This is a genomic window from Brevundimonas sp. ZS04 (assembly GCF_001956865.1).
GTDB classification, from domain to species: domain Bacteria; phylum Pseudomonadota; class Alphaproteobacteria; order Caulobacterales; family Caulobacteraceae; genus Brevundimonas; species Brevundimonas diminuta.
The window spans coordinates 504,769-560,876 of sequence record NZ_MTHE01000001.1; the positions used below are offsets into that span (position 1 = coordinate 504,769).

The following is a 56,108-nucleotide window of genomic DNA, read 5'->3' on the forward strand; positions in this document are numbered from 1 at the left end:
GACGCCACCTGCCCCAGCACGCCGCGCGCATTGGTCAGGGTGGCGTGCAGCTTCACCGCGCCGACAGCGCTGCGCTCGGCCTGCGGCGTCCATTGCAGATCCTGCCAGACGGAGTCGTCATCGGCGAAATCGGCCAGGGTCTGACAGTCGATGGTGTGGACGGTCAGACCCTTGTCCGGCTCAAGAATGCCGACGATGCGGTCGCCCGGCACCGGCGAACAACACTGGCCGAAATGGATGCTGACGCCCGGCGTCAGACCGCCGCCGCGCACGAACAGACGCGGCGATTCCTCGCCGATGCGCTTGCGCTCCGGCCCGGCCTTCAACTGGCCCTTCAGCGCCGGGAACAAGGTCTCGGCCACGCGCGTGGCCGTCAGACGCCCCCGGCCGATGGCGTCGAACATGTCCTCCTCCGACGGCATGGCGAAGGTCTTCAGCACCTCGGTCAGCTTGACGTCGGCCAGCGACTTGCCCGCCCGCTCCAGCGTCTGCTCCAGCGTCGTCTTGCCCAGGCGCACGAACTCTTCGCGCTCCGAGGTGCGGATGTGGCGGCGGATGGCCGAGCGGGCGCGGCCCGTGACCGTCAGGCTGCGCCAGTCGGTCGGCACCTCGCGCTTGGTCCCGCGGATGATCTCGACCACGTCGCCGTTCTGAAGCGCCGTGCGCATGGGCTTCAGCTCGCCGTTGATCTTGACCCCGACGGCGGTGTCCCCGACCTCGGTGTGGACGGCGTAGGCGAAATCCAGCGGCATCCCGCCGCGCGGCAGGGTGATCAGTGTCCCCTTGGGCGTGAAGACGAAGACCTGGTCCAGATACATTTCGAGCTTGGCGTGCTCGACCCAGTCCTCTCCCCCCTCTCCGTGCTCGATCACCTGAACCAGATGGCGCAGGTTCAGAAGGGGGTCGCGGCCGCCGTCAGCCTCCATCGCCTCACGGTCGAAGCCGTAGGACTGGTTCTTATAGGCCCAGTGCGCCGCCACCCCGTCCTCGGCCACACGGTCCATGATCTCGGTGCGGATCTGCATCTCGATGCGCAGGCCGCCCGGCCCGACGACCGTGGTGTGCAGCGAGCGGTAGTTGTTCGACTTGGGCGTCGAGATGAAGTCCTTGAACCGCTCCGGCACCATCGGCCAGGCGCGGTGAATGACGCCCAGGGCGCGGTAACAGTCGTCCTCGCTCTCGACGATGACGCGGAAGCCGTAGATGTCCGACAGGGATGAAAAGCCGACCGTCTTGCGCTGCAGCTTGCGCCAGATGGAATAGGGCGTCTTCTCTCGGCCCTTGACCCGCGCGGTCAGCCCCGCCTCGGACAGCACCCGCTCGATCTCGGGCGAGACGGCCTCGATGGCGCTGCCGTTCTCCAGCTTCAGCGCCTCCAGGCGGCGCTGGATGGCGACGCGCGCCGTGGCGTTCAGATGCTCGAACGCCAGCTCCTCCAGCTCGGCGGCGATGGAGTGGATGCCGATCGAACGGCCCAGAGGGGCGTAGACTTCCAGCGTCTCGCGGCTGATGCGCTCGCGCTTCTCCGGCTTCACGAAGTGAAGGGTGCGCATGTTGTGCAGGCGGTCCGCCAGCTTGACCAGCAGCACCCGCACGTCGCGCGAAATGGCCAGAATGAACTTGCGCAGGTTCTCGGCTTGACGCGTGTGCTCGGCCTGAAGCTCCAGCCGCGACAGCTTGGTCACGCCCTCGACCAGGACGGCGACCTCTTCGCCGAACATCTCGGCGATGTCCTCGCGCGTGGCCGAGGTGTCCTCGACCACATCGTGCAGCAGGGCCGTGACGATGGTCGCCGTGTCCAGCCGATAGTCGGTCAGGATGCCCGCGACCTGGATCGGATGGGCGAAATAGGGATCGCCCGAGGCCCGCAGCTGCGAGCCGTGCATCTTCATCGCATAGACATAGGCGCGGTTCAGCAGCGCCTCGTCGGCGGTCGGGTCATAGGCCTTGACCGCCTCGATCAGTTCGAACTGGCGCATGATCGGTGCGCGCTTGGTATCAGACAATGCAGGGCCTTCAGACGACTTCGGCGCCGCCCCGGCAGGGGGCGACGCCGACTTGTCTTCCAGATTCGCGGGTTGGTCCATCGGCGTGTCCGCCAGGGGCCGCGCCGTTGAGGAGGTGACGCCGGTGACAGGCTCTGCCGTCAGTAGCGTTCCTCCTGGCCCCCGTCGCGGTCGCTCTGCAGCGCGCGGATCAGTTCGGCTTCGGCCATGTTCATGTGCTGCGGTTCGGCCAGCAGGGCCACGACTTCGGCTTCATCCTCAGCCTCGGTCCGCTCATCGACCCGTTGCAGGGTGGTGATGATGTTCTCGCGCAGTTCGTCCGGGGTGACGGTGTCCTCGGCCAGTTCGCGCAGGGCGACGACCGGGTTCTTGTCGTTGTCGCGGTCCAGCGTCAGCGGCGCGCCGTTGGCGATGTTGCGGGCGCGGTGACCGGCCAGCAGAACCAGACCAAAGCGGTTCGGCACCTTTTCGATGCAGTCTTCGACAGTGACGCGGGCCATGAATTTCCTCTGGCGGCAGGGAGAACCGCACAAAATATAGGTTGAAAGCCGATTGTGCAACGCCGCGAAGGCGGCATTGGGGCGGATCGGCGTCAGTTGCGCCTCCCCTCGCCCGACAGACCGCCCGGCGTCAACCCCTCGGCAGGGGTCGAGCATCCTCGCCGACCGTGGCCGCCGCCGCCAGATCGCACGCCCGACGGCCGCAAACCGGATGCGTCCACTCCGGCGCCACCTCAGCCAGCGGCCCCATGACGAACAGCCGGTCGGCCGCGCGCGGATGCGGCAGAATCAGCCCGTTCAGATCGCCGCTGAGCCGCCCATAGGCGATCAAATCCAAATCCAGCGTGCGCGGCGCATTGCGCGCCGTCCGCACCCGACCGAACAGATCCTCGACCCGCCCCAGGGTCCGCATCAGGGTTGAGGCGTCCTGGGCGGTGCTGACCACGGCCACGCCGTTCAGGAAGGGCGGGTCGCTGGGGTCAGGCCAGGCCTGGGACGACCACCAGGACGAACGCGCCAGCACATCGACCCCCTCGGCACGGAACCGGGCCAGCGCCGCTTCCAGCGCCTCGACACAGGACGACCAATCGCCCTTGTCATTGCAGCCCAGTGCGACGATGACTGCCGCGTCCAGATCGGTTTCGCCCCAGGATTCTCCTGCGGCGTCGGTCGGGGCGTTCATTTTCTCGACCATATCGACGGACTCATTTTCGTTCATGACCGACCATCCCGATGACCGCATCGCCCTGTTCATCGACGGCGCCAACCTCTATTCGGCCGCACGCGCCCTGAACTGCGATCTCGACTTCAAGAAGCTGTCCACCTGGTTCGTCGGCGAAGGCCGGTTGATCCGCGCCTATTATTACACGGCCATCGTCGAGGGCGAAGAATTCTCGCCCGTGCGACCGCTGGTCGACTGGCTCGACTACAACGGCTTCACCGTCGTGACCAAGCCGGTCAAGCGCTTCACCGACGCCCAGGGCCACAGCCGCACCAAGGGCAATATGGACATGGAGATCGCCGTCGACATGCTGGAGCTGGCGCCGCGCCTGGATCAGGCGGTGCTGTTCTCGGGCGACGGCGACTTCCGCCGCGTGGTGCAGGCCCTGCAGGCCAAGGGCGTGCGCGTCACCGTCGTCTCGACCGTCAAGAGCCAGCCGCCCCAGATCGCCGACGACCTGCGTCGTCAGGCCGACGCCTTCGTCGATCTGGCCGACATCATGAACCAGGTCGGCAAGCCCAAGGCCGCGATGAATCAGGGCGTGACCCGCACCCTGGACCGGAGCGATCGCGCGTGAGCGCAGCGTTGAACCCGGAACCGGCGCGCGACTGCCCCCTGTGCCCGCGCCTGGTCGCCTATCGCGCCGAGAACGCGCGTCAGAACCCGGACTGGTGGAACGGTCCGGCGCCCTCGTTCGGCGATCCGAACGCGCGTCTGCTGATCGCAGGCCTGGCGCCGGGCCGCACCGGCGCCAACCGCACGGGCCGCCCCTTCACCGGGGACCACGCGGGCTGGCTGCTGTACGACACGCTGAAGAAGACGGGGTTCGCAAAGGGGTCTTACGATCCTGATGGCCACGACGACCTGACGCTGGTCGACTGCATGATCACCAACGCCGTGCGCTGCGCCCCGCCGCAGAACAAGCCGACGGCGACGGAAGAGAACACCTGCCGCCCCTTCCTGGTGGGTCGGCTGGCCGCCCTGCCCCGGCTGAAGGTGATCGTGACCCTGGGCGACGTGTCGCGGCGCAGCATCCTGCGGACGCTGGGCTATCCCGGCTCAGCCATTCCCGCCGGGCATGGCGTCGAGGGTCAGGTCGGCCCCTATACGCTGATCAACAGCTATCACTGCTCGCGACTGAACACGAACACGGGCCGACTGACGGCGGAAATGTTCGAGGACATCTTCAAACGCGCGAAGGCGGCCCTGGAAGCTTGAATCCTCAGCCGCCGGCGATGTCCCCGGCGACCATCACCGGGGCGGCTGGCTCGCGGAAATAGCGGTCGATGCCCTCGGCGACCGAGCGCATCAGGCGGCGACGGGCGCGTTCATCGCTGAGGACGCGCTCATCCTCCGGATTGGTGATGAAGCCCATCTCCAGCAGGATGGCGGGAACGTCCGGCGCCAGCAGCACGGCCAGACCCGCATCGCGGTGACTGCGGCGCAGCAGCGGATGGTCCGCGCCTTCCAGGTGGGTCAGCAGCACCCGCGCGAACTGGGCCGAGCGGTTCTGTGTGGCGCGCTGGGTCATGTCCAGCAGGATGCGGTCGACCGAGGGGTCGCGCCCCGGCAGGCGCAGGTCGCGCTGCCAGTCGTCGCCCTTGGTGAACTCGCGCACGGCGCGACCGGCGCCCTGTTCCGACAGGGTATAGACGCTCGCGCCGCGCAAGGCCGGGTCCGAACCGGCGTCGGCGTGCAGGGAGATGAACAGGTCGGCGCCCGCGTCACGGGCGATCTGCACCCGGCGGCCGTGCACCACATAGACGTCGCCGTCGCGGGTCAGGCGCACGCGATAGCGGCCGGTGCGCTCCAGCGCCGTCTTGAGTTCGCGGGCGGCGGCCAGGGTGACGGCCTTTTCCTGAACATGCTGGCCCTGGGCGCCGGGATCGCGGCCGCCGTGGCCGGCGTCGATGACGATCAGGGGCTTTTCGGCGCGAGCCTGTTCTCGGCGCGGCGCGGCGACCGGAACTGCAGCGGCGGCGCCCGTGGCCTTCAGGTCGATGACGTAGCGATAGTGGTCCACCCCGTCGCCGGGCGGCAGCAGGAAGCGGCGCTCGATCTCGGCGCCGCGCGCCAGGTCCAGCCGCACGCGCGATGCGCCCGAGGCCGCGCTGACCTCATAGCCGCGCACCAGGCCCGAGCCGCTGCCTTCCAGACCGCGCGCAGGATTGACGCCCGCCAGGGACAGGATGACCCGCCCGGCCGAACCGTCCTCGATCACCTGACCGCGCGTCGAGCGGCCCAGATCCAGCACCACGCGGGTCCGCTGGGCGTCGCCGCCGAAACGCAGACGCACGATTTCGCCGTCCGGACCGAAGGCCAGACCGCGCGTCGCCGTAAACGCGACAAGGCAGATGACGACGAACGCAAGGCCGGTCATCGACCACTCGCGCACGCCCCAACGGCTCAGATTGTCACGCCACCGACCCAACATCAGAGGGAAATCGCCCTGCAGTTTAGAAGCCAGGATGAGCCCAGGGTTTAAGGATTTCGTTAAGACCTCTTACCGGCGCGCGGTTCTTTTATTTTCCGCAACATCTGCCTATTATCGGTTCCGCATGCGAACGATCGCGCCGCCCGGCACTGTGTCGGGATCAGGCGCGCCCTCCTCGCGGCGTTGAACTTTTCACCAATTCCGAGGATCGCGCGGCCTGGCCGTCGATCCGAAGATACGGGTTCGGGATGCGGCCTTGATCGGCGCGTCCGGGCCCAGGACCGACAAACCTTATGGGCCGACCCGCCTGCGCTCCCGAACGGCAAGACCATGCCGCTCTCGCTTTTAGCGAGGGGATGACGCGCGCCCTGGCCCCCATTTCCATTCGGCGAGCCGCCCCTATTCCCGCGACTGCGTTCGCGGCGCACGGCCTGGCGCGCCTGAGAGAGACCTTCAATGTCAAAAACCATGTTGATAGACGCGGCGCACGCGGAAGAAACGCGCGTCGCGATCGTGGACGGCCGCCAGGTTGAGGAATTCGATTTCGAATCCCGCGCCCGCCGTCAGCTTCGCGGGAACATCTATCTCGCCAAGGTCACCCGCGTAGAGCCCAGCCTGCAGGCGGCCTTCGTCGAGTACGGCGGAAACCGCCACGGCTTCCTGGCCTTCAACGAAATTCACCCGGATTACTATCAGATCCCCGTCGCCGACCGCGAAGCCATCATGGCCGAAGCGCACGACGACGCGGACGAAGACGACCTGGGCCGTGAATCCGACGACGCCGATTCCGACGGCAAGCTGGCCGACGAGGAACGCCTGAAGCGTCGCCTGATGCGTCGCTACAAGATCCAGGACGTCATCAAGCGCCGCCAGATCCTGCTGGTGCAGGTCGTCAAGGACGAGCGCGGCGCCAAGGGCGCGGCCCTGACCACCTGGCTGTCGCTGGCCGGCCGCTACTGCGTGCTGATGCCGAACACCGGCAAGGGCGGCGGCATCTCGCGCAAGATCACCAACACCTCGGACCGTCGCCGGCTGAAATCCGCCGCCGCCGCGCTGAAGGTGCCGCAGGGCATGGGCCTGATCATCCGCACGGCGGGCGCCAAGCGCACGCGGGCCGAGATCAAGCGCGACTATGAATATCTGCTGCGCCTGTGGGAGACGATTCGCGAACTGACCCTGCGCTCCAACGCGCCGGCGATGATCCACGAGGAAGAGAACCTGGTCCGCCGCGCCGTGCGCGACATGTACGACAAGGACTTCGACGGCATTCAGGTCGAGGGCGTCGAAGGCTTCAAGCAGGCCCGCGACTTCATGCGCGTGCTGATGCCGTCGCAGGCCAAGAAGATCCACCTCTATCAGGGGTCGCGCCCGCTGTTCGCGGCGAACGGCATCGAAGAGGTGCTGACCCAGATTCACCAGCCGGTCGTGCCGCTGAAGTCGGGCGGCTATCTGGTCATCAACCAAACCGAAGCCCTGGTCGCCATCGACGTGAACTCCGGCCGCGCCACCAAGGAGCGCAACGTCGAGGCCACGGCCACCAAGACCAACCTGGAAGCCGCCGTCGAGGCCGCCCGCCAGCTGCGCCTGCGCGACCTGGCCGGTCTGATCGTCATCGACTTCATCGACATGGACGAGGGCAAGAACAACCGCGCGGTTGAGAAGGCCCTCAAGGACGCCCTGGCCAAGGACCGCGCCCGCATCCAGATGGGCCGCATCTCGGGCTTCGGCCTGATGGAGATCAGCCGTCAGCGTCGCCGCCTGGGCGTGATCGAAGGCGCCACCGAGGTCTGCGAATGCTGCCAGGGCGCCGGGCGGGTCCGTTCGGCCGAATCCGCGGCCCTGACCACCCTGCGCGCCGTCGACATCGAGGCCGGCAAGAACGGCGCGGGTTCGGTGAACCTGCGCGTCTCGACCGCCGTGGCGCTGTATATCCTGAACCACAAGCGCGCCTATCTGCAGTTCCTGCTGGAAGAGCGCGGCCTGAACGTCATCATCCAGATCGACGACAGCCTGGCCCAGGGCGAGCACTCGATCGAGCGCACCGAAACGAACGAGGACTTTGTCGCTCCCGAAAGCCACATCGACCTGGCCGACCTGGACGACGGCTTCGACGACAGCGCCTATCACGACGAGGACGAAGACGCCGAGGACGAAGACGACTTCGGCGACGACGAGGACGAGGCCGATCTCGACCGCGAGGACGAGGACGACGACGAGGCCCGCGCCCGCTCCGAACAGGACGACGACAGCCGCGGCGGACGCCGCCGTCGCCGTCGCGGCGGTCGCCGTGACGAAGAAACCGAAGCCGCCGCTTCCGACGATGACGACGACAGCCGGGGCGGCCGCCGCCGCCGGGGCCGTCGCGGCGGTCGCCGGATGCGCGAGGAAGGCGAACGCGACGTCTACGCCTGGGTGCGCGGCCGCACGCCGTCGCTGCAGGATCCTTACGTCTGGTTCGACCCGATCAACCCGGTCGCCCCTCGCCCCGAACGCAAGGACGAGCGCAGGCCGGAGGCCGCCGGCGAGGATACGGCTCAGGACGTCGGCCTGGACCAGGTCGCCGCTTCGGAAGAAGGCCGCAACGGCCGCTCGCGCCGTCGTCGCGGCCGCGGCCGGGGTCGCGGTCAGGGCGAACTGACCCACGGAACCAAGGTCGAAGACCGCGCCGCCAATGAAGGCCTGCCGCCCGTCGGCTCGCCCGACACGCCGATCGCCGTGGTGATCGAAGGCGAAGCGACCGAGGCGCCCGCCGCTGAAGCCGCTCCGGCCGTCGAACAGGCCGAAGCGCCCAAGCGCCGCCGCGTGCGCCGCAAGGTCAGCGCCGCCGCCGCGGAAGACGCGACGGCAGCCGCCCCGGTTGAGGCCGAGGTCGCGCCGGTCGAAGCCGACCAGCCCGTCCCCGCCGAACTGGACGTGCCGCCCGCCGTGGCCGCCCGCGTCGAACAGGCAATCGAAGAAGCCCTCGAAGAGGCTCTTGGCGAGATCCCGGCCGTCGCCGAGAGCGTGGTCGAAGAGGCTGTCGTGCTGGCCGATCCGGTCCCAGCGCCGACGGCCGAGGTCGACATCGCGGCCATCATCGCCGACGATCCGAACCAGATCGGCGCGCCGCCCGCCAAGCCCAAGCGGGGCTGGTGGCGCCGTTGATCGGACACGATTAAGCTGGAAGCTGCGGGGGAGACTATCGCTCTGGAGATCGTCATGACCAGGACGCCCCCCGCCGCAACCCGCTTTCGGCGCTATCTGGCCGCCGGCGTCGGCGCCCTCGCGGTGCTGGCCTCGGCCGCCGCGGCCCAGGCGCAGAGCCTGATCCGGGACACCGAGATCGAGGGTATCATCCATGAGTGGTCCGAGCCGGTGCTCGACGCCATGGGGCTGGACCCGAACGAGGTCGAGATCCTGCTGGTCAACGACAACGACCTGAACGCCTTCGCCACGCGCGGGCGGATCATGGGGTTGAACACCGGCCTGATCCTGCGGACCAAGAGCCCCAATCAGCTCCTGGGCGTGATCGCCCACGAGGCGGGCCACATCAAGAACCGCCACACCCTGCGCGACGGCGCCCAGAACGCCGGGATGCAGCCGATGATCATGACCATGGCGCTGGGCGCCCTGGCCGCGATCGCCGGCGCGCCGGACGCGGGCGCGGCCCTGCTGGCCTCCAGCCAGTATTTCGGCACGCTCGGCGCCCTGCGTTACATGCAGAGCCAGGAGGGCGAGGCCGACATCACCGGCGCCCGCGCCCTGGAACGCGCCGGGGAATCCGGACGCGGCATGGTCGAGTTCTTTGAGAACTTCCGCGCCCAGGAAATCTTCTCGGATCAGCGTCGCTATCCCTATTTCCGCAGCCACCCCCTGTCCTCGCAGCGGATCGAAGCCCTGCGCCGCCCGGTCGAGGCCGCCTCCCACTACGACAAGCGGGACAGCGACGCGCGCATGGCCCAGCACGCCCTGGTCGTGGCCAAGATCCGCGCCTTCATGGACGCGCCCAACGCCACCTTGCGCGACTATCCGTCCAGCGACGTCACCCTGCCCGCCCGCTACGCCCGCGCCATCGCCTGGTATCGCGACGGCCAGACGCAGAAGGCGCTGGACGCGGTCGACGTCCTGTTGGCCGAACAGCCCGAGAACCCCTATTTCTGGGAGCTGAAGGGCCAGATCCTGTTCGAGGAAGGCCGCCCGGCCGAAGCCCTGGGCGCGCATGAGAAATCGGTCGAGCTGAAGCCGGACGCCCCCCTGCTGCGCATCAACCTGGCTCACGCCCTGATCGAGACCAGCGACGCCTCCAAACTGACCGAAGCCGAGAACCAGCTGAAGCGCGCACTGGCGCTTGAGCCGGAGAACACCATGGGCTGGCGCCTGCTGTCCCAGGCCTACGCCAGTCAGGGCAAGGAGGGCGAGGCCCGCCTGGCGTCGGCGGAATACTGGTTCGCCCTGCGTCGCCCGGATCAGGCCGCCCAGTTCGCCATGCGCGCCCGCGACATGCTGGACCGCAGCTCCATCGAATGGCGCCGGGCCACCGACATCGTCCTGGCCTCGGGCGCGACCGAAAAAGACATCACCGACGCCGAGCGCCGCAATGAACAGCGCAGCCGCTCCGGCGTCATTCCGCCCGGCGCCTGACGCCGACTCCGCCTTCCCTCTTTTTGCGCCTGACGAGACCTTGATGACCGACGACGCCCGCGAACCCGGCCCTGAAACCGACCAACCCGCCGTGACGCCGCCCGCCGCCAAGGGCCGCTTCGCCCTGTCGGGAACCGTTTTGGGCGGCGCCGCCGTGGCCATGTCGGCGGTCGCCCTGGCGCTGTCGGCCGCGCCCTATCTGAGCGGCGGTTTCGGCGGCAAGGTGCGCGACTATCTGATCAGCAACCCTCAGGTGCTGGACGAAGTCCTGGCCGCGCGCGAGACGATGGAATCCCAATCGCGCGTCCAGACCATCAACGCCGCCGCCGCCGCCAACCCGGCCCTGCTGGCCGTCGATGCGCGCGATCCCGCCTTCGGCCCGGCCAACGCCAAGGTGACGGTGATCGAATTCTTCGACTTCCGCTGCCCCGGCTGCAAGGCCGTGGCGCCGGAGTATCGCGCCCTGATGGCCGCCCATCCGGACGTGCGCTTCGTCTTCAAGGACTGGCCGATTCTGGACCGGGGCGAGGACGTCTCCTCGCAATACGCCGCCCGCGCCGCCCTGGCCGCGCATCAACAAGGCAAGTATCTGGCCGTCTATGACTCTCTGATGGCGGAACGGGCGCTGGACCGCGCCTCCATCGACCGCATCCTGGCCGACAACGGCGTCGACATGGCCAAGGCCAACGCCGCCATCTCGGCCCCCGAGATGACGCGCCACGTCACCGACATTCATGCCGCCGCCGCTGCGCTCGGCCTGCAGGGCACGCCGACCTTCTTCATCAACGGCGTCGCCAGCCCCGGTATCGACCCGCGCGAGGTCGGCGCCCTGATCGAAGCGGCCAAGAAAAAGGGCTGACCTTCCGGTCAGCCCCTGAGCCTTCTCAGATCAGCCCCGCCAACGGCGAGGACGGGTCGGCGTAGAACCGCTTCTTCATCCGCCCGGCCAGGTAGGATTCACGCCCTGCGATGACCGCGTGCTTCATGGCGCTGGCCATCAGCAGGGGATCGCGCGCCTCGGCGATGGCGGTGTTCATCAGCACGCCGTCGCAGCCCAGTTCCATGGCGATGGCCGCGTCCGAGGCCGTGCCGACGCCTGCGTCGACCAGCACCGGCACCTTGGACTGCTCGACGATCAGACGGATGTTGATCGGGTTTTGCACCCCCAGCCCCGAGCCGATCGGCGCGCCCAGCGGCATGATGGCCACGGCGCCCGCGTCCTCCAGCTTGCGCGCATAGACGGGGTCGTCGGTGCAATAGACCATGACCTCAAAGCCCTCGGCGGTCAGCAGCTTCAGCGACCGCAGGGTCTCCTCCATGTCGGGGAACAGGGTCTTGGGGTCCGCCAGAACCTCCAGCTTGACCAGGGTCCAGCCGCCCGCCTCGCGCGCCAGACGCAGGGTCCGCACCGCGTCCTCGCCGGTGAAGCAGCCCGCCGTATTGGGCAGATAGGTATATTTCTTCGGGTCGATGAAGTCCGTCAGCACCGGCTGGTTCGGATCGGTCAGGTTCACCCGGCGCACGGCCACGGTGACCATCTCGGCGCCCGAAGCCTTGGCCGCCGCCGCGTTCTGGGCGTAGTCGCGATACTTGCCGGTGCCCACGATCAGGCGCGAGTTGAAGGTGCGGCCGGCGACGGTCCAGCTGTCGGTGCGGGGGGCGGTGTCAGTCATGCCCCTGACCTAGCGCCGCCCGCCGCCGGGGGGAAGCGGCGTTGCGGGATTTGATCGGCCCCACGCTTCTACTGCTCAGCCCCCGCCGACGAACTGCACCAGTTCGATCTTGTCGCCCTCGGCCAGCGCCGTCTCGCCGTGCAGCGAGCGCGGCACGATCTCCAGATTACGCTCGACCGCCACCTTCTTCGGATCCAGCGACAGTTCCTGAACCAGTCCCAGAATGGTCGTGGCGGCGGTGTCCCGCGCCTCGCCGTTGACTTCGATACGCAAACTGTTCGCTCCAAGAGTGTAGGGTGGAGAGGCTGAGCCTTCGAGAAAGTCAGATAATGGGGACTCAGGCGTGCGACATCAAATCCACGGCGTAAGCACCCCATTGCGGACGCTGCAGTGGCATTCCATCGTTATTGAATGCCGAGAAGGAATCGCGGCGCGTCTCTTAGGGGGAAGTATGTCAGAGACAAAATTGACCGCAGATGACCGATTGGTGATGCCGTCACATGTAAAGCGGGGAACCCCCGCACTAAACACGTTCATAAATTCCCAGTTGGAGGTGGCTGCCGCCTTCTTTTTCACGACTGAATTGGCTTCTCGCGCTGACAAAACGCGGACCGAAGCAGCCAAGGCATTGATGCAGCTCGTCGACAAAGACGACCCCAAACGTGCCTCCTACGAGGAAACTATTAGCAGGCCGAATATAGTTGCAAAAAAACTTGCTCAGTACCGTCGCGTACATTCTGAAAATTTGGTCAACAACACTGTAAATGCTTTCAATCGTTACCTCTCGGAAGCAATACAAACATGCATAATCAAAGAACCACGTCTGCTGTCTTCCGAAGATACAGTTCCGGTACGCAACATAATTGGACTCAGCAGCATGAAAGACGTGATCGAGATTTTGGTTGAACGACGCATAAATAAATTGAGTTATGGCAGCATTTCCGACATTTCTGACTACATAGACAAACACCTTGGAATTCGTCTTTTTTCAAATTCTGATCGCGAAGCATGGGTCAAGCTTGCAATCGAAGTTAGAAATATCAACGTGCACAATGGCGGCATTGTGAATGCCATCTTTCTTGATCGCGTGAGAGACCGGAGAGGCGAAACCTTTATCGCTGGCAATAGGCACCATACAGACTGGACGCTATACACTACAATCACAGCCAACATGGTGAGGACTGCGTGTGAGTTCGATGACGCCATCGCGAAGAAGTTCAAGCTGGTTCGTAAAAAAAGGCCCATCCCATTTTGACCAATGAGTTCAATCCACGCTCGCGAGAGCACTACATTCGCGGCCCGTAGCCACTCCTTCAGCGGAGCCCCATCCCCCTTGTCCGGCAGCGCCCTGTGCATCATGCCCTGCATCATCCTCCCCCTACGTCACCCTTTTTCCCCGCCCGCTTTGCGCCGCGCGCCACCTAGGCTACAACGCGCGCTCGATTCCGCGCGGCGGCGCGCCTGTTTTGCGAGCGAATGCCCGAAACTCTCACCCTGTATGTCCTGAACGGGCCGAACCTGAACCTACTGGGGGTTCGGGAGCCGGATATCTATGGCCGCGAGACGCTGGCCGACGTTCAGGCCATGTGCGAGGCGGCGGCCGAGGGCGCGCGCGTCGTTTTCCGCCAGTCGAACCATGAAGGCCAGTTGGTCGACTGGATTCAGGAGGCTAGAGCCGAGGCCGACGCCCTGGTCATCAATCCGGCCGCCTTCACCCACACCTCTGTGGCCCTGCTGGACGCGCTGAAGACGCTGAGCATCCCCGTGGTCGAGTGCCACCTGTCGAACCCCGCCGCACGCGAGGCGTTTCGGCATCACTCCTATGTGTCCCTGGCCGCGACCGGCGTGATCGCCGGCTTCGGCCCCCGCAGCTATGAATTGGCCGTCCGGGCCGCTCTGGACCTGGCGCGCCGCGCCGGGGCCAAGGGCTGACCGCCACGCGCCGTCTAAGATCAAGTAGAAGAGACCCTCATGTCCGACGACAAGAACAAGAACATCGACGCCGACCTGGTCCGCAGCCTGGCCGACATCCTGAACGACACCGACCTGACAGAGATCGAGGTCGAGCGCGGCGATCTGAAGATCAAGGTGAAGCGCGAAGTCACCGTCGCCGCCGCCCCGATCCAGTACGCCGCCGCCCCGGCCCCGGTCGCCCACGCCGCGCCGGCCGCCGCAGCGCCGCTCTCCATGCCGTCGGACCCGGCCACCATCGTCGCCCGCGCCGGCGAAGAGGTGAAGTCGCCGATGGTCGGCACCGCCTATCTGCAGCCCGCGCCGGGCGCCGATCCCTTCATCAAGGTCGGCGACAAGGTGAAGAAGGGCCAGACCCTGGTCATCGTCGAAGCCATGAAGACCATGAACCCGATCCAGTCGCCGCGCGACGGCGTCGTGGCTGAAATCCTGGTGGGCGACGCCCAGCCGGTCGAGTTCGGCGAAGCCCTGGTCGTGCTGGAAGCCTGAGCCCCATGTTCACCAAGGTTTTGATCGCCAACCGCGGCGAGATCGCGCTTCGCATCCACCGCGCGTGCAAGGAGATGGGCATCTCCACCGTCGCCGTGCATTCCGAAGCCGACCGCGGCGCCATGTGGGTGCGCCTGGCCGACGAGAGCGTCTGCATCGGCCCCGCGCCGGCGGCCAAGTCCTATCTGAACATCCCCTCGATCATCGCGGCGGCGGAAATCACCGGCGCCCAGGCGATCCACCCCGGCTACGGCTTCCTGTCGGAGAACGCCCGCTTCGCCGAGATCGTCGAGGCCCACGGCCTAGCCTTCATCGGCCCCAAGCCCGAGCATATCCGGGTCATGGGCGACAAGATCACCGCCAAGCAGACCGTCAAGGACGCAGGCATCCCCGTCGTTCCCGGCTCTGACGGCGAAGTCGAGACGGTCGAACAGGCCATCGAGGCGTCCAAGACCATCGGCTTCCCCCTGATCGTCAAGGCGGCCGCCGGCGGCGGCGGGCGCGGCATGAAGGTGGCGATGACGGCCGACGACCTAGTCGAGGCCGTGCAGACCGCCCAATCCGAGGCCCTGGCCGCCTTCGGCAACGGCGCCGTCTACATGGAGCGCTACCTCCAGAAGCCGCGCCACATCGAGATCCAGGTCATCGCCGACAGCCATGGCAACGTCGTCCACCTGGGCGAACGCGACTGCTCGCTGCAACGCCGTCACCAGAAGGTGCTGGAAGAGGCCCCCTCGCCCGCCCTGTCGGCCGAGGGCCGCGCGAGGATCGGCGAGACGGTCAACAAGGCCATCGCCGCCATCGGCTACCTGGGCGCCGGGACCATCGAGTTCCTGTGGGAGGACGGCGAGTTCTTCTTCATCGAGATGAACACCCGCCTGCAGGTCGAACACCCGGTCACGGAGATGATCACGGGCGTCGATCTGGTGCGCGAACAGATCCGCATCGCCGCGGGCCTGCCGCTGTCGTTCACGCAGGACGACATCGAGTTCAAGGGCCACGCCATCGAGGTGCGGATCAACGCCGAGAACTCGGAGACCTTCACCCCGTCGCCGGGCACGATCACCGAGTTCCACGCCCCGGGCGGTCTGGGCGTGCGTCTGGATAGCGCCATCTACGCCGGCTATTCGATCCCGCCCTATTACGACAGCCTGATCGGCAAGCTGATCGTCCACGGCCGCGATCGCGAAGAGGCGCTGGCCCGTCTGAAGCGTTCGTTGGGCGAGACGGTCATCAGCGGCGTCGACACCACCATCCCCCTGTTCCAGAAGCTGTTGCAGGAGCCGGACATCCTGTCGGGCGACTACGACATCCACTGGCTGGAGAAATGGGCGGCGGCGCAAAAGGCCAAGGCCTAAGGCGCCTCTCTTGGACGAGCCGGGCTTCAGCGCGAGCGGCCCTTCCGACGTCTTCGGACCGGAAGCGCTGCTCGCCTGCTACGCGCGGGGGGTCTTCCCCATGGCCGAGGCGCATGATGATCCGCGCGTCTTCCTGGTCGAGCCGGACCAGCGGGGCGTCATACCGCTGGATCGCTTCCACATTCCGTCACGCCTGCGCCGCACCGTGCGAGGCGAGCCGTTTCAGGTGCGGGTGAACACGGCCTTCGCCGCCGTGCTGGACGCCTGCGCTGCGCCCGCGCCGGGGCGCGAAGACACCTGGATCAACGCTCCGATCCGCCGCCTCTACGTCGAACTGCATCAGCGCGGCTTCGCCCACAGCATCGAGTGCTGGCGAGACGAGACGCTGGTCGGCGGCCTGTACGGCGTGACGTTGGGCGGCGCCTTCTTCGGCGAGAGCATGTTCAGCCGGGCCACGGACGCCTCCAAGGTCGCCTTGGTCCATCTGGTCGCACGGCTGAGAAAGGGCGGCTGGCGCCTGCTGGACGCGCAGTTCCTGACCGACCACCTCAGCCAGTTCGGCGCCGTGGAGACGCCGCAGGAAGCTTATCTGCGGATGCTGCCCTGGGCCTTGCAGGCGACGCCGGACGACGCCGCCCTCATGGCGCCGATGAGCGGCGCCGAAGCCGTGGCTTACGCCTTACAGCCGACCACCCAGGCGTCGTAGATCGGGTGTTGCAGCCCGCTGACGCTGGGCGACGAGGCGAACATCCAGCCCTTGAACACCTGACGCGCCTCGGTCGGCGCCGCCAGGCCGCGCGGCTGAACCCCGACCTCCATATAGGCGATGGCGTCCTCGGTCATTTCATCCGAAGCGGAGACCTCGCAGGCGCGGGCCTTGAACAGCAGGGTCTTGCCGAAGCGCACAGGGCGACCGCCGACCTCGACCTCGAACCGCATGGTCTCGGCCGTGGTCTTGTCGACCGCCTGGATGACGGCGATGCGACGGCGCTGACGCACGCCCGGCGGCGTGGTCGGAGCGGCGGGCGCGGGCGCGGCCTCTTCCTCTTCGGCGGTCAGGTCTTCCGGGACTTCTTCCTGAACGGCGACTTCCTGTCCCTGGACCGCGACGGTCGGGACGCCCGGTTGCGCGGGCGCGGTCGGCGCCGCCGGATTCGTCGCCGGGGACTGGCCCCCGTTAGCGGGCGGAGTCTGCGGCTGGACGGGCTGCAGCGGCGTGCGGCCGGTGTCGCGCAGCAGGTCGCCGATCGGATCGGCCGGAGCCGGCGTCGCGTCCTGCGGCAGGTCCATCAGGGCGCTGGCCACGCCGGCGCCCGAGATCGCCAGTCCCGCGACGACCACCCCGGCCAGCAGGACATGGCGAAGGGTCATTCCGGGCTCCAGGCCTGATAGTCGCCGGTGGCGGCCGGGCGTTGGCCCAAAGCGGCCAGCGAGCCTTGCGGACGGCGCGCCATCGGCGTGCCCGTCAGGTTCGGCAGGTGATCCTTTTCCCACGCCTGGCGCGGCAGCGGGCGCTCGGCCGGGGTCTCGTCATAGGTGTAGCGCAGCCAGCCCTGCCATTCCGGCGGCACCTTGGTCGCCTCGGCGTAACCGTCATAGATGACCCAGCGGCGCTTGCGGCCGTCATAGCTGACGCCGTCGCGGGATTCGTAATAGCGGTTGCCGAACTCGTCCGTGCCGACCAGTTGGCCGCGTTTGCCGACGGTGAACAGGGTGCCGATCGTGGCGCCGTTCCACCAGGTGAAGATCTTGCTCAGCACGTCGTCGAACTCACTCGAATCCACCGCCCAGGGAAGGTCCGGCGGCGCAGGCCGATCATAGAAACCGCGACGCCCTACGTCCAGCATGGAGCGCACGCGAAACGCCTCAACATCTTGTGGGCAACCCCCGCACGAACCACAACATACGTTGAACGCCCATCAGATCTGTCGGTAAGCTGGTTCAGACGACATGCGTGGAGACGTGGAATGCGCTTCAAGGCTCACTTTGCTCCTCTCGCCGCGACGCTCGCTTTCGAGCCCCGCGAGATCGAGCGCGGTCGCGCCCTGACGCCGGTCACAGCGCCCGCCGGGTGGACCGATGTCCGCGTCGAAGCCTGGCTGGACTGGGCTGAAAGCCAGGCGCCGTCGCCCCCCCATGCCCTCGACGACGCCATCCACGGTTGGGCCGCGCGACTGGCGTCCGAGGGGAGTGAAAGCGGCGCCCTGGCTACGACGGCCGAGGCCGAGCGATTCGCTGCTGAACTCGCAGCGTCCGTGCTGCTGGGCCTCGCCGCCCCCGCCTTGCCGACGATGAACGGCTTCCTGCCGCTGATCGACCTGTCCGAACCGGATGCGACGCAGGCCCTGTCGGCCCAGGCCGCCGCCTGGCGCGGGCGTCGCCTGTCCTCGCGCGCGACCGAAGCCCTGGCCAAGGCGCTGGGCGAGGTCGCCGACGCCGTCTCCCGTTGCGAAGGCCCGCGCGAAGCCTGCGCCGATCCCGCCGCCAACCCGGCCCTGGCCCGCGCGGCCGTGGCGGCGCGCCGCTGCGGCGCCGCCGACGCCGACATCCTGCGCGCCATTCAGGGCGAGCCCGCCGATCTCACGATCGAGGCCGCCGAACATCCCGCCGCCCTGCCCGTTCTGGCGGCGCGCGACACCACCGCGTCGGGCGATCCCCGAACCGCCGCCGTGGCCGAGGCCGTGCAGGAAGGCCCGGTCGTGGTCGTCTTCTCGCCCTCCGACGCCGAGGCCATGGCCGCCGCCCAGACGGGCGCGCGAGCGATCCTGAACCTGCCCGCCCTGGCGGCGCTGGCCGGGGCGGACTTCGACGCATCCCTGGACGCGCTGATCGCCCTGTGGACCACGGCGCTGGACATCGAACTGGGCCGGACGAGCCAGGCCGAGGCGCAGGCTGCGCGGCCCATCGCCCTGGGCCTCGGCGGTCTGGCGGATTGGGCGGTCGGCCAGGACGGGACCGACCCTGCCGCGCAGGCGTCCGCCCTCGGGCGGCGCGTCGCTGACATGGCGTGTCAGGCCTCCTGCGATCTGGCGGCCCGACTGGCGCCCTGCCCTGAATGGGCGACCGCCAAGGATGACGTCATCGCCGCGCTTCACGCGCAAGGACGCGACGCCGCCCCGCTGAAGCAGAGCGGGCGGCGCAACGCCGTGATCAGCCTGTTCGTCGACGAGGCCGAGCTGGACCTGCGGCTGGGCCTGTCGCCGTTCGGCGCGACGGATGTGTTCCAGACCGCCGACGACGAAATCGCCCGGCGCCTGAGGCCCGCCCTGGCCGCCGCCATCGTCGCGGCGGGCGGCGACGCCGAGGCGGCGGAACGCCATCTGTTCGGCCGCCGCACCCTGGCCGAGGCGCCGGGCGTGAGCCACGGACGCCTGCGCGAACTGGGGTTCACCGATCTGGAGTTGGAGGCCATCGAGCGCGCCCTGGCCCTGGTCGAAGACTTCGGGCCCGCCTTCGCTCCGCCGGTGCTGGACGCGGGCTTCATCGGCGACGTGCTGGGACTGACGCCGGACGAGGGCGCCCTGCTGCCCCGCCTGGGTTTCACGGCCGAAGAGATCGACGCCGCGACCGCCTATGTCTTCGGCCGACCGGACCTGTCGGACTGGGATCAGGCGCCGCTATCGCTGACGGTCCTGCTGGCGACGTCGGGCGCCGATCTGGAGGCGGCGCTGCGCCAGACGATCGAGCCGTTCAGCGACGCGCCCGACGCTCGCCCCCGCCTGTTGGATTGGCGCGCCGACGCCATGCAGATAAGCCGCGCCATCGCCGACGGCGCGCGCGACGATCGCCGCGCTGTCGCCCTGCGCCGCGCAGAAGCCCCGCTCAGCTTCCGCCTGACCCTGCCCGAGGTCGAAGCCCCCCGCCGCGCCGAGGCCCTGCCGCAAGCCGCGCCCCAGACCGTCGAGCGCGTGGTCGAGAAGGTGGTCGAGCGCGACCGCACCCGCCGCCGCCTGCCCGACCGCCGCAAGGGCTATATCCAGAAAGCCTCGGTCGGCGGCCACAAGGTCTATATCCATACCGGCGAATACGAAGACGGCGAACTGGGCGAGATCTTCATCGACATGCACAAGGAAGGCGCCGCCTTCCGCTCGATGATGAACAACTTCGCCATCGCCATCTCCATCGGCCTGCAATACGGCGTGCCGCTGGACGAGTTCGTGGACGCCTTCGTCTTCACCCGGTTCGAGCCGTCCGGGCGGGTCACGGGGAACGATTCCATTCGTTCGGCGACCTCCATCCTCGACTATGTGTTCCGCGAGCTGGGCGTCTCCTATCTGGACCGTCGCGAACTGGCGCAGGTCACGCCCGAGGCCGCCAATCTGGACGGCATGGACGGCGCCCCGACCGACGCGCCCCAGCCCGTGCCCGCCGCCCGCTTCATCTCCAAGGGCTTCGCGCGGGGCGCCGCGCCCGACAATCTGATCGTCGCCCCCTTTGGCCGGAAGGAGCCGTCGCCGCGCACCACGCCGCCCGTGCAGGCCGGCCCCTGTCCCGAGTGCGGCGACCTGATGCTGACGGACCGGAACGGGACGCCGGTGTGCGGCGCCTGCGGCGCGGCGCCCCAAGTTCAAGGTTGAAACGGGACGCACTGTCCCGAAACGGCGGCCCGCTTCTTGCTGCAACAGGCGCAAAGCCTGGAGCCATCCGCATGATCCGTCCCGCAATCGCCCTTCTCGCCGCCGTCGGCCTGACGCTGATGGCCCTGCCCGCCTCGGCGCAGAACGCCTCTCAGATCAGCCAGGTGCGTCGCGGCGCCTCCTGCCCCGGCTGCAACCTGTTCCAAGGCGACTTCTCGGGCCTGGAGCGCACGGGCCTGAACCTGTCGGGCGCGCGCATCCGTCAGGCGGACATCAGCCTGTCGGTGATGAACCGCACCAACTTCAGCCGCTCGGACCTGCGCGACGTCGAGGCTTATGGCGCGGTGCTGTCCAGCTCGAACTTCACCGGGGCGGACCTGACCAACGCCAGCTTCGTCGGAACCTATCTGGAAGGCGCGACCTTCACCGGAGCCAAGCTGAACGGCACCAATCTGTCGGGCGCCGAGATGTCGCGCGCACGCGGCCTGAGCCAGGCGCAGCTCAATCAGGCCTGCGGCGATCAGAACACGGTTTTGCCTTCAGGCCTGCGCATTCCCGCCTGTTGAACGTCGCCTTCGTTACCACGATTTAAGTAGGGTATTTACGCACTAAGGCGCATTCAGGAGGGGTGATGAAACGCTCCATTTCACCCCTGCGCCGTCTGGCCCTCGCCGCCTCAGCCCTTATGGGACTGACGACGGCCGCCCCAGCCCTGGCCGGCGCCGTGGACACGACTTGGCCCCAGGACCGCGACGTCGCGCGCATGGTCTCCCTGGGGGGAAGCTGCACCCGTTGCGAGTTGTCGGGCCGCGACCTGTCCGGCGCGACGTTGACCGGCGCCAACTTCGCCTACGCCACCCTGGTCGGAGCCAATCTGCGCGGCGCCGAACTGGTCGGCTCGAACTTCGTCGGCGCCGACTTCAGCCGAGCCGACATGCGCGGCATCGAAATGGTCGGCTCCACCTTCACCAACGCCAATATGAGCGGCGCCCAGCTGATGGGCGCAGAGGCCACCGGCGCGGTCCTGATCCGGGCCAACCTAACCGGCGCCAATCTGACCGGCGCCGAGCTTCAGGGCGTCAATATGAACAGCGCCGTCCTGGTCCGCGCCCGCCTGAACGACGCCGAGATCTTCGGCGCCACCCTGGCCAATGTGAACGCCAGCGGCGCAGACTTCACGAGCGCCGACGTCAAGGCCTCCAACCTGTCAGGCGGCAATTTCGACAACGCCTCCTTCCGCAACGCGGACCTGGACAACGCGCGCCTGTCCGGCGGCAGCTTCAATCGCACCGACTTCCGCGACGCCTCCCTGCGCCGCACTGACATTCGCGGACTGGACCTCTCCCGCGCACGCGGCCTGACGGCCGATCAGGTCGAAGAGGCCTGCGGCGACGCCTCGACCCGCCTGCCGGGCGGCCTGACGGCCCGCAACTGCCGCGGCGGCGTCCGCGTCATCCGTACCCCGCCCGCACCGCCGACGCCGCCCGTCCCCCCGATTCCGCCGCGCCAGCGCAACCTGGTCATCACCTCGGGCAACTGAGGACCGGACGCAAAAAAGGGAGGGGTCGCCCCCTCCCTTTTCCAATTCAGCCCTATGGCTCCGATCAGACCTTGATCGGCAGCTGGGTGCGGATCGACAGCTCCTTCAGCTGACGCTCCTCGACCTCGGCCGGGGCGCTCATCAGCAGGTCCTGGCCCTGCTGGTTCAGCGGGAAGGCGATGACCTCGCGGATGGCCTGTTCGCCCGCCAGCAGCATGACGATGCGGTCGATGCCCGGCGCCAGACCGCCGTGCGGCGGCGCGCCGTAACGGAAGGCGTTCAACATGCCGCCGAACTGCTCTTCGACCACCGAGGCGTCATAGCCGGCGATCTCGAAGGCCTTCAGCATGATCTCAGCCTTGTGGTTCCGGATCGCGCCCGAGCACAGCTCATAGCCGTTGCAGACGATGTCGTACTGATAGGCGCGGATGGTCAGCGGATCCTGCGTCTCCAGCGCCTCCATGCCGCCCTGCGGCATCGAGAAGGGGTTGTGGCTGAAGTCGACCTTCTTCTCTTCTTCCGACCATTCGAACATGGGGAAGTCGACGATCCAGCAGAACTTGAACTGGTCCTCGTCGACCAGCTTCAGCTCCGTGCCGACGCGGGTGCGGGCCAGACCGGCGAACTTGGCGAAAACCGACGGCAGACCGGCGGTGAAGAAGGCGGCGTCGCCCTTGCCCAGACCCAGCGAGGTCATCAGGGCCTGCGTCGGCTCCTGACCCAGGTTCTTGGCGATGGGGCCGCCCCACGACTGCTGATCGTCCGACCAGAAGATGTAGCCCAGGCCCGGCTGGCCCTCGCCCTGCGCCCAGGAGTTCATGCGGTCGCAGAAGGCGCGCGACCCGCCCGTCGGCGCCGGGATGGCCCAGACGGCGTTCTTCTCGTCCGCGCCCAGGATCTTGGCGAACAGGCCGAAGCCGCCGTCGCGGAAGTGGTCCGACACATCCTGCATCTTGATCGGGTTGCGCAGGTCCGGCTTGTCCGAGCCGTACCACTTCATCGACTGTTCGAACGTCAGACGCTCGAAGCCCTTGTGCTCCATCGTCTGGCCGAAGTCGTTGGTGAAGACGTGCGTCCCGTCGATCGGCGACACCGGCTTGCCTTCGCCGAACTCGGTGAACAGGCCGTGCATCAGCGGCTCGATCGCCTGGAAGACGTCTTCCTGGGTCACGAAGCTCATTTCCACGTCGAGCTGGTAGAACTCCAGCGAACGGTCGGCGCGCAGGTCTTCATCGCGGAAGCAGGGCGCGATCTGGAAGTAGCGGTCGAAGCCCGAGACCATCAGCAGCTGCTTGAACTGTTGCGGGGCCTGCGGCAGGGCGTAGAACTTGCCCGGGTGCATCCGGCTCGGCACCAGGAAGTCGCGCGCGCCTTCCGGCGACGAGGCCGTCAGGATCGGCGTCTGATACTCGAGGAAGCCCTGCGCCACCATGCGGGTGCGGATCGACTGGATCACGCGCGAACGCAGGACGATGTTCTTGTGCAGACGCTCGCGACGCAGGTCGAGGAAGCGGTTGCTCAGGCGAATCTCTTCCGGGTACTCCTGCTCGCCGAAGACCGGCATCGGCAGTTCGGCGGCTTCCGACAGCACCTCCACCGACAGGACGCGCACCTCGACCTCGCCGGTCGGCAGGTTGGCGTTGACGGTCGAGCCTTCGCGCAGGACGACTTCGCCGTCGACCTTGATCACGCTCTCGGCGCGCAGGCGCTCGACCACCTCGAAGCCCGGCGTTTCGGGGTGCAGGACCAGCTGAGTCAGGCCGTAGTGGTCGCGCAGGTCGATGAACAGCAGGCCGCCGTGGTCGCGCTTGCGGTGAATCCAGCCCGACAGACGAACATTCGCGCCGGCATCCGTCGAACGGAGGGCGCCGCAGGTGTGGGTGCGATAGGCGTGCATGATCGGATTTCGTCTGAAAACGGCTGTCGAACAGCGTGAATTAGGAGCGGGGAAAGGCCCATCATCGCCCCCGAAAGTCAAGGCTGACGCCTGAATCGAACAGGATGCGCCATCCACAGCGGCGCGCAGGTTGTCCCCGTGATCCCGCCCTATCAACAGAGACGCCCGCGTCCCGGCCCGGCTAGGGTCCGGTCATCATGAACGCCTCGGCCGCCGAAATCCGTCAACTGCGCCTGCCGCTGCAGCAGGAGACGCCGCAACGCGCCTCCGACCTGGCGATCTCGGAAGCGAACGCGGCGGGCGTGGCCGCCCTGGCCGCCTGGCCGGAAACGCCCGGCGCCATCCTGGCCCTGTTCGGCCCGGCAGGTTGCGGCAAGAGCCACTTGGCCGCCGCCTGGGTCGAGCGCACCGGCGCCATCGCCCTGCACGGCGCCGAGGCCGCCCTGGTCGATCCGCTGGAGCTTGAGGGCCGCCCCGTCCTGCTGGACCGGGCCCAGGACGCGGACGACGAGAGCCTGTTCCACCTGATCAACCTGACCCAGTCGGGCGGCGGCGCCCTGCTGCTGGTGTCGCGCGATCCGCCAGGCGCCTGGGCCACGGACCTGCCCGACCTGCGTTCGCGCCTGAACGCCATCCGCACCGTGGGGATAGAGGCGCCCGACGACGTGGTCTTCGCCGCCATGCTGCGCCGCGCCTTCGCCAGCCGGAATATCACCCCGGCCGATGAACTGATCGACTATCTGGTCCGCCGCATCGACCGCTCGGCCGACGCCGCCGAGGCCGTGGTCGACCGCCTGGACGCCCTGCACCGCCCGGTGACGCGCGTGCTGGCCCGTCAGGTGCTGGACGGCGGTGATATCGCAGAATCTTGAGGCGCAACCTCTTCTGCAGCTAAAGCCACTGGGGTGAAGAGGATTGGTATCAACACCAACAGCGCCGCCGCACCCAAAACCAAAAAGCCGAAAGCTGCACTGCTTCGGTCTACGACCATCCGGGCGACGAACAGCGCCACAAACAGACTGACGCCCAGCCAGCTCATGCTCGACGACCGGATAATGCGAGCCCCACAACCTCGGCAATCAAAGGGTCTCGGACGAAATTGCGATAGGGCGCGGCTCAGCGGTAAGCGCCGACGGCAAGATGGACATGCTCCGAAACGGACAGGCGTTCTCATGCCCCTTGCCTAACAAGGTTCGGCTGTACTGTCCCTGCGTCAATGAGCCTGTCTCAGAACATCACGGTTGCAGCCGTCACAGGCGCGAGCGACAACGGAATCATGACTGATCTCGCGCCTATCGCCGTCGACACCACCGGCGAGGAAGTCCCTTCCTCGCGCGCCCCGCAGCTGGAGCTGTCCGAGGCGCTGATGGCCTCGCCCGAGCGGTTCATCAACCGCGAGCTGTCGTGGCTGGCCTTCAACGGCCGGGTGCTGGAAGAGGCCGCGAACGAGGGCCACCCCCTGCTGGAGCGGGTGCGCTTCCTGTCCATCTCGGCCAACAACCTGGACGAGTTCTTCATGACCCGCGTGGCGGGCCTGAAGGGTCAGGTGCGCGAGCGGGTGCGCGTCGTCTCGCCTGACGGCCTGACGCCGGCCCAGCAGCTCGAACAGGTCAATGCGGCGGCGGGCGGCCTGATGGCCGAACAGCAGCGTCAGTGGCGCGTCCTGCGCAAGGAGATGGCCGCTGCCGGCATCGAGATCGTCGAACGCGCCCGCATCACCAAGACAGAGCGCGAACGGCTGGAGCCGGAGTTCCTGAATCAGCTGTTCGCCGTGCTGACGCCGATGGCGATCGACCCGGCGCATCCCTTCCCCTTCCTGCCGAACCTGGGCTTCTCGCTGGCGCTGAAGCTGCGGCGCAACAGCGACAACCGCGTCCTCTACGCCCTGGTGCCGGTGCCGACCCAAGTGCGGCGCTTCTGGGCGCTGGCGACAGACGGGCGCTCGACGCCGGGACGCACGCGCTTCGTCTCGCTGGAAAACCTGCTGCTGCTGTTCATCGACCACATGTTTCCGGGCTGCGAGATCCTGGAAAAGGGCCTGTTCCGCCTGATCCGCGATTCCGACATCGAGATCGAGGAAGAGGCCGAAGACCTGGTGATGGAGTTCGAAGAGGCGCTGAAGCAGCGCCGCATGGGTTCGGTCGTCCGCATCAAGATCCAGGCGGACATGCCCGACGACCTGCGCGACTTCATCATCGGCCAGCTTCACGCCCAGCCGCAGGACGTGGTGCTGGTCGACGGCATGCTGGGTCTGGCCCAGTTGTCCGAACTGATCCCCGGCGGCCACCCTGACCTGAAGTTCAAGGGCTATGAGCCGCGCTACCCCGAGCGGGTGCGCGACAACGGCGGCGACATCTTCGCGGCGGTGCGCGAAAAGGACATGCTGATCCACCACCCGTTCGAGAGCTTCGACGTGGTGGTCCAGTTCCTGCGTCAGGCCGCGCGCGATCCCAACGTCATCGCCATCAAGCAGACGCTCTATCGCACGTCCAAGGACAGCCCCATCGTCGCGGCCCTGATCGAAGCGGCCGAGAACGGCAAGAACGTCACCGCCCTGGTCGAGCTGAAGGCCCGCTTCGACGAAGAAGCCAACCTGCGCTGGGCGCGCCAGATGGAGCGGGCGGGCGTCCACGTCGTCTTCGGCTTCGTCGAGTACAAGACCCACGCCAAGATGAGCGTCGTCGTCCGGCGCGAGGGCGACAGCCTTCGCACCTACTGCCACTTCGGCACCGGCAACTATCACCCGGTCACGGCCAAGATCTACACGGACCTGAGCCTGTTCACCTGCGACCCGGCGCTGGGCCGCGATGCGACGCGGGTGTTCAACTACATCACCGGCTACGCGACGCCGGATGAACTGGAAGCCCTGGTCGTCTCGCCGCTGAACATGAAGTCCAGCCTGATCGAGATGATCGGCAAGGAGATGGCCGCCGCCGCCAAGGGCAAACCCGCCGCCATCTGGGCCAAGATGAACGCCCTGGTCGACCCGGAGATCATCGACGCCCTGTATCGCGCCAGCCAGCAGGGCGTACGCATCGAACTGGTCATCCGGGGCATCTGCTGCCTGCGTCCCGGCGTGCCGGGCCTGTCTGAGAACATCCGGGTCAAGTCGATCGTCGGCCGATTCCTGGAGCACAGCCGCATCGTCGCCTTCGCCAACGGCCACGACCTGCCCAGCAACCGGGCGCGGCTCTACATCTCCTCGGCCGACTGGATGCCGCGCAACCTGGACCGCCGGGTCGAGTTGATGACGCCGATCCTGAACGCCACCGTCCACGATCAGGTGCTGGACCAGATCATGGTCGCCAATCTGAAGGACGACGCCCAGAGCTGGGTGCTGGAGCCCGACGGCTCCTATCGCCGGGTGACACCCAGCGGGTCGGAGCGGCCCTTCTCGGCGCACAAATACTTCATGACCAACCCCAGCCTGTCGGGACGCGGCCGCAAGGTGAAAACCCTGCCCGGCGCCCTATCCTATCCGGGCCTCAAGCCGCGGAAGCGCCGCTGATGAGCCCCGAGCGCGAATACGAGTCCAAACAGATCGCCGTCATCGACATCGGCTCCAACTCGGTGCGCCTGGTGCTGTATCGGCTGGAAGGCCGCGCCGTCTGGACCATGTTCAACGAAAAGGTTCTGGCGGGTCTGGGCCGCGATCTGGCCGCGACCCGACGCCTGTCTGAACCGGGCGTGGTGATGGCCATGACGGCGCTGCGCCGCTTCGCCGCCGTGATCGAGGGCGTCCAGCCGGACCAGGTGCTGGTCGCCGCCACCGCCGCCGTGCGCGAGGCCGAGGACGGCCCCCTGTTCTGCGAGCGCGTGGCCGCCGAGACGGGGCTGCGCATCCGCGTCCTGAGCGGCGAGGAAGAGGCGAAATATTCAGCGCTGGGCGTGCTGGCGGGCGATCCCGGCGCGCGCGGCGTGGCCGCCGACATGGGCGGCGCCAGTCTAGAGCTGACGCGGATCGGCGACGGTCCGCGCGGCAAGGGCGTGACCCTGCCGCTGGGGCCCTTCGCCCTGCTGGACGCCAAGGGCTTCGACGCCGATCGCCTGCGCGGCCGCATCGCCAAGCGGCTGGAGCCGATCGAAGACGATTACGCGACCCCGACCCTCTACGCCGTCGGCGGCGCTTGGCGCAGCCTGGCCCAGATGCACATGGCCATGGCCGATCACCCGATCCGCATCGTCCACCAATACGCCATGAACGCCGCTGACGCCCGCGACATGGCCCGACTGGTCGCGCGTCAGTCCCGCGCCTCGCTTGAAAAGCTGCCCGGCCTTTCCAAGCGCCGCGCCGAGACCCTGCCCTACGCCGCCCTGGTGCTGGAGGGGCTGATCGAACGGCTGGGGCTGGCCTCCGTCAACTTCTCGGCCTGGGGCGTGCGCGAGGGGCTGCTGTATCACGGCATGGAGCCGGCCATGCGGGCGGTCGATCCCCTGCTGGCCGGATGTTCGGCCTGGGGCGGCCGCCAGGGCGTGGACCCCGCCCTGCCCCGCGCGCTGGACGGCTGGCTGCAATCGGTCGCCTCAGCCCTGCCCGAGGTGTTCGGGGAGGAACGCGACGCCCTGCTGACGTCTTCGGTCTGCCGCCTGGCCGATCTGGGCGCGCGGCTGCACCCGGACCACCGCACCAACCTCGTGTTCGATCAGGTGCTGTGGTCGCCCATTCCGGGCCAGACCCACGCCGAGCGCGCCTTCATGGCCGTGGCGATGAACGCCCGCTATGGCGGCGAGGCGCGCACGCCCGCGCCGGAAACGGTCAACCGCCTGCTGTCGGAAAAGGGCCAGAAGCGCGCCCGCGCCCTGGGGCTGGCCATGCGGCTGGCCTGCGACCTGTCGGGCCGTTCGCCGCAGCTTCTGGCCAACGCCACGGCCACGGTCGAGAAAGGCGCCCTGCGGGTGACGGCCGCCACGGGCTACGCCGACATGCTGCTGGGCGAACAGACCAAACGTCGGGCCAAGGCCCTGGCCGAAGCGATGGATCTGGCGCTGAAAATCTAAAAACCCTCTCCCGCCGGGAGAGGGTTGATCAGCCCTCGATCTCGACCACTTCGACGCGGGCGCCGTTCAGCACCAGGGCGATCTCGCCTTTCTTGAGCTTCAGCGCGTCCTCGCCGAACAGCTGACGGCGCCAGCCCTTCATGGCTTCGACGTCGGCGTTGTCGTTCAGAGCGATCTTCTCCAGGTCCGACACGGTGGCGATCAGCTTTGACGCCACGCCCGCGTTGTCGCTCTTGGCCTTCAGCAGCACCTTCAGCAGTTCCACCACCGAAGGCGGCGCCGGCTGGTTGTGCGCCGGGCGCTCCAGCTTGGGCGCGTGGGCTTCCGGGTCGGCCAAAACGCGCTTCAGCTCCGCCGCCAGCTCCAGCCCCAGACGCGAGCCGCCGAAGCCCTTGGGCACCGAACGCAGGCGGTTGAAGGCGTCGGGGTCGGTCGGCGCCTGGACGGCGATCTCGTCGATGGCCTCGTCCTTCAGGATGCGGCCGCGCGGCTGGTCGCGCTCCTGGGCCGCGCGCTCGCGCCAGACGGCGACAGCGACGAAGGCGGCCAGATATTTGGCGTTGAACTTCTTGGGCTTCAGCCGCTTCCAGGCGTTCTCGGGCGAGGTGTCGTAGAGGGCCGGGTCCGTGACCGCGCCCATTTCCGACATGACCCAGTCCAGACGGCCCTCCTTCTGCAGCCGGTCGCGCAGCTTGGGATAGAGGGCCGACAGGTGTGTCACGTCGCCCAGCGCATAGGTCAGTTGCGCATCCGACAGCGGGCGACGCGCCCAGTCGGTGAAGCGGCTGCCCTTGTCCAGCTCCTGACGCAGCATCTGACGGACCAGGGCCTCATAGCTGACCTGATCGCCGAAGCCGGCGGCCATGGCGGCGACCTGGGTGTCGAACAGCGGGCGCGGCATGGCGCCCAGCTTGTTGAAAATCTCCACGTCCTGCCGGGCCGCGTGGAAGACCTTCAGAATCGATTCGTCCCGCAGGATGTCGAGGAAAGGCTCCAGATCCAGCCCCTCCGCCATCGGATCGATGATGGCGGCGTCCGTTGGCGAAGCCGCCGCCTGAATCAGGCACAGCTTGGGCCAGTAGGTCGTTTCCCGCATGAATTCCGTATCAACGGTGATGTACGGGGCCTTGGCCAAACGCTCGCAGAAGGCGATCAGCGCGTCATTGGTGGTGATTGGCGTCATTCCGATGCTATAGCCCCGCGCGACGCCGTCGTGGCAAGAGCGCCGCGACAAATTTTCGCCCCCGATTTCGAGCCGTGACCGATGAGCGACACCCCCGAGGCCCTGAAAAACGGTCTGACCTACGCCGATGCAGGCGTAGACATCGACGCCGGAGAACAGCTGGTCGACGCGATCAAGCCCCTGGCCAAATCCACGCGCCGCCCCGGCGCAGAGGCCTCGCTGGGCGGTTTCGGCGCCCTGTTCGACCTGAAGGCCGCCGGTTTTGAAGACCCGCTGATCGTCACCACCACGGACGGCGTCGGCACCAAGCTGAAGATCGCCATCGAAACCGGCCGTCACGACGGCGTGGGCGTCGATCTGGTCGCCATGTGCGTCAACGACCTGCTGGCGCAGGGCGCCGAGCCGCTGATGTTCCTGGACTACTACGCCACGGGCAAGCTGGACGTGGACGCCGCGCGCCGCGTCGTCGCCGGCATCGCCGAGGGCTGCCGCCAGTCGGGCAGCGCCCTGGTCGGCGGCGAGACGGCCGAAATGCCGGGCATGTATTCGGGCGGCGACTACGACCTGGCAGGCTTCTCGGTCGGCGCGGTCGAGCGCGGCAAGGTGCTGCCCTATCTGGATCAGCAGAAGCCGGGCGACGTCATCATCGGCCTGGCCTCCTCGGGTCCGCACTCGAACGGCTATTCCCTGATCCGCAAGGTGGTCGAGAAGTCCGGCCTGGCCTGGGGCGACGACGCCCCCTTCGCCAAGGACCAGACCCTGGCCCAGGCCCTGATGGAGCCGACCCGCATCTATGTGAAGCCGGTCCTGCCGCTGATGAAGGCGGACCTGATCAAGGGCGCGGCCCACATCACGGGCGGCGGCCTGATCGAAAACCCGCCGCGCTGCATCGCCGAGGGCCTGGAAGCCAGCTTCGACTGGGACGCCTGGCCGATGCCCGCCGTCTTCCAGTGGCTGGGCGAGACGGGCGGCGTTTCGGACCACGAAATGCGCCGCACCTTCAACTGCGGCGTGGGCTTCATCCTGATCGTCGCGCCGGAGAACGTCGAGCCGGTGCTGGCCGCCTTGCTGAACGCAGGCGAGACGGCGTTTGTCTGCGGACAGCTTCAGGCGGCGTAAGGCGTCGCGCCTACTTCAAGACCAAAGCCCCCGGCCAACTCGACCGGGGGCTTTTTTGCGTCCACACGTCTTCCGCTCACCCCGGCCGACGCCGGGGCCCAGTGAGAACCGCAAGCGCCGCGTCCTGAGCCAAAGCACTGGATCCCGGCGTCCGCCGGGATGAGCGGGCATGAAGGGTTTCAGCCAACAAAAAGGCCCCGGTCACGCTGACAGGGGCCTTCCTTGTTCAGACTGTCGCCGAGATCAGCGCAGGCCGCCGTTCTGCGTCTCGTCGTAGAACTTGGCCATGTCGGTGTAGAGCTGCTCCAGAGCTGGACGGGCCGTGTACATCATGTGGCCGCCTTCATAGTAGGTGAACTCCAGGTTCCCGCGCAGGTGCGGCTCCAGCATCATCTGGGCCAGGTCGTACTCCGTGCTGAAGAAGGGCGTGGCGGCGTCGTAGTAGCCGTTCAGCGCCAGCACCTTCAGGTGCGGATTGCGGCGGATGGTCGTGGCCAGGTCGACCGCCGTGTTCGGCGTAGTCTGCGGGCCGCCGACTGGCGGGCGGTGGCTCCAGTCCCAGTCGAAGCCCGGCAGGCCGCGAGCCGACTGGCGATAGTCCATGTCGGTGCGGTAGTTCAGCGTCGTGGCCACATAGTCGCGGAAGATGCTGAAATAGGCGCCGGTGATGGCGCTGCTGGAGGGGTCTTCCTCGGGCGAACCGCCGACCGCATTGGCGTCGATGCCCAGGTAGCGGGTGTCCAGACGGCCGACCGTCTGGCGACGATCGCGCAGCAGCTCCTTGCGGAACGGGCTCAGCTCAAGGCGCAGATTGGCCTGATCCAGAACCTCGGGCGAAATGCCGATCAGGGCGCTCATCTGCTGGGCGATCTGGGCGCGCTCGGCGTCCGAGATCAGATGCCCCTTCGACAGGGCGGCCGAGTACGGGCCGATGGCGAATTCGCGGGCGCGCTGGACGTGCTCCTCCAGGCTGGGCTTGTTCGGGATCTTGTTGTGATACCAGGCCGTCGCCGCATAGGTCGGCAGCAGGGTGACGAAGTTCTGCGGATAGCCCGGCTGGCGCACGCCGTAGTTCATGATCGACGACAGCAGCACCACGCCGTTCAGCGACATGCCGCGGCTTTCCAGCTGATGCACCAGGGCGCCCGCGCGCAAGGTGCCGTAGCTTTCGCCCAGAACGTATTTCGGGCTGGACCAGCGATCGAACTTGGTCGTGTAGCGCATGATGGCGCGGGCGAAGGTGTCCGCGTCCTGATCCACGCCCCAGAAGGCCGAACCCGGCGTCTCGCCCAGCGGGCGCGAATAGCCGGCGCCGACCATGTCGATGAAGACCAGGTCGGTCTTGTCCAGCAGGGTCATGTCGTTGGGCGCCAGGTTGAACGGCCCCGGGCGCTCGACCACCGGGGCGTCGGTCTGGACCCGCATCGGGCCGAAGGCGCCCATGTGCAGCCACACCGTCGGCGAACCCGGACCGCCGTTGAACATATAGGTGATCGGGCGACGACCGACCGGCTGGCCGTCCAGCGTATAGGCCACATAGAAGAGGCTGGCCGTCGGCATGCCCGCGTCGTTGCGGACCGTCAGCGTGCCCGCCGTGGCCTTGTAGCGCATGGCGCGGCCGTGGGCGGTGATCGAGTGGCTGGTCGTCACCGTCTGTTCGTCGGCGCTGGCGCGGGCCCAGTTCTTCTCGATCTGTTCGGCGTTGGCGTTGCGCAGACGTTCGGCCGCCGAGCGGATCGGACCCGAGCCGCCGCTGGACGCGGCCTCCTGAGCCATGGAAACGGCCGGCGCGGCCAACAGGGCCGCAGCGCAGGCGGCGGTCAACAGACGACGCATATAGGATACTCCCCCCTAGGATGCCGGACTCTCCGGCGGATCGACGCTAGCGCCGCCGTTTCCGAAGAAGCAACGGAGTTTGCATCAGTTGGTCGATATTCGTTCGGCGGCGCTGCGCCCTCCCCTTCGCCTTGAAGTCCCTCTTGCTAAGTCGCCGTCGGGGCCGCATGGCAGTCGCGCCTTTTTCAACGCGTGAGCCGCTCATGTCCGTCGCCAAAACCCGCGTCGCCGTCCTGATCTCGGGAACCGGCTCGAACATGGCCAGCCTGATCGCAGCGGGTCAGGCGGCGGACGCGCCCTATGAAGTCGTGGTCGTCGTCTCCAACATCGCGGGCGCGGGCGGCCTGACCAAGGCCGAGGCGGCAGGCGTCGAGGCGTTGACGGTCGAGCACAAGCCCTTCGGCAAGGACCGCGAGGCGCACGAGCGCGCCATCGACGCCCTGCTGGCCGAACGCGGCGTCCAGGTCGTGGCCCTGGCCGGATACATGCGCCTGCTGACCCCGTGGCTGGTCGGCAAGTGGGCGGATCGGATGCTGAACATCCACCCGTCGCTATTGCCCCTCTATCCCGGCCTGAACACCCACGCCCGCGCCATCGAGGCCGGAGACCTTGTGGCGGGCTGCACCGTCCACATCGTCACCGAAGGCGTCGATGAAGGCCCGATCCTGGGCCAGGCGCGCGTGCCGATCCTGCGGGGCGACACGCCCGACATTCTGGCGGAACGGGTCAAGGCGGCGGAGCACGGCCTTTATCCCCAGGCGCTCGCCGATTTCGTCCGCCGCTCGTAATCCTTAACGATTTTTAATGCGACAGCCGGTCGCAGGCGAGCGCAGGTTGCCCGCAAGCACGAATGCGCCGTCCTGATGGCGTAATCGCGCACGTCTGCACCACTGGGAAAGACCCGATGATGAAAACCCGCCTGATGGGCGCCGCCGCCATGGCGCTCGCCCTCGCCTTCTCGGCTCGGCCGACCTTAGCCCAACACGCCCACGCCTCGGCGACCGCTTCGACCACGCCCGAGATCAAGCCCTGGGGCTTCGACCTGGACGGCCGCGACCTGACGGTGAAGCCGGGCGACGACTTCAACGCCTACGCCAACGGCGTCTATCTGCGCGATACCGAAATTCCGGCCGACAAGGCCCGCTTCGGCCCGTTCGACGTCCTGTATGAGAACTCGCAGGCCCAACTGCGCGCCATCATCGAAGCCAGCGCCGCCAACCCGGTCAACGACAACGCCCGCAAGGTTGGCGCCCTGTACGCCAGCTTCATGGACGAGGCCCGCGTGAACCAGCTGGGCGCCCAGCCCCTGGCCGCCGACCTGGCCGCCATCCGCGCCGTCGCGAACCACAGCGACATGGCCCGCCTGATGGGCGCTAGCCACGAAGGCTTCGGCGGCTCCCTGTTCGGGGTGGCCGTGTTCGAGGACTTGCAAGACCCCAACGTCAACTCGGCCTATCTGGGCCAGGGCGGCCTGGGCCTGCCGGACCGCGACTATTATCTGAAGCCCGACTTCGCCACCCAGCGCGAAGCCTATGTCGGCTATGTCACGCGCGCCCTGACCGCCGCCGGCTGGAGCAACCCGGCCCAGGCCGCCGCCGACATCCTGGCCTTCGAGACCAAGGTGGCCGAGAAGCACTGGACCACGGTCGAGCGCCGCCAGATCGACAAGATCTACAACCCGACCCCGGCCGCGCAGCTGTCGACCTTCGCGCCGGGCTTCGACTGGGCCGCCTTCCTGCAGGCCTCCAAGGTCGAAAGCGTGCCGACCCTGGTGCTGATGGAGAACACCGCCATCCCCGGCATCGCCCAGGTGTTCGCCGACACCCCGATCGAGACGCTGAAGGCCTGGCAGGCCTTCCAGACCGTCGATCAGGCCAGCCCCTATCTGTCCGACGCCTTCGTCGACTCGCGCTTCGAATTCCGCGGCAAGACCCTGCGCGGCCAGCCCGAGAACCGTCCGCGCTGGAACCGCGGCGTCGCCCTGGTCGACGGCCAGCTGGGCGAGGTTCTGGGCCAGGAATACGTCCGCCTGCACTTCCCGGCTTCGTCCAAAACGCAGATGGAAACGCTGGTCGCCAACCTCAGCGCGGCCATGACCGAGCGTCTGAAGGCTCTCGACTGGATGAGCGAGGCTACGCGCGAGCAGGCCCTGCTGAAGATGTCCAAGTTCGGCGTGAAGATCGGCTATCCTGAGAAGTGGCGCAGCTATGACGGGCTGGAGCTGACGGCGGGCGACCTCTACGGCAACGTCGAGCGCGCCTCCGCCTTCGACTGGGCCTGGAACCGCAGCAAGATCGGCCAGCCGGTCGATCCGCTGGAATGGGGCATGACGCCCCAGACGGTGAACGCCTATTACAACCCGCCGCGCAACGAGATCGTCTTCCCGGCCGCCATCCTGCAGGCGCCCTTCTTCGATCCGAACGCCGATCCAGCGGTCAACTACGGCGGCATCGGCGCCGTGATCGGCCACGAGATCACCCACGGCTTCGACGATCAGGGCCGCAAGACCGACGCCAACGGCGTGCTGCGCGACTGGTGGACGCCCGAGGACGCCGCCCGCTTCGAGGAGCGCGCCAAGACACTGGGCGCCATCTACGCCGCCGAAGAGCCGGTCCCCGGCACGCACATCAACGGCGACCTGACCATGGGCGAGAACATCGCCGACCTGGGCGGCCTGCTGATGGCGCTGGACGCCTATAAGCGCAGCCTGAACGGCCAGCCGGCCCCGGTGATCGACGGTCTGACCGGCGAACAACGCGTCTTCCTGGGCTGGGCCCAGGTGTGGCGCGAGAAGTCGCGTGAAGAGGCTCTGAAAGAGCAGCTGACCACCGACCCGCACTCGCCCGGCATGGCGCGCGCCGCCACCCCGCCGCGCAACATCGACGCCTGGTACGCCGCCTTCGGCGTCACCCCGGATCAGGCGGAATACATCGCCCCCGAAAAGCGCGCCCGCATCTGGTAAGCGGCGCGTCCGGCGACGGACAAAAGGAAAGGGCGTCGGCTTCGCGGCCGACGCCCTTTTTGTTTTCCCCTTGCGGAGAAAGCCTTACTCGTGCGGCTTCTTCGGCGTGGTGGCGGCGCCTGCGACGGCGCCGATGACGCCGCCGGCGACGGTCGCGCCGGTGTTGCCGCCGATCGCCTGACCGGCGACCGCGCCGCCCAGGGCGCCCGTGGCGGCGCGTTGTTCCGTCGTGGTGCCGCAGGCGGCCAGCAGAGCCGTCAGGCCGATCACTGGGGCGAGTTTCAGCATCGTCTTCATGGCGGTCATCCTTGTTCTTCTTCGAGAGACAGCGTGACCATGAGAACGAAACGGCCCGCCCCCGGTTCCGAGGGCGGGCCGAATTGTCACACAGCTTGACCGCGAACGATCAGGCCGCGTCGGGTCGAAAAGGCGAAGCCTTTTGACCGCGGCTCAGAAAAACAGGCCGCGTCGAGCCGGGTGATCCCGAAGGGCGACGATCGCGGCCCCTCAGAAAAGCCCCTTAGCCGACGATGTCGGCGTCCGTGAAGAACTGGGCGATCTCGATGCCGGCGTTCTCCAGCGAGTCCGAACCGTGGACCGAGTTCTCGCCGATCGACAGGGCGAACAGCTTGCGGATGGTGCCTTCAGCGGCGTCGTTCGGGTTGGTGGCGCCCATGACTTCGCGGTATTTGGCGACGGCGTTGTCGCCTTCCAGCACCTGGACGACGACCGGCTCGGCGATCATCTGCGAGACCAGTTCGCCGTAGAAGGGACGCTCGGCGTGCACTTCGTAGAACTTCTTGGCTTGGGCTTCGGTCAGCTTGACGCGGCGTTGGCCGACGATGCGCAGGCCGGCGCCTTCGATCACGGCGTTGATGGCGCCCGTCAGGTTACGGCGGGTGGCGTCCGGCTTGATGATCGAGAACGTACGTTCGGTCATGGGAGTGACTTCTTGTTTGGGAGTTTGAGGGTCGGCGGCTTATAGCGAGCGCCGCACATCTTTCCAATATCCCCGCGCGTAAGCCTTTTTCTTTCCGGTTCCCATGCTGCAGATCAAAAACCTGACCTACAACGCCTGGGGCCGCGAGTTCCTGGACGACGCCTCCGTCAGCCTGCCGCCGGGGTCCAAGGTCGGCCTGGTCGGCCGCAACGGCATCGGCAAGTCGACCCTGTTCAAGCTGATCCTGGGCGAACTGGCCGCCAATGGCGACGAAATCTCCCTGCCCAAGACCGCGCGCATCGGCTCGGTGGATCAGGAACACCCCGCGACGCCCGTCAGCGTGCTGGGCACCATTCTGGAAGCCGACGTCGAACGCCACGACCTGCTGACCCGGCTGGAAACCGCCGAGCCCGAGGAAATGGGCGAGATCTGGGGCCGCCTGATCGAGATCGACGCCGACAGCGCCCCTGCGCGTGCGTCCGAAATCCTGGCGGGTCTGGGCTTCAGCCATGACGACATCCTGCGCCCGATGGCCGAGTTCTCGGGCGGCTGGCGAATGCGCGTGGCCCTGGCCGCCGCCCTGTTCGCCGAGCCGGACATGCTGCTGCTGGACGAACCGACCAACTACCTCGACCTGGAAGGCGCCCTGTGGCTGGAGCAGCGGCTCAAACGCTATCCGCACACGGCCCTGATCATCAGCCACGACCGCGAGTTGCTGAACGGCGTCTGCACCCACATCCTGCAGCTATCGAACCGCAAGCTGGACCTCTACACCGGCAACTACGACACCTTTGAAAAGACGCGGGCCGAGAAACTGCGCCTGATGGCGTCGACCCAGGCCAAGCAGGACGCCGAGCGCGCCCACCTGCAGAAGTTCATCGACCGCTTCAAGGCCAAGGCCTCCAAGGCGACGCAGGCCCAGTCACGCGTCAAGCGGCTGGAGAAGATGCAGCGCATCGAACTGCCGCCCGAAGAGCGCGTCGCCCCCTTCACCCTGCCCTCGCCGGAACGCCCCCTGCCCCCGCCGCTGATCCGGCTGGAGAAGGCCAACGTCGGCTATGAGCCGGGCAAGCCGATCCTGAAGAACCTGAACCTGCGGATGGATCTGGACGACCGGATCGGCCTGCTGGGCGTCAACGGGGCGGGCAAGTCGACCTTCGCCAAGCTGATCGCCAAGGCCCTGACCGTCGAGACGGGCGAGTTCCATCGCGACGGCAAGATGCGCGTGGGCTGGTTCCACCAGCACCAGATCGAAGCGATGGACCCGACCGACACGCCGCTGGAGATCATCCGCCGCGCCATGCCGGATGCCTCGGAGAGCAGCCGCCGCAGCCGCCTGGCCCAGTTCGGCCTGCCGTTCGAGAAGCAGGAGACCACTGTGGCGTCCCTATCGGGCGGCGAGCGGGCGCGCCTGCTGCTGAATCTGGTGGCGATGGACGCGCCGCACATCCTGATCCTGGACGAACCGACCAACCACCTGGACATCGACAGCCGCCGCGCCCTGCTGGACGCGCTTAACGAATATACGGGGGCGGTCATCCTGATCACCCACGACCGTTCGCTGATGGAGCTGGTGGCCGACCGCCTGTGGCTGGCCGCCGACGGATCGGTGAAGCCGTTCGACGGCGACATGGACGACTATCAGAAGTTCGTCCTGGACCGCGCCAAGCAGGCGGGGATGAAGCCCAGTCAGGTCAAGCATGAGGAAGCTGTGGCCGAGGCTCCCGCGCCCACGCCCAAGGCCGAAAAGAAGAAGGGGCCGTCTCCGTCCACGCTCCGCCATGCGGTGAAGAAGGCCGAGGACAGGATGGCCCAGCTGACTGCCGACCTGGCGCGTCTGGACGACGAGCTGGCCAACGCCGCCGTCAATGACCCGAAGAAGCTGGAAGGCCTGACCCGCGCCCGCGCCAAGGCCCAGACCGACCTGGATCAGGCCGAAGTCGACTGGATCGCCGCCGAAGAAGCCCTGGCCGAGGTGTCCTGATGAGCAAGACGCCGCCCCTGCTGACCAAGGACGAGATGCAGGAGGCGTCCGCCCGTCTGCGCGCCTACCTGCGCGACGAGATGGAGGTGGAGGTCGGCCAGTTGCCCGCCGAAATGCTGGTGGAGTTCATCGGCCGCGACATCGGCCGCCTGTTCTACAACCGCGGCCTGCGCGACGCGGAGACCGTGGTGCGCCAGAAGGTAGAGGACGTCGCCGACGCCCTCTACGGTCTGGAGCGATAAGCCCCACAGCCCTGATCCCGCTCACCCCGGCGGACGCCGGAGCCCAGTGAGAACTTCATCCGCCGCGTTTGCAGCCAAAGTACTGGATCCAGGCCTCCACCGGCATGAGCGGATATTGTTAGCCGCAGCTGACGCGTGTCACGACGTTGGTCTTGTCGTCGTAGGTGAAGGTCACGCGGTTCTCGCGATAGTCCATGGTCGCCGCGCAGCTGCTGCACAGGACGCGGAAGATGCGGCCTTGCGGCGCGGTCGGAATGGTTGAGCGATTGCGGCCCACATACTCCTGATAGTCGCTGGCCTTGCAGGCGACGGGGGTCGCCTCGCCGCCGGGCGCAGGCGTCGCGCCGCCGCCCTGGGTCGGGGCGCAGGCGGCCAGGGCGAGGAAGCCCGCAGCGGCGCTCAGGGTCAGAATCGTCTTCATGGCGGCGTCCTTTTCGATCAGCCGCAGCGAACCTGTTCGACCAGGCCCGTCTGCTGATTATAGAAAATATTCAAGCGGTAAGGCGAATAGTCTTCGGTTACGGGACAGGTCGTGCAGGCGACGCGACGGTTCACCACATCCACCGGAACGGGAATCTGGCTGCGCGGTTTCCCGACCAGCCACTGAAGCTCGCCGGCCTTGCACATGTCGCCGTCGATGCTGCGGACGCCCGGTTCGGACAGATAGGGCCGTTCAGTGGAAGAAACCGGCGTCCGCACCGGCGCCGTCGGCTGGCCGGCATGTCGCGCAGGCGGCGGCGAGGCGCACGCCGACAGGACGACCAGGCCGACGCCCAGGATCAGGCCGCTTTTTCCCAGCGGCCCTCGTCCGATTGTTTCCAGTAGGCCAGGTCGGCGCCGTCCGCCTTCAGCGTCCGCCAGCGCCCGCGCGCATGGTTCAGCGCCTGCTCGTCCCGGCCGTCGAAAATGATGAAGCAACGTGCGAACTCCTGCGTGGCCCCAAGCTCTGAATCATCGACGATGAACAGCGCCTGAGCGCCATTCAGATTCTCGCCCGATTCGGACAGGAGCACAGGCTGGCGCGCAGCGTGTCCGCCGTCAGCCCGTCCGTGCGGCAGGAAACTGTCGTCGCGATAGGTCCACAACAGCTCGTCGATGTCGTCGAGCCGGTGCGAGGTCGCGCCCCGGATCAGGGCGCGCCATCCCCGCTGAAGCGTGCGCTCCAGCAGGGTCGGCAGCACCTGATCCAGCGTCGACCGCTCCAGGTGGTAGAACCAGATTTCCGGCTTGGCGTCAGACACCCGGCCCTACCTTCCTGAACTGAGGTCAGCCTTCGTAGTGGTCGGCGACCATGCGGTCGAGCAGACGCACGCCATAGCCCACGGCGCCGTCCGGCACGGTCGGGTTCTTTGAGTCCTTCACCCAGGCGGTCGAGGCGATGTCGATGTGCGCCCACGGCGTGCCGTTGGTGAAGCGTTGCAGGAACAGGGCGGCGGTGATCGAGCCGCCGGCGCGGCCATTGCCCATGTTCTTCACATCGGCGATCGGGCTGTCGATGTGGCGGTCGTATTCCGCCGGGATAGGCATGCGCCAGGACTTTTCGCCCACCTTCGGACCTGCGTCGGCGATGTTGGCGGCCAGTTCGTCGCTGTTGGTGAAGACGCCCGCGTATTCCAGGCCCAGCGAGATGATGATGGCGCCCGTCAGGGTGGCCAGGTCGATCATGAACTTCGGCTTGAAGCGGTCCTGCGTGTACCAGAGCGCGTCGGCCAGCACGAGGCGGCCTTCGGCGTCGGTGTTCAGCACCTCGATGGTCTGGCCCGACATGGAGGTGACGACGTCGCCCGGACGCTGGGCGTTTCCGTCCGGCATGTTCTCGACCAGGCCCAGAACGCCGACGACGTTCACCTTGGCCTTGCGGCCGACCAGGGCGTGCATGAGGCCGGCCACGGCGGCGGCGCCGCCCATGTCCCACTTCATCTCCTCCATGCCGTCGGCGGGCTTCAGGCTGATGCCGCCGGTATCGAAGCAGACGCCCTTGCCGACGAAGGCGATGGGGGCCTCGCCTTCCTTGCCGCCGTTCCACTGGATGACGGCCAACTGGCTTTCACGCACCGAGCCCTGCCCGACGCCGAGCAGCGAGCCCATGCCCAGCTTCTGCATCTCGGCTTCGCCCAGGATCTCGACCTTGGCGCCCAGGGCCTCCAGCTCCTTCACGCGGCGCGCGAACTCGGCCGGGTACAGGATGTTGGCGGGCTCCGACACCAGGTCGCGCGCGAACAGCACGGCGTCGGCCACAGCCGACAACGGCTGGAAGGCGGCCTCTGCGGCCTTCACGTCCGAGGTCACGACGCGCACGGTCGTCACCGACGGGATCTTATCGGCCTTCTGCTTGGTCAGGTATTTGGCGAAGCGATAGGCGGCCAGGCGCACGGCGAATCCGGCGCGGGCGGCCAGTTCCGGCGACAGGTGCGACACGTCGATGGTCAGGACTTCGGCGCCCGACAGCTTGGTCGCCTGATAAGCGGCCGCAGCCGCGGTTTCGACCGCCAGATCGTCCAGCTTGTCCGCCGCGCCCGCGCCAACCAGCAGGACGGCGTTCGCGTCGATCCCGGCCGGAGCCGCGACGTTCAGGCTGCTGCTGGCGGCGCCGTTGAAGCGGCTGTTCTTCATCGCCTTGACCAGGGCGCCCGAGGCGGCTTGATCCAGCGCCGGTCCGGTCCCAGCCAGCGCCCGCCCTTCATGAACCAGCAAGGCGAGAATTTCGGCTGCACCCGACGAAGCGACGAATTCGATTTTCATAAACTGACTCCAGACCGAGAAATCATGCCCCGGTCACGCTTGAATTTGCCATGGTCGCGGCGACGGTTTCGTCGGGGCGGCCGGATGTGTATTACATGGCTCGCATCGCCCTGGGCTGCAACACGCTCGCAGCCGATTATACGACCTTACCCGCCGCATGACCCTGATTCAGAGGTATCTTTTCCGCCAGATCGGCCTGCCCATCGTGGCGGCGGTCGCGGCGCTGGCCGGGATAGGCCTGCTGAGTCAGAGCCTTGATCAATTGGAGGTCATCGTCGAGCGCGGCCAGAGCGTCTGGGTCATGGTCAAATTGACCTTGCTGGCCCTGCCGCAGCTGATCGCCGTCATCCTGCCCATCGGCCTGTTCGTCGGCGCCCTGATCGCCCTGACGCGGCTGCAGCGCGAACAGGAGCTGACCGCCGCCTACGCCGCCGGGGTCAGCCGCTGGGCCCTGATCCGGCCCGCCCTGCAGATCGCCCTGATCGTCACGGTCATCTCCCTGCTGGTGAACGTCTTCGTCCAGCCCTGGGCCCAGCGCGAGGGTCGCCGCCAGGCGTTCGCCATCCGCACCGACCTGGCCGCCCTGCTGGTCGAGGAAGGCCGCTTCGTCCAGGGCCCGGACGGCCTGACCGTCTACGTCCAGCAGATCGAGCAGAACGGCCTGATGAAGAACCTCTTCGTCTATCTCGATAACGGCAAGACGGTCACGACCTGGGACGCCGAGACGGCCCGCTTCGGCCGCGTCGACGGCCTGCCGGTGCTGACCATGCAGAACGGCTCGATGCAGCGCTATTCCTCGCGCGAGGTGCTGAACCAGCTCTCGTTCGACCAGCAAGTGTTCGACCTGTCGCCCTACGCCAAGACCAGCGAGCGCATCCGCTTCAAGCCGTCGGACCTGTGGCTGACGGACCTGTTCGACCCGACCCCAGCCCTGCTGGAGACCGCCGGAACGCGCGGCGAGCTGGCGGCCGAGGGCCATTCGCGCCTGGCTTCGCCTCTCTACGCCCTGGCGGCCATGGCCTTTGCGCTGGCGGCCATCCTGGGCGGCGCGTTCAGCCGCAGCGGCTACGCCGGACGCATCGCCAGAGCCGCAGGCGCCTTCCTGGTCCTGCGCGTCATCGGGTACGGCCTGGTGGCCGGCAGCGCCTGGAACGGCGCGCTCAACATCCTGCAATACGTCGTGCCGCTGGCCGCCACCTTCCTGGCCCTGCGCATCCTGTTCCGCGCGCTGAAGCCGCGCCGTCGCCGCACCTGGGCGCCGCTGGAACGCCTGAAGGCGAGGTTCGCATGAGGCTCCGTCTCGGCCGCATCGAACGCTATGTGCTGATCCAGCAGATGAAGTCGCTGGGCGTGGCGCTGGCCGTCATCGCCGCCCTGGTCATGCTGATCGACTTCGTCGAGGTCTCGCGCGGGCTGAATTCGTCCGGCGAACTGTCGGGCGGGCGCGTCCTGGGCCTGGTCATGGTCAAGTCGCCGTCGGTGATCGTGCAACTTCTGCCCTTCGTCTTCCTGTTCGGCACGCTGGGCGCCTTCGTCAGCCTGAACCGGCGCAGCGAGCTGATCGCCATGCGGGCGGCGGGCGTTTCGGTCTGGCGCTTCGTCCTGCCGGCGGCGGGCGCGGCGGTGGCGCTGGGCGTGCTGACGGTCACGGTGCTGGGCCCGATGGCGGCGGCGGGCGACGCCGTCTGGCAGCGCGAGCGCGCGCGCATCTCCGGCTCGGTTCCCGGCAGCGAATCGGGCCAGGCGGTCTGGCTGCGCGAAGGCGACGCCAACCGTCAGATGATCATTCGCGGAGGCCGCCAGGAGCAAGCCAGCGGGCGACTGCTGGACGCGACCTTCTTCATCTACACCACGACTTCGAGCGGCCGTCGCGTCTTCACCGAGCGGGTGGACGCCGCCACGGCGACCCTCAACGCCGGGCGCTGGCGCCTGACCGACGCCTCGGGCGCGCAGACGGGCCAGCGGGCGGTGCGCTACGCCACCCTCGACCTGCCGTCCAACCTGGCCGACGAAGAGGCCTTCCAGCGCTTCGCCAGGCCGCAGTCGACGCCCTTCTGGTCCCTGCCCAATCAGATTCGCAGGATCGAGGACGCCGGCTTCGCCTCGACCGCTTACCAGCTGCGGCTGCAACAGCTTCTGGCTACGCCGCTGATCTTCGGCGCCATGTCCATTCTGGCGGCCGCCTTCTCGCTGCGGCTGATGCGCCTGGGCGATCTGGCGCGGATGACGGTGGCGGCCGTGGTGCTGGGCTTCGCCTTCTTCTTCCTCAATCAGTTCTCCTCAGCCATGGGTTCGGCCGAGGTCGTGCCGCCGATCATCGCCGCCTGGCTGCCGCCTATATTGACGGCTCTCGCCGCCTTTACCTTGCTGTTCTATACCGAAGACGGCTAATCGAGCGGTTTCCGCCCGGCCGGTAATGAGTGGACACCGCATGACCCATCGCCGTCTCCCCCGCATGGGAGCCCTGCGCCTTCGGCTGTTGACCGGCGCGGCGTTGGTCATAGGCGCGCCCCTGTCTGCGCCAGGACTGGCCTACGCCGCCCAGGCCCAGGCGCCGGCTCCAGCCCCCGCCGTTCAGGCGGCGCCGCAAACGGCCGCTCAGACGCCGGGCGCAGACGGTCTGACGCCTGACGCCGTCTACATGGACGCCGATTCCGCCCAACGCGAAGGCGACGTCGTCTCGGCCCAGGGGTCGGCCGAGGATCGGGTCATGGCGCGTTTCCAGGACCACAGCCTGCGCGCCAAGGACGTCACCTATGACCTGCAAAGCCAGGTCGCCACGGCCTCGGGCGACGCTGAACTGACGGCGCCGGACGGCTCGGTCGTTCACGCCGAACGCATCGAACTGGATTCTGATTTCAAGACGGGCGTGGCCGTCGACCTGGCCACGCGCCTGTCGAACGGCTCCAGCCTGATGGCCGCCACCGCCGTGCGCCGTTCCGAAACGGTCAGCGAGCTGAACAACGTCATCTTCACCCCCTGCCCCATCTGCACCGTAGACGGCGCGGCCAAGACGCCCAGCGTCTCCATCCAGGCCTCCAAGGCGGTGCAGAACGAAGAGCTGCGCGCGATCCTGTATCGCGACGTGGTGTTCCGCCTGGGCGGCGTGCCGATTTTCTACCTGCCCGCCTTCTCGCACCCCGACCCCAGCGTAGATCGGGCGTCGGGTTTTCTGGTCCCCTGGGGCGACTATCAGGCCGGACGGGGCGTCTCGCTCGAACTTCCCTATCTGCACGTCATCTCGCCGTCCGAGGACGTTCTGATCAGCCCGCAGTTCAACACCAGGGTCGAGCCTCTGCTGAACCTGCAATGGCGCAAGCGATTCACGGACGGCATGATCGTGGCGCGCGGCGGCGCCACCTACGGCCGCAGCTTCGGCGACTTCGACCTGGACGGCGACGGCGACGCGGAGAGCAACGTCCGCTTCGGCGACAAGACTGCGCGCAGCTATCTGCTGGCACACGGCGCCTTCGACCCTGACGGCCCGTGGCGCTGGGGCTTCACGGCCGAGCGCGTCTCGGACAAGACGCTGTTCGACCGCTATGACGTGCGCGACGCCTATCAGGACAACGGCCTGTATTACGGCGACAGCCGCCGCCTGATCAGCCAGATCTACGCCGAGCGTCAGACCCAGCGCTCCTATCTGTCGGTCGCCGCCTTCACCATGCAAAGCCTGCGGGTGGCGCAGTTCGACCCCGTCACCCCGGCCCTGAACGTCTTCGAGGACGACAACACCCTGCCGCTGGTGGCGCCCCTGATCGAGGCGCGATGGGAGCCGGAAGGCCCCGTCTTCGGCGGCCGCCTGCGTCTGCGCGGCTCCGCCGTCGCCCTGACCCGCGACGCCTATGTCGGCTTCCCCACCCTGGCGCCCGAACTGATTCCCGGCGGCCCGACCGACGGCCTGCCCGGCGTCGACAGCCGCCGCGTCACCGGCCAGGCGGAATGGCGCCGCGCGATGATCTCGCCCATCGGCGTGCGCTGGGAGCCGTTCGTCGACCTGCGCGCCGACGTCTATTCGGTGGCCGACCTGCCGCCCGCCATGGGCGTCGAAAACGAGACCTACGCGCGCGCGCGCGCCAGCGCCGGGGTCGACGTCAGCTACCCCCTGTACCGCCGCCTCAGCGCCTCGTCCGATCTGATCCTGGAACCGATGGCCCAGTTGTCGATCTCCAACAAGGCGGACCTGGATCGACGCATTCCGAACGAGGACAGCCAGATCACGGAGCTGGACCACCTGTCCCTGTTCCGCATGGATCGATTCCCCGGCTACGACCTGCTGGAGGGCGGCTTGCGCTTCACGGCGGGCGCGCGCGCGACCTTGCACTGGGACGAGGTGCGCTCGGCCAGCCTGTTCATCGGCCGCAGCATGCGCGCAGACGACCAGGACGAATACCTGACGCCGATCCCGGACGATCCGACGCGCCTTTATGACCCCTCGGGTCTGGCCAGCCGGACCTCGGACTGGGTGGTTCAGGGGTCATTCAATCCCTCGGATCGCATGCGCGGCTGGTTCCACGCCACCATCGACGGCAATGGCCAAGTTCGTCGGGCTGAGGCGACCGTCGACGGCCGCTGGGGACGCCGAAACCTGGCCAGCGTAAGCTACATCGTGGACAGCTCGAACCCCTTGGACGGCCCCGAGAACCGCAACTACGAGTTCGTCCAACTCTCCGGTCACCAGTTCATCTACGGCAACTGGGGCGTGGCGGTGACGGGGATCGCCGACATGCAACGCGACATCGTCACCCGGTCGGAGGTCGGCCTGCTGTACGACGACGACTGCTTCCGCATTGAGCTGGGCTGGCGGCGCGACAACACGCGCGTCCGGCCGACCGGCCCGGCGGAAGGCGTTTACATCCGTCTTAACCTCGCCACTTTTGGGGCTTCAGGCTATGATCGCAATGATATGCGGTAGGCAGGGCGCGCATTGCGGCGTAGGGGAGCTTGCGCCCCGGCGCTGCGGCGTGGCGATCGCCGCCGATCGGCTCGGGACCGCTTTAGGGAATCAGGACTGACGATGGGTTTGATGCGTTACTCTACGGGAGCCGCCCTGGCCGCCCTTATGGTCGTGGCGGCCGTGGAGCCTTCCTCGGCTCAGACTCCGGCGTCTCCCGCTCCTGCGCAGGCCGCGCCTCAGACTCCGGCCGCCGGCGCGCTGAACCCCGCCGCCGAGGAAGCGCCCCAGCGCACGGCGCCTGCGCCGCAGTTCCGCCTGTCCGACGGCATCATCGCGACGGTCAACGACCGCATCATCACCGGCTTCGACCTGCGTCAGCGGATGCTGGTTCTGATGGCCATGACCCAGGTCCAGCCGACCGAAGAAAACATCGGCGCCATCCAGCAGCAGGCGCTGAACGACCTGATCGACCAGCACCTCCAGGCCGCCGAACTGGCCAAGTTCGAACAGCTCAAGATCGGCGACGCCGAAATCGATCAGGAAATCGCCGACATGGCCCGCCAGGCGGGCACGACGCCGGCCAGCTACATCAACTTCCTGGAACAGGGCGGGATCAGCATCCCCGCCTTCCGCGAGCAGATGCGCACCGAGATCGGCTGGCGCGAACTGGTCGGCGGCCGTTTCCGCGACCGCGCCCGCGTCGGCAAGAGCCAGGTCGAGCAAACCATGCGCCAGATGACCGAATCGGCGACCAAGCCTCAGTATCTGATCGGTGAAATCTACCTGGAAGCCGCCCGCGTCGGCGGCATGCAGGAAGCCATGAACGGCGCGCGCCAACTGGTGCAGCAGATGATCCAGGGCGCGCCCTTCATGGCCGTGGCGCGCCAGTTCTCGGCCGCCCCCTCGGCCGCCCGCGGCGGCGACGCCGGCTGGGTGGTCCAAGGCACAGTCCAGCCCGCCCTGCAGTCCGTCATGGACACGCTGGAGCCCGGCCAGCTGTCGAACCCCATCCCCGTCGATGGCGGCGTCTACATCCTCTACATGCGCGACAAGCGCTCGGGCGCCTCGACCAGCATGGTCAAGATGAAGCAGGTCATGGTCGAGCTGCCGGAAAACGCCGATGAGGCCCAGGTCGCCGCCGCGACCCAGCGCCTCGAGGCCCTGCGCGGCCAGCTGACCTGCGACAACATCCTGACCCGCGCGCGTTCGGAACCGGGCTTGCTGGGCGCCGATCTGGGCGAGAGCGACGTCGCGGACCTGTTGCCGCAGTTCCAGCAGGTCGCCCGCTCGGCCGAGGTCGGCTCAGTCAGCACGGCGGTCCGCACCCCGCTGGGCGTGCACCTGCTGGCCGTCTGCGATCGCCGCCTGGGCGGTCCCGACGCCCCCTCGGCGCAACAGGTCGAAGCCCGTTTGCAGAACCAGAACTACGCCATGCTGGGCCGCCGCTATCTGCGCGACCTGCGGGCCGACGCCCTGATCGAAATCAAGCAATGACGATGATCCGGCCGCTCATCGTCACGATGGGCGACCCCGCAGGGGTGGGGCCGGAGATCATCGCGCGCGCCTGGTCGGTGCTGGGCTCCGCGCCCGGCCCCCTGGCGCCGGTCGCGCCCTTCGTCGTGGTCGGCGACGCCGCTGTTCTGAAGGCGCAGGGCCAGCCGGTCGAGGCCGTCCTCAGCCCCGCGGACGCCGCCGGCGTCTTCGGCCGCGCCATCCCCGTCCTGCACCATCCGGCGCCCGCCCCCGTAGCGGCGGGTCAGCCTGAGCCCGCCAACGCCGTCGCCGTCGCCGACTGGATAGAGCGCGGCGTCGATCTGGTGCTGTCGGGCGAAGGCTGCGGCCTGGTGACGGCGCCGATCGCCAAGGCGCCCATGTACGCCTCCGGCTTCCGCTTTCCCGGCCACACCGAGTTCATCGCCGAACTGACCGCCGACGTCCCGTTCAGCGGCACGCGCGGCCCGGTGATGATGCTGACGGCGCAGAATCTGCGGGCCTGCCTCGTCACCATCCACGTGCCGATCGACCAACTGCCCGAACTGGTGACGGGCGAGCGCGTCGCCCGCGTCGCCCGCGTCGTCCACGAATCGATGAAGCGCGATTTCGGCATCAACGCCCCGCGCCTGGCCCTGGCCGCCCTGAACCCCCACGCGGGCGAAGGCGGCGCCATCGGCCTGCAGGAGGTGACGGTGCTGCGGCCCGCCGCCGAGGCCCTGCGCGCCGAGGGATTGAACATCACCGATCCCCTGCCCGCCGACACCCTGTTCCACGAAGAGGCGCGGGCGCGGTATGACGCCGTAGTCTGCCTTTATCACGATCAGGCGCTTATCCCGGTGAAGACGCTGGACTTCTGGGGCGGGGTGAACGCCACTCTGGGCCTGCCCATCGTCCGCACCTCGCCCGACCACGGCACCGGCTTCGACATCGCCGGCAAGGGGATCGCCCGCGCCGACAGCTTCATCGCCGCCGTCCGCCTGGCTTCGGAGATGGCGTCCGCCCGCGCCAACCGATAGCCTTCTCCCCTCGGGGGAGAAGGTGGCAGGCGCAGCCTGACGGATGAGGGGGCGGCCAGCCATGTGGCAAACGCCGGACAGGACGAAGCGCGCCCGCCGACAACGGCGAACCCTCACCCCCGCTGAGGAAATATTTTGGCGTCTTGTCCGCGACCGCCGCTTCGATAATCTCAAGTTTCGTCGCCAGACGCCCGTCGGCGGCGTGATCTGTGACTTCGTCTGCACGGAAATTCGACTCGTCGTAGAACTGGACGGCGGCGTCCATAAGCTTCATGAGGCGCAGGATGCTGAACGTGACGCCAGACTGGAGCAGGCGGGATTCATGGTGCTGAGATCGGGCAATGAAGCCTTTCTGTCCGACCCCAACGGCCTGTTGGGCGCGATCCGCGCACGCGCCGTGCAGATGCGGCTGCAGCCCCCTCATCCGAGCGGCTCCGCCGCCCACCTTCTCCCCCGAGGGGAGAAGGGCGAATGACCTTGCCCTCCCTGCGTGAAACGCTCGACGCCCACGGCCTGTCGGCCAAGAAGAGCTTCGGCCAGCACTTTCTGCTGGACCTGAACGTCACGCGGAAGATCGTCCGCTACGCCGGACCGTTCGACGGCCGCGCCGTCATCGAGGTCGGCCCCGGCCCCGGCGGCCTGACCCGCGCCCTGCTGGAGAGCGACGCGGGCAAGGTGGTGCTGGTCGAGAAGGATCCGCGCTTCATCCCCCTGCTGTCCGAACTGGACGACGGCTCGGGCCGCCTGACCATCGTCGAGGCCGACGCCCTGAAGGTGAAGGAAGCCGAACTGGTCGAGGGACCGGCGCATCTGGTCTCCAACCTGCCCTACAACGTCGGCACGCCGTTGCTGATCAAATGGCTGACGGGGCCGTGGACGCCGTGCGCCCTGACCCTGATGTTCCAGAAGGAAGTCGCCGAGCGCGTGGTGGCCCAGCCGGGCGAGGACGCCTATGGCCGTCTGGCCGTCATCAGTCAGGCCGTGGCCGAAGCGCGCATCGTCATGCATCTGCCCGCCGCCGCCTTCACCCCGCCGCCCAAGGTGGCCTCGGCCGTGGTGCATCTGATACCCTTGGCCGAGCGCCCCGCCCCCGACCGCCTGAAGCGGCTGGAACGGGTCACGGCGGCCGCCTTCGGCCAGCGTCGCAAGATGCTGCGCTCCAGCCTGAAACAACTTGGCGGCGCCGCCCTGTGCGAAGCCGCTGGAATCGAACCCGACGCCCGCGCCGAAACCATCGACGTGGCGGGCTTCCTCAGATTGGCCGACGCTTTGACATGACAGTAGAAATCGAACCCTTCCGCGCCATCGCCATCAGCCGCATCGCCCATGAGATGAAGGCGCAGGGCCAGTCGGTCATCCATATGGAGTTCGGCCAGCCCTCGACCGGAGCCCCCAGCCGCGCCATCGCCGAGGCCCACCGCGTGGTCGACGCCGAAGCCGGCGGCTATTGGGAAAGCCCCAACCTGCGCGCCCGCGTGGCCAAGCTGTACAAGGACCGCTACGGCGTCGTCATCGATCCCGAGCGCGTCATCATGACCGCCGGCGCCTCTCCCGCCCTGGTGGTGGCGCTGAACATGCGCTTTGCTCCCGGCGACCGCGTGGCTATCGCTCGCCCCGGCTATGTCGCCTATCGCAACACGATGAAGGCCCTGCACATCGTCCCGCAGGAGATCGACTGCGGCCCCGACGTGCGCTTCCAGCTGACGGCCAAGGCGCTGCGCGACCTGGACCCGGCGCCCCAGGGCGTCATCATCGCCAGCCCCGCCAATCCGACTGGCACCGTCATCGCCGAGGACGAGCTGAAGGCCATCGTCGAGGTCTGCCGCGAGCGCAACATCAGCATCATCTCGGACGAGATCTATCACGGCATCACCTACGGCCACGACACGCCCTGCATGCTGCAGTTCGACGACAAGGCCATGATCGTCAACAGCTTCTCCAAATACTGGAGCATGGCGGGCTGGCGTCTGGGCTGGCTGATCCTGCCGGAAGAAGAGGTCCAGCAAGCCCGGGCGCGCATGGGCAACATGTTCCTGACGCCGCCGACGCTCAGCCAGTTCGCCGGCCTGGCCGCCATGGACTGCGAAGAAGAGCTGGAAGCCAACATCGACGTCTATCGCGCCAACCGCGAGCGGATGCTGGAAGCCCTGCCCGCCATGGGCCTGCGCTCGATCGCCCCGCCGGACGGCGCCTTCTACATCTATGCCGACATCGGCCACCTGACGAACGACAGCATGGCCTTCTGCGAGAAGCTGGTGCGCGAGACGGGCGTGGCCACGGCGCCGGGCGTCGACTTCGACCCCGTGAACGGCCACCGCTTCATCCGCTTCAGCTTCGCCGTCTCGACGCCCGAGATCGAGGACGCCCTGGCCCGCATGAAGACCTTCTTCGCCGCCCGCACCGAGGAAATGCAGGAACAGCGGACAGCCTAGGCGCGTTCGACAAGCCCCGGAACCTTCGGAGCTTTCATGTCGAAATCGCGTCTCGCCGTCTCAGTCCTGCCCTTCACCCTGGCCGTGCTCGCGGCCTGCGGATCGCCCGCTGAGACGCCGAGGCCCGAACAGGCCCCGGTCGCCGAAACCGCCGCCTCCGCTCTGAATCGCGAGGCGGTCGAGGCCGCCGTATTTGAGACCGTCGCCGCCCCCGTCGAGGGTCAACCCGCGCGGCCCGACGCGGCGACGGCGCGCGCCCAGATCCTGCTGGACCGCGCCAACTTCTCGCCGGGCGTGATCGACGGCCTGGGCGGCGACAACACCCGCCAGGCCATCGCCGCCTTCGAAAAGGCCGCCGGTCTGCCTCAGGACGGGGTGCTGGACGCCGAGGTGTTCCGCCGCCTGACCTCGGGCGACGACGGCCGCGTACTGACCGACTACACGATCACCGCCGCCGACTTGGCCGGTCCCTTCATCGGCCAGGTTCCGGCCGATCTGACCGACATGGCCAAGCTCCAGACCGTCGGCTACGCCACGCCGCTGGAGATGCTGGCCGAGAAGTTCCACATGACCGAGGGCCTGCTGCAGGCGCTCAACCCCGGCGTTGACTTCGGCAAGGCGGGCCAGACCATCGTCGTTGCCGCCGTGGCCAAGACCGAGCTGACGGGCGACGTGGCCCATATCGTCGTCGACAAGGCCGAGCGGTCGGTGCGGGTCTATGACGCGGCGGACAGGCTTCTGGCCTTCTATCCGGCCACCATCGGCAGTTCGACGCGCCCGGCGCCTTCGGGCGATCTGACCGTCGTCGGCGTCGCGCCCGAGCCGAACTACACCTACGACCCGGACCGCGTCAGCTATGACCGGGGCGACCGCAAGGTCATCGTGCCGCCGGGACCGAACAATCCGGTCGGCTCGGTGTGGATCGACCTGTCGCGCGACACCTACGGCATCCACGGCACGCCGGACCCGTCCAAGGTCGGCAAGACCTTCTCCAGCGGCTGCGTGCGCCTGACCAACTGGGACGCCGAACAGTTGGCGTCCAAGGTCAAGCCGGGCGTGCGCGTGACCTTCCGCTAGTCGCCGTAGAGATCAGCCGCCGTCCGACCGGGCGCGTCCAGTTGCGTCAGCGGCAGCGGCGGCGGGTCCAGCGTCACGCCCAGCGCCTGATAGGTCGCCGCGCTGGAGAAACCGTAGGGCTCGGCGTCCGCATTGCTGAAGGCGTAGTAGACGGCGCTGACCCGCGTCATCACCGCCGCCGCCAGGCACATGGGACACGGGTGGCCGCTGGCGTAGAGGATCGCGCCCGACAGATCGACGCCGCCCAGCGCCGGCCCAGCCTGACGCAGGGCCTCCATCTCGGCGTGGGAGCTGGGATCGTTGGTCGCCAGCATCCGGTTGACGCCGCTGGCGATCAGGACGCCATCCTTGACCAGCACCGCCCCAAACGGCCGACCGCCCGCCCTGACGTTCTCCAGCGCCAGGTCGACGGCCTGAGCCAGCCAGCGGCGGTGCTCGGCGTCGTTCATGGGCGTCAGACCACTTCCTTCAGCAGGGCCTGCTTGTAGCCATCAACCCACAGGTTGCGGTGACGGCGGCTGCGCTCGGCGTGATAGATGTGGGCCAGTTCGGCGTAGGATCGGTCGAAGTCCTCGTTGACCAGCACATAGTCGAAGTCGTCGCAGTGCTCGATCTCGCCCTTGGCGTTGGCGACGCGGCGCTCGATCACGTCCTCGGCGTCCTGCGAGCGCGTCACCAGACGGCGGCGAAGCTCCTCAAGGCTGGGCGGCAGGATGAAGACCCGCACGGCGTCGCCGGGGCATTTGGCGGCCACGTCGCGGGCGCCCTGCCAGTCGATGTCGAACAGGACGTCGCGGCCTTCCGCCAGCGCCCGCTCGACCGGGGCCGCCGGACTGCCGTAGCGGTTCCCGTGCACGTCGGCCCATTCCAGGAAGGCGTCGGCGTCGACCAGGCGCTGGAATTGCTCCTTGCTGACGAAGTTGTAGTCGCGCCCGTCCACCTCGCCCGGACGGATGTCGCGGGTGGTCATGGAGACCGACAGCTCCAGCCCCTTGTGGTCGGCCATCAGGCGGCGGCACAGCGAGGTCTTTCCGGCCCCCGACGGACTGGCCACGATCAGCAGGACGCCACGGCGGGGGGTGCGGTTATTCGACATTCTGAACTTGTTCTCGAAGCTGCTCGATGACGGCCTTCAATTCCAGGCCGATTCCGGTGAGCGCGGTCGTAGCGGATTTCGAACAGAGGGTGTTCGTCTCGCGCATGAATTCCTGCATCAGGAAGTCGAGTTTTCGACCGGCGGGGGGTTGCTGCAACAGTGCGCGGGCCGAGGCGACGTGGGCCGTCAGCCGGTCCAGCTCCTCGCGCACGTCGGCCTTGGTCGCCAACGCCGCGGCCTCGAGGAAGACGCGCTCGTCCAGCCCCGGCGCATCGGGCGCCAGTTCGCTGATACGACGAGTAAAGCGTTCGCGGATGGCCTCGACCTGAGCCGACGCCTCAAGCTCAGCGCGGGCGACCAGAGCCTCGATGGTCCCGACGAAGTCGTGGATCACCGGCGTCAGCTGCTCGCCCTCGCGCTGACGCGACGCCTTCAGCGCGTCCAGCGCCTGTTCAACCGTGGCGGCCATGGCCAATTCCAGAGCCGCACGGGCCTCGGCGTCCTCGTCCTCTTCCGCGACCTCGATGACGCCGCGCAGGGCCAGCAGGCCGTCGGCCGAAGGCGGGGTCGCCCCCTCCTCCGCCAACTGGTTCGCCAGCCGCAGATAGGTCGCCAGCACCGCCTCATTGACGCGCGGCGCGGGCTCGCTCCCCTCGGCGCGCTTGGTCTGCAGGCCCAGCGTCACCTGCCCCCGGTTCAGCCGCGCCTGAGCCGCCGCCTTGGCCAGCCGCTCCAGATTGTCGAAGCCGCCGGGACCGCGAAAGCGCGTCTCCAGCGAGCGCCCGTTGACCGAGCGCGCCTCGACCGTCCAGGTCCAGCCGTCCAGCGCCCCATCGGCCCGGCCAAAGCCGGTCATGCCCGAGATTTGGCCTGAAATCTGACTCATCGTCCGGCCTCCGTCGGCACGCGAATGACCTTGGCGCCCGGCGGGATGGCGATGGCTGGGCTGGCGGCTTCGTCCGTCATGGGCGCCGGCGAGGTTTCCGGCGCGCTCTCCCCGGCCGCCAGACCGGCCTTGCGGCGCTCGATCTCGCGCCAGCGGGCCACGTTCAGCAGATGCTCCTGATAGGTGCGGGCGAAGACGTGGCCGCCCGTGCCGTCGGCGACGAAGAAGACGTATTCCGAGCGCGGCGGGTTCAGCACGGCCTTGATCGCCTCCTCGCCCGGATTGGCGATAGGCGTCGGCGGCAGGCCGTCGATCAGATAGGTGTTCCACGGCGTCGGATTGCGCAGCTCAGACAACAGGATGCCGCGCCCCAGCGGCCGCCCCTTGGTCACGCCGTAGACGATGGTCGGGTCGCTCTCCAGCCGCATCCCCAGCCGCAGGCGGTTGGTGAAGACGGCCGCCACCTCGGGCCGTTCGGAGGCGATGCCCGTCTCCTTCTCGACGATGGAGGCCAGGATGACGGCCTCTTCTGGCGTCGTGACCACCGTGGCGGGCGAGCGGGCGGCCCACAGGGTCTCCAGCTTGGTCTTGGCGGCGCGCTGCATCCGGGCGACGACGGCCGCGCGCGTCTCGCCGCGCGTGACCTCATAGGTTTCCGGCCACAGGCTGCCCTCGGGCGGAACCTCGACCTCGCCGGTCAGGACCGGCTGCTTCATCAGGATGTCGACCGCCTGGGCGCTGGACCAGCCTTCAGGCAGGGTCACGTAGTGGCGCACCGCCTTGCCGTCGACCAGCAGGCCCACCACCGTCGCCAGAGAGGCGCCCGACGGCACCTCATACTCGCCCGCGCGGATCTTGCGGTCGGCGCCCGTCAGGCTGATCGCCGCACGGAACAGGTCGGTGGAGCGGATCACCCCCGCCGATTTCAAATTGGCCGCGATGGCCGGAACGCCCGCCCCGGACGGCAGGGTGACGATGGTCGCCTCCCCTTCCGCCGCCTTCGGCCCCGGTCCCCAGTAGATGGCCCAGAACGCCACTAGCGCAGCGACAAGGAACAGGCCCAGCGTCCCGGCGGCGGTGATCAGGCCGACGCCGAGGCCGAAACGAGAGCCTCCGCCCCCGCCGCCCTTTTTCGGAACGCGCGACTTGGGAATGCGAACCTTGGGGGTGCGGGGGGGCGGAGCCTTGGCCAAGTCAGTCGACCTTCTTGAAGATCACGGCCGCATTGGTGCCGCCGAAACCGAAGCTGTTGGACATCGCCACATCGATCTTCTTGGCCTTGCCCTTGTGCGGGATCAGGTCGATCGGCGTCTCCATCTCCGGATCGTCCAGATTGATGGTCGGCGGCGCCATCTGGTCGCGGATGGCCAGGACCGAGAAGATGCTCTCGATCGCCCCGGCGGCGCCCAGCAGGTGGC

Annotated in this window: 52 protein-coding genes (2 of these 52 only partly in view); 30 read left to right on the forward strand and 22 right to left on the reverse strand. The window is 67.8% G+C overall.

Annotation, left to right across the window (positions count from 1 at the left end; translation table 11 throughout):
* The 3 genes from BJP32_RS02475 to folK form a co-directional block, all read right to left on the reverse strand.
* Positions 1–2,087, reverse strand: partial view of a bifunctional (p)ppGpp synthetase/guanosine-3',5'-bis(diphosphate) 3'-pyrophosphohydrolase gene (locus BJP32_RS02475; RefSeq protein WP_046654223.1) — the 5' portion only. 175 nt of this gene lie to the left of the window's left edge; 2,087 of the gene's 2,262 nt are visible here — the first part of the coding sequence; it begins with the start codon at positions 2,085–2,087; the stop codon falls past the left edge of the window.
* A gap of 59 nt (positions 2,088–2,146) precedes the next feature.
* Positions 2,147–2,506, reverse strand: a complete 360-nt coding sequence (rpoZ, locus tag BJP32_RS02480) for a DNA-directed RNA polymerase subunit omega (RefSeq protein ID WP_003165386.1) — start codon at positions 2,504–2,506, stop codon at positions 2,147–2,149.
* 130 nt (positions 2,507–2,636) lie between these two features.
* A complete protein-coding gene (folK, locus tag BJP32_RS02485; protein WP_083673846.1) occupies positions 2,637–3,224 on the reverse strand; it encodes a 2-amino-4-hydroxy-6-hydroxymethyldihydropteridine diphosphokinase in 588 nt (195 codons plus the stop codon).
* On the opposite strand from folK, the gene BJP32_RS02490 reads away from it, so the two are divergent.
* Positions 3,223–3,804: an NYN domain-containing protein gene (locus tag BJP32_RS02490; protein ID WP_076222705.1), complete on the forward strand. Its 582-nt coding sequence runs from the start codon at positions 3,223–3,225 to the stop codon at positions 3,802–3,804. The two genes, folK and BJP32_RS02490, sit on opposite strands and share 2 nt — an antisense overlap.
* The gene (locus BJP32_RS02495) at positions 3,801–4,445 is read left to right on the forward strand and encodes a uracil-DNA glycosylase (protein WP_076222707.1); all 645 of its coding nucleotides are present in this window, start codon (positions 3,801–3,803) and stop codon (positions 4,443–4,445) included. Before BJP32_RS02490 ends, BJP32_RS02495 begins: the two co-directional genes overlap by 4 nt.
* Before the next feature lie 4 nt (positions 4,446–4,449).
* On the opposite strand, the gene BJP32_RS02500 is transcribed toward BJP32_RS02495, so the two are convergent.
* Positions 4,450–5,607 carry an N-acetylmuramoyl-L-alanine amidase gene (locus BJP32_RS02500; protein ID WP_112999882.1) on the reverse strand — a complete coding sequence of 386 codons (1,158 nt, stop codon included), beginning with the start codon at positions 5,605–5,607 and terminating at the stop codon, positions 4,450–4,452.
* Positions 5,608–6,117: 510 nt separating this feature from the next.
* Between BJP32_RS02500 and BJP32_RS02505 the strand changes: the two genes are divergently transcribed.
* Genes BJP32_RS02505 through BJP32_RS02515 form a run of 3 tightly spaced genes read left to right on the forward strand, consistent with a single transcriptional unit; the run spans position 6,118 to position 11,140 of the window.
* Positions 6,118–8,805, forward strand: coding sequence for a ribonuclease E/G (locus BJP32_RS02505; protein WP_076222709.1), 2,688 nt, complete (start codon positions 6,118–6,120; stop codon positions 8,803–8,805).
* A 54-nt stretch (positions 8,806–8,859) separates the two neighbouring features.
* Positions 8,860–10,281, forward strand: a complete 1,422-nt coding sequence (locus BJP32_RS02510; protein WP_003165394.1) for a M48 family metalloprotease — start codon at positions 8,860–8,862, stop codon at positions 10,279–10,281.
* A gap of 43 nt (positions 10,282–10,324) precedes the next feature.
* Positions 10,325–11,140, forward strand: coding sequence for a thioredoxin domain-containing protein (locus BJP32_RS02515; protein WP_076222813.1), 816 nt, complete (start codon positions 10,325–10,327; stop codon positions 11,138–11,140).
* A gap of 25 nt (positions 11,141–11,165) precedes the next feature.
* Here BJP32_RS02515 and BJP32_RS02520 read toward each other — a convergent pair whose 3' ends face one another.
* Positions 11,166–11,954, reverse strand: a complete 789-nt coding sequence (locus tag BJP32_RS02520; RefSeq protein WP_076222711.1) for a thiazole synthase — start codon at positions 11,952–11,954, stop codon at positions 11,166–11,168.
* Between the two features lie 75 nt (positions 11,955–12,029).
* Positions 12,030–12,227 (reverse strand): sulfur carrier protein ThiS, encoded by a 198-nt coding sequence (thiS, locus tag BJP32_RS17470; protein WP_003165397.1) that lies wholly within the window; start codon positions 12,225–12,227, stop codon positions 12,030–12,032.
* Between the two features lie 193 nt (positions 12,228–12,420).
* Between thiS and BJP32_RS17025 the strand changes: the two genes are divergently transcribed.
* The 5 genes from BJP32_RS17025 (at position 12,421) to aat (ending at position 16,478) form a co-directional block, all read left to right on the forward strand.
* Entirely contained in the window at positions 12,421–13,209 is a 789-nt protein-coding gene (locus tag BJP32_RS17025) for a hypothetical protein (RefSeq protein ID WP_143255401.1), read from the forward strand.
* A 221-nt stretch (positions 13,210–13,430) separates the two neighbouring features.
* Entirely contained in the window at positions 13,431–13,886 is a 456-nt protein-coding gene (gene aroQ / locus BJP32_RS02530; RefSeq protein WP_076222713.1) for a type II 3-dehydroquinate dehydratase, read from the forward strand.
* Positions 13,887–13,925: 39 nt separating this feature from the next.
* Positions 13,926–14,414 (forward strand): acetyl-CoA carboxylase biotin carboxyl carrier protein, encoded by a 489-nt coding sequence (accB, locus tag BJP32_RS02535; protein ID WP_003165401.1) that lies wholly within the window; start codon positions 13,926–13,928, stop codon positions 14,412–14,414.
* A 5-nt stretch (positions 14,415–14,419) separates the two neighbouring features.
* On the forward strand, positions 14,420–15,772 hold the full coding sequence (gene accC, locus BJP32_RS02540) for an acetyl-CoA carboxylase biotin carboxylase subunit (protein ID WP_076222715.1): 1,353 nt from the start codon (positions 14,420–14,422) through the stop codon (positions 15,770–15,772).
* Positions 15,773–15,782: 10 nt separating this feature from the next.
* Complete coding sequence (gene aat, locus BJP32_RS02545) at positions 15,783–16,478, forward strand: leucyl/phenylalanyl-tRNA--protein transferase (RefSeq protein ID WP_076222717.1); 696 nt, start codon at positions 15,783–15,785, stop codon at positions 16,476–16,478.
* On the opposite strand, the gene BJP32_RS02550 is transcribed toward aat, so the two are convergent.
* Both BJP32_RS02550 and BJP32_RS02555 read right to left on the reverse strand, forming a co-directional pair.
* Complete coding sequence (locus BJP32_RS02550; RefSeq protein ID WP_076222719.1) at positions 16,445–17,143, reverse strand: DUF2155 domain-containing protein; 699 nt, start codon at positions 17,141–17,143, stop codon at positions 16,445–16,447. The two genes, aat and BJP32_RS02550, sit on opposite strands and share 34 nt — an antisense overlap.
* Positions 17,140–17,532: an NADH:ubiquinone oxidoreductase subunit NDUFA12 gene (locus BJP32_RS02555; RefSeq protein ID WP_076222814.1), complete on the reverse strand. Its 393-nt coding sequence runs from the start codon at positions 17,530–17,532 to the stop codon at positions 17,140–17,142. The genes BJP32_RS02550 and BJP32_RS02555 overlap by 4 nt, the downstream gene beginning before the upstream one ends.
* A 207-nt stretch (positions 17,533–17,739) precedes the next feature.
* Here BJP32_RS02555 and BJP32_RS02560 point away from each other — a divergent pair, with 207 nt between their 5' ends.
* The 3 genes from BJP32_RS02560 (at position 17,740) to BJP32_RS02570 (ending at position 21,889) form a co-directional block, all read left to right on the forward strand.
* Positions 17,740–20,349, forward strand: a complete 2,610-nt coding sequence (locus BJP32_RS02560) for a hypothetical protein (protein WP_076222721.1) — start codon at positions 17,740–17,742, stop codon at positions 20,347–20,349.
* Positions 20,350–20,420: 71 nt separating this feature from the next.
* On the forward strand, positions 20,421–20,915 hold the full coding sequence (locus BJP32_RS02565; protein WP_076222722.1) for a pentapeptide repeat-containing protein: 495 nt from the start codon (positions 20,421–20,423) through the stop codon (positions 20,913–20,915).
* Positions 20,916–20,980: 65 nt separating this feature from the next.
* Positions 20,981–21,889 (forward strand): pentapeptide repeat-containing protein, encoded by a 909-nt coding sequence (locus BJP32_RS02570; protein ID WP_076222724.1) that lies wholly within the window; start codon positions 20,981–20,983, stop codon positions 21,887–21,889.
* A gap of 64 nt (positions 21,890–21,953) precedes the next feature.
* Here BJP32_RS02570 and aspS read toward each other — a convergent pair whose 3' ends face one another.
* Complete coding sequence (gene aspS, locus BJP32_RS02575) at positions 21,954–23,786, reverse strand: aspartate--tRNA ligase (RefSeq protein ID WP_076222726.1); 1,833 nt, start codon at positions 23,784–23,786, stop codon at positions 21,954–21,956.
* Between the two features lie 197 nt (positions 23,787–23,983).
* On the opposite strand from aspS, the gene BJP32_RS02580 reads away from it, so the two are divergent.
* The 3 genes from BJP32_RS02580 (at position 23,984) to BJP32_RS02590 (ending at position 28,784) form a co-directional block, all read left to right on the forward strand.
* Positions 23,984–24,658, forward strand: coding sequence for a DnaA ATPase domain-containing protein (locus tag BJP32_RS02580; protein WP_083673848.1), 675 nt, complete (start codon positions 23,984–23,986; stop codon positions 24,656–24,658).
* Between the two features lie 404 nt (positions 24,659–25,062).
* Complete coding sequence (locus BJP32_RS02585; protein WP_076222818.1) at positions 25,063–27,294, forward strand: RNA degradosome polyphosphate kinase; 2,232 nt, start codon at positions 25,063–25,065, stop codon at positions 27,292–27,294.
* A complete protein-coding gene (locus BJP32_RS02590; RefSeq protein ID WP_003165411.1) occupies positions 27,294–28,784 on the forward strand; it encodes a Ppx/GppA phosphatase family protein in 1,491 nt (496 codons plus the stop codon). Before BJP32_RS02585 ends, BJP32_RS02590 begins: the two co-directional genes overlap by 1 nt.
* A 28-nt stretch (positions 28,785–28,812) precedes the next feature.
* On the opposite strand, the gene rnd is transcribed toward BJP32_RS02590, so the two are convergent.
* Positions 28,813–29,967, reverse strand: coding sequence for a ribonuclease D (gene rnd / locus BJP32_RS02595; protein ID WP_003165412.1), 1,155 nt, complete (start codon positions 29,965–29,967; stop codon positions 28,813–28,815).
* Between the two features lie 81 nt (positions 29,968–30,048).
* Here rnd and purM point away from each other — a divergent pair, with 81 nt between their 5' ends.
* Entirely contained in the window at positions 30,049–31,086 is a 1,038-nt protein-coding gene (gene purM / locus BJP32_RS02600) for a phosphoribosylformylglycinamidine cyclo-ligase (protein WP_046654244.1), read from the forward strand.
* Between the two features lie 243 nt (positions 31,087–31,329).
* Here the strand turns inward: purM and BJP32_RS02605 are convergent, their stop codons facing one another.
* Positions 31,330–32,922, reverse strand: coding sequence for a S10 family peptidase (locus BJP32_RS02605; RefSeq protein ID WP_003165414.1), 1,593 nt, complete (start codon positions 32,920–32,922; stop codon positions 31,330–31,332).
* A gap of 203 nt (positions 32,923–33,125) precedes the next feature.
* On the opposite strand from BJP32_RS02605, the gene purN reads away from it, so the two are divergent.
* Both purN and BJP32_RS02615 read left to right on the forward strand, forming a co-directional pair.
* A complete protein-coding gene (gene purN, locus BJP32_RS02610; RefSeq protein WP_076222728.1) occupies positions 33,126–33,710 on the forward strand; it encodes a phosphoribosylglycinamide formyltransferase in 585 nt (194 codons plus the stop codon).
* A 116-nt stretch (positions 33,711–33,826) separates the two neighbouring features.
* Positions 33,827–35,884, forward strand: coding sequence for a M13 family metallopeptidase (locus tag BJP32_RS02615; protein ID WP_143255402.1), 2,058 nt, complete (start codon positions 33,827–33,829; stop codon positions 35,882–35,884).
* Between the two features lie 84 nt (positions 35,885–35,968).
* Here the strand turns inward: BJP32_RS02615 and BJP32_RS02620 are convergent, their stop codons facing one another.
* On the reverse strand, positions 35,969–36,190 hold the full coding sequence (locus BJP32_RS02620) for a hypothetical protein (RefSeq protein WP_369822373.1): 222 nt from the start codon (positions 36,188–36,190) through the stop codon (positions 35,969–35,971).
* A 214-nt stretch (positions 36,191–36,404) separates the two neighbouring features.
* Positions 36,405–36,824, reverse strand: coding sequence for a nucleoside-diphosphate kinase (ndk, locus tag BJP32_RS02625; RefSeq protein WP_003165416.1), 420 nt, complete (start codon positions 36,822–36,824; stop codon positions 36,405–36,407).
* Between the two features lie 103 nt (positions 36,825–36,927).
* Between ndk and BJP32_RS02630 the strand changes: the two genes are divergently transcribed.
* Both BJP32_RS02630 and BJP32_RS02635 read left to right on the forward strand, forming a co-directional pair.
* Positions 36,928–38,808, forward strand: coding sequence for an ABC-F family ATP-binding cassette domain-containing protein (locus BJP32_RS02630; protein ID WP_076222730.1), 1,881 nt, complete (start codon positions 36,928–36,930; stop codon positions 38,806–38,808).
* Positions 38,808–39,050: a DUF2164 family protein gene (locus tag BJP32_RS02635; protein ID WP_003165418.1), complete on the forward strand. Its 243-nt coding sequence runs from the start codon at positions 38,808–38,810 to the stop codon at positions 39,048–39,050. The genes BJP32_RS02630 and BJP32_RS02635 overlap by 1 nt, the downstream gene beginning before the upstream one ends.
* Positions 39,051–39,168: 118 nt before the next feature.
* On the opposite strand, the gene BJP32_RS02640 is transcribed toward BJP32_RS02635, so the two are convergent.
* The 4 genes from BJP32_RS02640 to BJP32_RS02655 form a co-directional block, all read right to left on the reverse strand.
* Entirely contained in the window at positions 39,169–39,471 is a 303-nt protein-coding gene (locus BJP32_RS02640; protein ID WP_076222732.1) for a hemolysin, read from the reverse strand.
* 17 nt (positions 39,472–39,488) lie between these two features.
* Positions 39,489–39,749, reverse strand: a complete 261-nt coding sequence (locus BJP32_RS02645; protein ID WP_232464015.1) for a hypothetical protein — start codon at positions 39,747–39,749, stop codon at positions 39,489–39,491.
* 80 nt (positions 39,750–39,829) lie between these two features.
* A complete protein-coding gene (locus BJP32_RS02650) occupies positions 39,830–40,291 on the reverse strand; it encodes a DNA polymerase III subunit chi (protein ID WP_003165424.1) in 462 nt (153 codons plus the stop codon).
* A 25-nt stretch (positions 40,292–40,316) separates the two neighbouring features.
* Positions 40,317–41,792, reverse strand: coding sequence for a leucyl aminopeptidase (locus BJP32_RS02655; protein WP_046654253.1), 1,476 nt, complete (start codon positions 41,790–41,792; stop codon positions 40,317–40,319).
* 157 nt (positions 41,793–41,949) lie between these two features.
* Between BJP32_RS02655 and BJP32_RS02660 the strand changes: the two genes are divergently transcribed.
* From BJP32_RS02660 to BJP32_RS02700, 9 genes are all read left to right on the forward strand, one after another.
* Positions 41,950–43,083: an LptF/LptG family permease gene (locus BJP32_RS02660; protein ID WP_046654255.1), complete on the forward strand. Its 1,134-nt coding sequence runs from the start codon at positions 41,950–41,952 to the stop codon at positions 43,081–43,083.
* The gene (gene lptG / locus BJP32_RS02665; protein ID WP_076222734.1) at positions 43,080–44,183 is read left to right on the forward strand and encodes an LPS export ABC transporter permease LptG; all 1,104 of its coding nucleotides are present in this window, start codon (positions 43,080–43,082) and stop codon (positions 44,181–44,183) included. Before BJP32_RS02660 ends, lptG begins: the two co-directional genes overlap by 4 nt.
* 40 nt (positions 44,184–44,223) lie before the next feature.
* Positions 44,224–46,707, forward strand: a complete 2,484-nt coding sequence (locus BJP32_RS02670) for an LPS-assembly protein LptD (RefSeq protein WP_233126681.1) — start codon at positions 44,224–44,226, stop codon at positions 46,705–46,707.
* 111 nt (positions 46,708–46,818) lie between these two features.
* Positions 46,819–48,183, forward strand: a complete 1,365-nt coding sequence (locus BJP32_RS02675) for a peptidylprolyl isomerase (protein ID WP_223850868.1) — start codon at positions 46,819–46,821, stop codon at positions 48,181–48,183.
* The gene (gene pdxA, locus BJP32_RS02680) at positions 48,180–49,199 is read left to right on the forward strand and encodes a 4-hydroxythreonine-4-phosphate dehydrogenase PdxA (protein WP_076222737.1); all 1,020 of its coding nucleotides are present in this window, start codon (positions 48,180–48,182) and stop codon (positions 49,197–49,199) included. Before BJP32_RS02675 ends, pdxA begins: the two co-directional genes overlap by 4 nt.
* A gap of 61 nt (positions 49,200–49,260) precedes the next feature.
* Entirely contained in the window at positions 49,261–49,674 is a 414-nt protein-coding gene (locus BJP32_RS02685; protein WP_046654368.1) for an endonuclease domain-containing protein, read from the forward strand.
* Entirely contained in the window at positions 49,671–50,477 is an 807-nt protein-coding gene (gene rsmA / locus BJP32_RS02690; protein ID WP_003165432.1) for a 16S rRNA (adenine(1518)-N(6)/adenine(1519)-N(6))-dimethyltransferase RsmA, read from the forward strand. Before BJP32_RS02685 ends, rsmA begins: the two co-directional genes overlap by 4 nt.
* A complete protein-coding gene (locus tag BJP32_RS02695; protein WP_046654263.1) occupies positions 50,474–51,631 on the forward strand; it encodes a pyridoxal phosphate-dependent aminotransferase in 1,158 nt (385 codons plus the stop codon). The genes rsmA and BJP32_RS02695 overlap by 4 nt, the downstream gene beginning before the upstream one ends.
* Positions 51,632–51,667: 36 nt before the next feature.
* On the forward strand, positions 51,668–52,708 hold the full coding sequence (locus tag BJP32_RS02700) for a L,D-transpeptidase (protein WP_046654264.1): 1,041 nt from the start codon (positions 51,668–51,670) through the stop codon (positions 52,706–52,708).
* Here BJP32_RS02700 and BJP32_RS02705 read toward each other — a convergent pair.
* The 5 genes in view from BJP32_RS02705 to fabF are tightly spaced (at most 5 nt apart) and all read right to left on the reverse strand, a layout consistent with a single transcriptional unit that may run on beyond the window.
* Positions 52,705–53,157: a nucleoside deaminase gene (locus BJP32_RS02705; protein ID WP_046654266.1), complete on the reverse strand. Its 453-nt coding sequence runs from the start codon at positions 53,155–53,157 to the stop codon at positions 52,705–52,707. The two genes, BJP32_RS02700 and BJP32_RS02705, sit on opposite strands and share 4 nt — an antisense overlap.
* Positions 53,158–53,162: 5 nt before the next feature.
* Positions 53,163–53,804 carry a guanylate kinase gene (gene gmk, locus BJP32_RS02710; RefSeq protein ID WP_040345659.1) on the reverse strand — a complete coding sequence of 214 codons (642 nt, stop codon included), beginning with the start codon at positions 53,802–53,804 and terminating at the stop codon, positions 53,163–53,165.
* The gene (locus BJP32_RS02715; protein ID WP_046654268.1) at positions 53,794–54,690 is read right to left on the reverse strand and encodes a YicC/YloC family endoribonuclease; all 897 of its coding nucleotides are present in this window, start codon (positions 54,688–54,690) and stop codon (positions 53,794–53,796) included. Before BJP32_RS02715 ends, gmk begins: the two co-directional genes overlap by 11 nt.
* Entirely contained in the window at positions 54,687–55,883 is a 1,197-nt protein-coding gene (gene mltG, locus BJP32_RS02720) for an endolytic transglycosylase MltG (RefSeq protein ID WP_046654269.1), read from the reverse strand. Before mltG ends, BJP32_RS02715 begins: the two co-directional genes overlap by 4 nt.
* Position 55,884: 1 nt before the next feature.
* Positions 55,885–56,108 carry the 3' portion of a beta-ketoacyl-ACP synthase II gene (gene fabF, locus BJP32_RS02725; protein ID WP_046654271.1) on the reverse strand. The gene runs 1,057 nt beyond the window's last position, so only the last 224 of its 1,281 coding nucleotides appear in the window; the start codon falls outside the window, past its right edge — the gene reads right to left on this strand; the stop codon is at positions 55,885–55,887.

What these genes read in the sequence shown, in the direction of transcription:
- rpoZ (WP_003165386.1), bottom strand. Translation starts at nt 2,506, where the DNA reads ATGGCCCGCGTCACTGTCGAAGACTGCATCGAAAAGGTGCCGAACCGC.
- BJP32_RS02490 (WP_076222705.1), top strand. Translation starts at nt 3,223, where the DNA reads ATGACCGACCATCCCGATGACCGCATCGCCCTGTTCATCGACGGCGCC.
- folK (WP_083673846.1), bottom strand. Translation starts at nt 3,224, where the DNA reads ATGAACGAAAATGAGTCCGTCGATATGGTCGAGAAAATGAACGCCCCG.
- BJP32_RS02500 (WP_112999882.1), bottom strand. Translation starts at nt 5,607, where the DNA reads ATGACCGGCCTTGCGTTCGTCGTCATCTGCCTTGTCGCGTTTACGGCG.
- BJP32_RS02505 (WP_076222709.1), top strand. Translation starts at nt 6,118, where the DNA reads ATGTCAAAAACCATGTTGATAGACGCGGCGCACGCGGAAGAAACGCGC.
- BJP32_RS02510 (WP_003165394.1), top strand. Translation starts at nt 8,860, where the DNA reads ATGACCAGGACGCCCCCCGCCGCAACCCGCTTTCGGCGCTATCTGGCC.
- BJP32_RS02515 (WP_076222813.1), top strand. Translation starts at nt 10,325, where the DNA reads ATGACCGACGACGCCCGCGAACCCGGCCCTGAAACCGACCAACCCGCC.
- BJP32_RS02520 (WP_076222711.1), bottom strand. Translation starts at nt 11,954, where the DNA reads ATGACTGACACCGCCCCCCGCACCGACAGCTGGACCGTCGCCGGCCGC.
- aroQ (WP_076222713.1), top strand. Translation starts at nt 13,431, where the DNA reads ATGCCCGAAACTCTCACCCTGTATGTCCTGAACGGGCCGAACCTGAAC.
- accB (WP_003165401.1), top strand. Translation starts at nt 13,926, where the DNA reads ATGTCCGACGACAAGAACAAGAACATCGACGCCGACCTGGTCCGCAGC.
- accC (WP_076222715.1), top strand. Translation starts at nt 14,420, where the DNA reads ATGTTCACCAAGGTTTTGATCGCCAACCGCGGCGAGATCGCGCTTCGC.
- BJP32_RS02550 (WP_076222719.1), bottom strand. Translation starts at nt 17,143, where the DNA reads ATGACCCTTCGCCATGTCCTGCTGGCCGGGGTGGTCGTCGCGGGACTG.
- BJP32_RS02560 (WP_076222721.1), top strand. Translation starts at nt 17,740, where the DNA reads ATGCGCTTCAAGGCTCACTTTGCTCCTCTCGCCGCGACGCTCGCTTTC.
- BJP32_RS02565 (WP_076222722.1), top strand. Translation starts at nt 20,421, where the DNA reads ATGATCCGTCCCGCAATCGCCCTTCTCGCCGCCGTCGGCCTGACGCTG.
- BJP32_RS02570 (WP_076222724.1), top strand. Translation starts at nt 20,981, where the DNA reads ATGAAACGCTCCATTTCACCCCTGCGCCGTCTGGCCCTCGCCGCCTCA.
- aspS (WP_076222726.1), bottom strand. Translation starts at nt 23,786, where the DNA reads ATGCACGCCTATCGCACCCACACCTGCGGCGCCCTCCGTTCGACGGAT.
- BJP32_RS02580 (WP_083673848.1), top strand. Translation starts at nt 23,984, where the DNA reads ATGAACGCCTCGGCCGCCGAAATCCGTCAACTGCGCCTGCCGCTGCAG.
- BJP32_RS02585 (WP_076222818.1), top strand. Translation starts at nt 25,063, where the DNA reads ATGACTGATCTCGCGCCTATCGCCGTCGACACCACCGGCGAGGAAGTC.
- BJP32_RS02590 (WP_003165411.1), top strand. Translation starts at nt 27,294, where the DNA reads ATGAGCCCCGAGCGCGAATACGAGTCCAAACAGATCGCCGTCATCGAC.
- rnd (WP_003165412.1), bottom strand. Translation starts at nt 29,967, where the DNA reads ATGACGCCAATCACCACCAATGACGCGCTGATCGCCTTCTGCGAGCGT.
- purM (WP_046654244.1), top strand. Translation starts at nt 30,049, where the DNA reads ATGAGCGACACCCCCGAGGCCCTGAAAAACGGTCTGACCTACGCCGAT.
- BJP32_RS02605 (WP_003165414.1), bottom strand. Translation starts at nt 32,922, where the DNA reads ATGCGTCGTCTGTTGACCGCCGCCTGCGCTGCGGCCCTGTTGGCCGCG.
- purN (WP_076222728.1), top strand. Translation starts at nt 33,126, where the DNA reads ATGTCCGTCGCCAAAACCCGCGTCGCCGTCCTGATCTCGGGAACCGGC.
- BJP32_RS02615 (WP_143255402.1), top strand. Translation starts at nt 33,827, where the DNA reads ATGATGAAAACCCGCCTGATGGGCGCCGCCGCCATGGCGCTCGCCCTC.
- BJP32_RS02620 (WP_369822373.1), bottom strand. Translation starts at nt 36,190, where the DNA reads ATGACCGCCATGAAGACGATGCTGAAACTCGCCCCAGTGATCGGCCTG.
- ndk (WP_003165416.1), bottom strand. Translation starts at nt 36,824, where the DNA reads ATGACCGAACGTACGTTCTCGATCATCAAGCCGGACGCCACCCGCCGT.
- BJP32_RS02630 (WP_076222730.1), top strand. Translation starts at nt 36,928, where the DNA reads ATGCTGCAGATCAAAAACCTGACCTACAACGCCTGGGGCCGCGAGTTC.
- BJP32_RS02635 (WP_003165418.1), top strand. Translation starts at nt 38,808, where the DNA reads ATGAGCAAGACGCCGCCCCTGCTGACCAAGGACGAGATGCAGGAGGCG.
- BJP32_RS02640 (WP_076222732.1), bottom strand. Translation starts at nt 39,471, where the DNA reads ATGAAGACGATTCTGACCCTGAGCGCCGCTGCGGGCTTCCTCGCCCTG.
- BJP32_RS02655 (WP_046654253.1), bottom strand. Translation starts at nt 41,792, where the DNA reads ATGAAAATCGAATTCGTCGCTTCGTCGGGTGCAGCCGAAATTCTCGCC.
- BJP32_RS02660 (WP_046654255.1), top strand. Translation starts at nt 41,950, where the DNA reads ATGACCCTGATTCAGAGGTATCTTTTCCGCCAGATCGGCCTGCCCATC.
- lptG (WP_076222734.1), top strand. Translation starts at nt 43,080, where the DNA reads ATGAGGCTCCGTCTCGGCCGCATCGAACGCTATGTGCTGATCCAGCAG.
- BJP32_RS02670 (WP_233126681.1), top strand. Translation starts at nt 44,224, where the DNA reads ATGACCCATCGCCGTCTCCCCCGCATGGGAGCCCTGCGCCTTCGGCTG.
- BJP32_RS02675 (WP_223850868.1), top strand. Translation starts at nt 46,819, where the DNA reads ATGCGTTACTCTACGGGAGCCGCCCTGGCCGCCCTTATGGTCGTGGCG.
- pdxA (WP_076222737.1), top strand. Translation starts at nt 48,180, where the DNA reads ATGACGATGATCCGGCCGCTCATCGTCACGATGGGCGACCCCGCAGGG.
- BJP32_RS02685 (WP_046654368.1), top strand. Translation starts at nt 49,261, where the DNA reads ATGTGGCAAACGCCGGACAGGACGAAGCGCGCCCGCCGACAACGGCGA.
- rsmA (WP_003165432.1), top strand. Translation starts at nt 49,671, where the DNA reads ATGACCTTGCCCTCCCTGCGTGAAACGCTCGACGCCCACGGCCTGTCG.
- BJP32_RS02695 (WP_046654263.1), top strand. Translation starts at nt 50,474, where the DNA reads ATGACAGTAGAAATCGAACCCTTCCGCGCCATCGCCATCAGCCGCATC.
- BJP32_RS02700 (WP_046654264.1), top strand. Translation starts at nt 51,668, where the DNA reads ATGTCGAAATCGCGTCTCGCCGTCTCAGTCCTGCCCTTCACCCTGGCC.
- BJP32_RS02705 (WP_046654266.1), bottom strand. Translation starts at nt 53,157, where the DNA reads ATGAACGACGCCGAGCACCGCCGCTGGCTGGCTCAGGCCGTCGACCTG.
- gmk (WP_040345659.1), bottom strand. Translation starts at nt 53,804, where the DNA reads ATGTCGAATAACCGCACCCCCCGCCGTGGCGTCCTGCTGATCGTGGCC.
- BJP32_RS02715 (WP_046654268.1), bottom strand. Translation starts at nt 54,690, where the DNA reads ATGAGTCAGATTTCAGGCCAAATCTCGGGCATGACCGGCTTTGGCCGG.